General features: G+C 59.0%; 52 protein-coding genes and 1 pseudogene (2 of these 53 running past the window's edge). 31 read left to right on the top strand and 22 right to left on the bottom strand.

Annotation, left to right across the window (positions count from 1 at the left end):
• The 3 genes from dgcA to ACYZT5_RS26920 all read right to left on the bottom strand — a co-directional run.
• Positions 1–1,477 carry the 5' portion of a dimethylglycine demethylation protein DgcA gene (dgcA, locus tag ACYZT5_RS26930; protein ID WP_309675375.1) on the bottom strand. It extends 584 nt beyond the left edge of the window, so the window shows 1,477 of its 2,061 coding nt (coding positions 1–1,477); its start codon is at positions 1,475–1,477; its stop codon lies off the left edge, out of view.
• Positions 1,478–1,492: 15 nt separating this feature from the next.
• Positions 1,493–2,023 carry a DUF5943 domain-containing protein gene (locus tag ACYZT5_RS26925; protein WP_008033249.1) on the bottom strand — a complete coding sequence of 177 codons (531 nt, stop codon included), beginning with the start codon at positions 2,021–2,023 and terminating at the stop codon, positions 1,493–1,495.
• A gap of 213 nt (positions 2,024–2,236) precedes the next feature.
• Positions 2,237–3,214: a dipeptidase gene (locus ACYZT5_RS26920; RefSeq protein ID WP_008033250.1), complete on the bottom strand. Its 978-nt coding sequence runs from the start codon at positions 3,212–3,214 to the stop codon at positions 2,237–2,239.
• Positions 3,215–3,448: 234 nt separating this feature from the next.
• Between ACYZT5_RS26920 and ACYZT5_RS26915 the strand changes: the two genes are divergently transcribed.
• Entirely contained in the window at positions 3,449–3,850 is a 402-nt protein-coding gene (locus ACYZT5_RS26915; protein WP_462048139.1) for a lysozyme inhibitor LprI family protein, read from the top strand.
• A 4-nt stretch (positions 3,851–3,854) separates the two neighbouring features.
• Here the strand turns inward: ACYZT5_RS26915 and ACYZT5_RS26910 are convergent, their stop codons facing one another.
• Together ACYZT5_RS26910 and ACYZT5_RS26905 are read right to left on the bottom strand one after the other, a co-directional pair.
• Complete coding sequence (locus ACYZT5_RS26910; protein WP_462048138.1) at positions 3,855–5,093, bottom strand: type II toxin-antitoxin system HipA family toxin; 1,239 nt, start codon at positions 5,091–5,093, stop codon at positions 3,855–3,857.
• Positions 5,090–5,386 (bottom strand): helix-turn-helix domain-containing protein, encoded by a 297-nt coding sequence (locus ACYZT5_RS26905; protein ID WP_462048137.1) that lies wholly within the window; start codon positions 5,384–5,386, stop codon positions 5,090–5,092. The genes ACYZT5_RS26910 and ACYZT5_RS26905 overlap by 4 nt, the downstream gene beginning before the upstream one ends.
• A 294-nt stretch (positions 5,387–5,680) precedes the next feature.
• On the opposite strand from ACYZT5_RS26905, the gene ACYZT5_RS26900 reads away from it, so the two are divergent.
• The 3 genes from ACYZT5_RS26900 to ACYZT5_RS26890 are packed head-to-tail and all read left to right on the top strand — an operon-like array spanning position 5,681 to position 6,633.
• Positions 5,681–5,878 (top strand): type II toxin-antitoxin system RelE family toxin, encoded by a 198-nt coding sequence (locus ACYZT5_RS26900; RefSeq protein WP_462052317.1) that lies wholly within the window; start codon positions 5,681–5,683, stop codon positions 5,876–5,878.
• The gene (locus ACYZT5_RS26895) at positions 5,862–6,185 is read left to right on the top strand and encodes a helix-turn-helix domain-containing protein (protein WP_462048136.1); all 324 of its coding nucleotides are present in this window, start codon (positions 5,862–5,864) and stop codon (positions 6,183–6,185) included. Before ACYZT5_RS26900 ends, ACYZT5_RS26895 begins: the two co-directional genes overlap by 17 nt.
• Before the next feature lie 31 nt (positions 6,186–6,216).
• Positions 6,217–6,633 (top strand): DUF3010 family protein, encoded by a 417-nt coding sequence (locus tag ACYZT5_RS26890; RefSeq protein ID WP_462048135.1) that lies wholly within the window; start codon positions 6,217–6,219, stop codon positions 6,631–6,633.
• A gap of 132 nt (positions 6,634–6,765) precedes the next feature.
• Here ACYZT5_RS26890 and ACYZT5_RS26885 read toward each other — a convergent pair whose 3' ends face one another.
• A complete protein-coding gene (locus tag ACYZT5_RS26885) occupies positions 6,766–7,713 on the bottom strand; it encodes a GlxA family transcriptional regulator (protein WP_462048134.1) in 948 nt (315 codons plus the stop codon).
• 210 nt (positions 7,714–7,923) lie between these two features.
• Between ACYZT5_RS26885 and choX the strand changes: the two genes are divergently transcribed.
• From choX to ACYZT5_RS26855, 6 genes are all read left to right on the top strand, one after another.
• Positions 7,924–8,868 (top strand): choline ABC transporter substrate-binding protein, encoded by a 945-nt coding sequence (gene choX / locus ACYZT5_RS26880; protein WP_462048133.1) that lies wholly within the window; start codon positions 7,924–7,926, stop codon positions 8,866–8,868.
• 74 nt (positions 8,869–8,942) lie between these two features.
• The gene (locus ACYZT5_RS26875) at positions 8,943–9,830 is read left to right on the top strand and encodes a beta-keto acid cleavage family enzyme (protein WP_462048132.1); all 888 of its coding nucleotides are present in this window, start codon (positions 8,943–8,945) and stop codon (positions 9,828–9,830) included.
• A 140-nt stretch (positions 9,831–9,970) separates the two neighbouring features.
• On the top strand, positions 9,971–10,936 hold the full coding sequence (locus ACYZT5_RS26870) for an L-carnitine dehydrogenase (protein WP_019580670.1): 966 nt from the start codon (positions 9,971–9,973) through the stop codon (positions 10,934–10,936).
• Positions 10,937–11,095: 159 nt separating this feature from the next.
• Positions 11,096–11,572 carry a thioesterase family protein gene (locus tag ACYZT5_RS26865; protein WP_462048131.1) on the top strand — a complete coding sequence of 159 codons (477 nt, stop codon included), beginning with the start codon at positions 11,096–11,098 and terminating at the stop codon, positions 11,570–11,572.
• A gap of 13 nt (positions 11,573–11,585) precedes the next feature.
• Positions 11,586–12,749: a gamma-butyrobetaine dioxygenase gene (locus ACYZT5_RS26860; protein WP_462048130.1), complete on the top strand. Its 1,164-nt coding sequence runs from the start codon at positions 11,586–11,588 to the stop codon at positions 12,747–12,749.
• Positions 12,750–13,008: 259 nt separating this feature from the next.
• On the top strand, positions 13,009–13,272 hold the full coding sequence (locus tag ACYZT5_RS26855) for a hypothetical protein (protein ID WP_008151923.1): 264 nt from the start codon (positions 13,009–13,011) through the stop codon (positions 13,270–13,272).
• Between the two features lie 102 nt (positions 13,273–13,374).
• On the opposite strand, the gene gbdR is transcribed toward ACYZT5_RS26855, so the two are convergent.
• Both gbdR and ACYZT5_RS26845 read right to left on the bottom strand, forming a co-directional pair.
• On the bottom strand, positions 13,375–14,478 hold the full coding sequence (gbdR, locus tag ACYZT5_RS26850) for a choline metabolism transcriptional regulator GbdR (RefSeq protein WP_201198415.1): 1,104 nt from the start codon (positions 14,476–14,478) through the stop codon (positions 13,375–13,377).
• A 515-nt stretch (positions 14,479–14,993) separates the two neighbouring features.
• Positions 14,994–16,370 carry an L-serine ammonia-lyase gene (locus tag ACYZT5_RS26845; protein WP_462048129.1) on the bottom strand — a complete coding sequence of 459 codons (1,377 nt, stop codon included), beginning with the start codon at positions 16,368–16,370 and terminating at the stop codon, positions 14,994–14,996.
• 435 nt (positions 16,371–16,805) lie between these two features.
• On the opposite strand from ACYZT5_RS26845, the gene ACYZT5_RS26840 reads away from it, so the two are divergent.
• The 3 genes from ACYZT5_RS26840 to choV all read left to right on the top strand — a co-directional run bounded on the left by ACYZT5_RS26840 (position 16,806) and on the right by choV (position 19,840).
• Complete coding sequence (locus tag ACYZT5_RS26840) at positions 16,806–17,753, top strand: choline ABC transporter substrate-binding protein (RefSeq protein ID WP_462048128.1); 948 nt, start codon at positions 16,806–16,808, stop codon at positions 17,751–17,753.
• Positions 17,754–17,819: 66 nt separating this feature from the next.
• Positions 17,820–18,665 (top strand): choline ABC transporter permease subunit, encoded by an 846-nt coding sequence (gene choW, locus ACYZT5_RS26835; protein ID WP_462048127.1) that lies wholly within the window; start codon positions 17,820–17,822, stop codon positions 18,663–18,665.
• Positions 18,662–19,840, top strand: coding sequence for a choline ABC transporter ATP-binding protein (choV, locus tag ACYZT5_RS26830; protein WP_462048126.1), 1,179 nt, complete (start codon positions 18,662–18,664; stop codon positions 19,838–19,840). The genes choW and choV overlap by 4 nt, the downstream gene beginning before the upstream one ends.
• A gap of 199 nt (positions 19,841–20,039) precedes the next feature.
• On the opposite strand, the gene ACYZT5_RS26825 is transcribed toward choV, so the two are convergent.
• The gene (locus tag ACYZT5_RS26825) at positions 20,040–21,989 is read right to left on the bottom strand and encodes a BCCT family transporter (protein ID WP_462052316.1); all 1,950 of its coding nucleotides are present in this window, start codon (positions 21,987–21,989) and stop codon (positions 20,040–20,042) included.
• A gap of 379 nt (positions 21,990–22,368) precedes the next feature.
• On the opposite strand from ACYZT5_RS26825, the gene betI reads away from it, so the two are divergent.
• The 9 genes from betI (at position 22,369) to yccS (ending at position 36,066) form a co-directional block, all read left to right on the top strand.
• On the top strand, positions 22,369–22,962 hold the full coding sequence (gene betI, locus ACYZT5_RS26820) for a transcriptional regulator BetI (RefSeq protein WP_462043890.1): 594 nt from the start codon (positions 22,369–22,371) through the stop codon (positions 22,960–22,962).
• A gap of 107 nt (positions 22,963–23,069) precedes the next feature.
• A complete protein-coding gene (gene betB, locus ACYZT5_RS26815) occupies positions 23,070–24,542 on the top strand; it encodes a betaine-aldehyde dehydrogenase (RefSeq protein ID WP_046045290.1) in 1,473 nt (490 codons plus the stop codon).
• Between the two features lie 153 nt (positions 24,543–24,695).
• The gene (gene betA / locus ACYZT5_RS26810) at positions 24,696–26,399 is read left to right on the top strand and encodes a choline dehydrogenase (RefSeq protein WP_462048125.1); all 1,704 of its coding nucleotides are present in this window, start codon (positions 24,696–24,698) and stop codon (positions 26,397–26,399) included.
• Positions 26,400–26,644: 245 nt separating this feature from the next.
• Entirely contained in the window at positions 26,645–28,087 is a 1,443-nt protein-coding gene (locus ACYZT5_RS26805; protein WP_462048124.1) for a TldD/PmbA family protein, read from the top strand.
• Positions 28,087–29,424 (top strand): TldD/PmbA family protein, encoded by a 1,338-nt coding sequence (locus ACYZT5_RS26800; RefSeq protein ID WP_462048123.1) that lies wholly within the window; start codon positions 28,087–28,089, stop codon positions 29,422–29,424. Before ACYZT5_RS26805 ends, ACYZT5_RS26800 begins: the two co-directional genes overlap by 1 nt.
• 136 nt (positions 29,425–29,560) lie before the next feature.
• The gene (gene mdtD / locus ACYZT5_RS26795) at positions 29,561–30,988 is read left to right on the top strand and encodes a multidrug transporter subunit MdtD (RefSeq protein WP_462048122.1); all 1,428 of its coding nucleotides are present in this window, start codon (positions 29,561–29,563) and stop codon (positions 30,986–30,988) included.
• Positions 30,989–31,093: 105 nt separating this feature from the next.
• Positions 31,094–32,431, top strand: coding sequence for an ATP-dependent RNA helicase DbpA (gene dbpA / locus ACYZT5_RS26790; protein ID WP_462052315.1), 1,338 nt, complete (start codon positions 31,094–31,096; stop codon positions 32,429–32,431).
• 146 nt (positions 32,432–32,577) lie between these two features.
• Positions 32,578–33,756, top strand: coding sequence for a BaiN/RdsA family NAD(P)/FAD-dependent oxidoreductase (locus ACYZT5_RS26785; protein ID WP_462048121.1), 1,179 nt, complete (start codon positions 32,578–32,580; stop codon positions 33,754–33,756).
• 126 nt (positions 33,757–33,882) lie between these two features.
• Positions 33,883–36,066: a YccS family putative transporter gene (gene yccS / locus ACYZT5_RS26780; protein WP_462048120.1), complete on the top strand. Its 2,184-nt coding sequence runs from the start codon at positions 33,883–33,885 to the stop codon at positions 36,064–36,066.
• Positions 36,067–36,081: 15 nt separating this feature from the next.
• Here yccS and ACYZT5_RS26775 read toward each other — a convergent pair whose 3' ends face one another.
• Entirely contained in the window at positions 36,082–36,819 is a 738-nt protein-coding gene (locus ACYZT5_RS26775) for a substrate-binding periplasmic protein (protein WP_462048119.1), read from the bottom strand.
• A 258-nt stretch (positions 36,820–37,077) separates the two neighbouring features.
• Between ACYZT5_RS26775 and ACYZT5_RS26770 the strand changes: the two genes are divergently transcribed.
• Entirely contained in the window at positions 37,078–37,530 is a 453-nt protein-coding gene (locus ACYZT5_RS26770; protein WP_462048118.1) for a GNAT family N-acetyltransferase, read from the top strand.
• A 120-nt stretch (positions 37,531–37,650) separates the two neighbouring features.
• Here ACYZT5_RS26770 and ACYZT5_RS26765 read toward each other — a convergent pair whose 3' ends face one another.
• From ACYZT5_RS26765 to ACYZT5_RS26755, 3 genes are read right to left on the bottom strand one after another with little or no spacing between them, the layout of a single operon-like run.
• The gene (locus ACYZT5_RS26765) at positions 37,651–37,947 is read right to left on the bottom strand and encodes a winged helix-turn-helix domain-containing protein (RefSeq protein WP_462048117.1); all 297 of its coding nucleotides are present in this window, start codon (positions 37,945–37,947) and stop codon (positions 37,651–37,653) included.
• 53 nt (positions 37,948–38,000) lie between these two features.
• Positions 38,001–38,489, bottom strand: coding sequence for a M48 metallopeptidase family protein (locus tag ACYZT5_RS26760; RefSeq protein WP_462048116.1), 489 nt, complete (start codon positions 38,487–38,489; stop codon positions 38,001–38,003).
• Between the two features lie 45 nt (positions 38,490–38,534).
• Positions 38,535–40,658: a putative bifunctional diguanylate cyclase/phosphodiesterase gene (locus ACYZT5_RS26755; protein WP_462048115.1), complete on the bottom strand. Its 2,124-nt coding sequence runs from the start codon at positions 40,656–40,658 to the stop codon at positions 38,535–38,537.
• Between the two features lie 322 nt (positions 40,659–40,980).
• On the opposite strand from ACYZT5_RS26755, the gene ACYZT5_RS26750 reads away from it, so the two are divergent.
• Both ACYZT5_RS26750 and ACYZT5_RS26745 read left to right on the top strand, forming a co-directional pair.
• On the top strand, positions 40,981–41,649 hold the full coding sequence (locus ACYZT5_RS26750; protein WP_462048114.1) for a polysaccharide lyase family 7 protein: 669 nt from the start codon (positions 40,981–40,983) through the stop codon (positions 41,647–41,649).
• Positions 41,650–42,422: 773 nt separating this feature from the next.
• Positions 42,423–42,782: a DUF6124 family protein gene (locus ACYZT5_RS26745; protein ID WP_462048113.1), complete on the top strand. Its 360-nt coding sequence runs from the start codon at positions 42,423–42,425 to the stop codon at positions 42,780–42,782.
• 61 nt (positions 42,783–42,843) lie between these two features.
• Here ACYZT5_RS26745 and ACYZT5_RS26740 read toward each other — a convergent pair whose 3' ends face one another.
• The 3 genes and pseudogenes from ACYZT5_RS26740 to ACYZT5_RS26730 all read right to left on the bottom strand — a co-directional run.
• On the bottom strand, positions 42,844–43,239 hold the full coding sequence (locus ACYZT5_RS26740) for a hypothetical protein (RefSeq protein WP_462048112.1): 396 nt from the start codon (positions 43,237–43,239) through the stop codon (positions 42,844–42,846).
• Positions 43,240–43,606: 367 nt separating this feature from the next.
• A complete protein-coding gene (locus ACYZT5_RS26735; protein WP_462048111.1) occupies positions 43,607–43,798 on the bottom strand; it encodes a helix-turn-helix transcriptional regulator in 192 nt (63 codons plus the stop codon).
• 190 nt (positions 43,799–43,988) lie between these two features.
• Positions 43,989–44,147 (bottom strand): annotated as a pseudogene (locus ACYZT5_RS26730) (fructose-1,6-bisphosphate aldolase); the annotation flags it as partial.
• Between the two features lie 63 nt (positions 44,148–44,210).
• Between ACYZT5_RS26730 and ACYZT5_RS26725 the strand changes: the two are divergent.
• Together ACYZT5_RS26725 and ACYZT5_RS26720 are read left to right on the top strand one after the other, a co-directional pair.
• Complete coding sequence (locus tag ACYZT5_RS26725; RefSeq protein WP_462048110.1) at positions 44,211–44,462, top strand: helix-turn-helix domain-containing protein; 252 nt, start codon at positions 44,211–44,213, stop codon at positions 44,460–44,462.
• Complete coding sequence (locus ACYZT5_RS26720) at positions 44,459–45,658, top strand: type II toxin-antitoxin system HipA family toxin (RefSeq protein ID WP_462048109.1); 1,200 nt, start codon at positions 44,459–44,461, stop codon at positions 45,656–45,658. Before ACYZT5_RS26725 ends, ACYZT5_RS26720 begins: the two co-directional genes overlap by 4 nt.
• A gap of 82 nt (positions 45,659–45,740) precedes the next feature.
• On the opposite strand, the gene fba is transcribed toward ACYZT5_RS26720, so the two are convergent.
• The 6 genes from fba to tkt all read right to left on the bottom strand — a co-directional run bounded on the left by fba (position 45,741) and on the right by tkt (position 52,077).
• Positions 45,741–46,805 carry a class II fructose-bisphosphate aldolase gene (gene fba / locus ACYZT5_RS26715; RefSeq protein ID WP_462048108.1) on the bottom strand — a complete coding sequence of 355 codons (1,065 nt, stop codon included), beginning with the start codon at positions 46,803–46,805 and terminating at the stop codon, positions 45,741–45,743.
• Between the two features lie 243 nt (positions 46,806–47,048).
• The gene (locus ACYZT5_RS26710) at positions 47,049–47,381 is read right to left on the bottom strand and encodes an MliC family protein (RefSeq protein WP_462048107.1); all 333 of its coding nucleotides are present in this window, start codon (positions 47,379–47,381) and stop codon (positions 47,049–47,051) included.
• A gap of 56 nt (positions 47,382–47,437) precedes the next feature.
• Complete coding sequence (locus tag ACYZT5_RS26705; RefSeq protein WP_462048106.1) at positions 47,438–47,659, bottom strand: hypothetical protein; 222 nt, start codon at positions 47,657–47,659, stop codon at positions 47,438–47,440.
• A gap of 34 nt (positions 47,660–47,693) precedes the next feature.
• Positions 47,694–48,857, bottom strand: coding sequence for a phosphoglycerate kinase (locus ACYZT5_RS26700; RefSeq protein WP_462048105.1), 1,164 nt, complete (start codon positions 48,855–48,857; stop codon positions 47,694–47,696).
• A gap of 17 nt (positions 48,858–48,874) precedes the next feature.
• Positions 48,875–49,939, bottom strand: a complete 1,065-nt coding sequence (epd, locus tag ACYZT5_RS26695) for an erythrose-4-phosphate dehydrogenase (RefSeq protein WP_462048104.1) — start codon at positions 49,937–49,939, stop codon at positions 48,875–48,877.
• Between the two features lie 140 nt (positions 49,940–50,079).
• On the bottom strand, positions 50,080–52,077 hold the full coding sequence (tkt, locus tag ACYZT5_RS26690; RefSeq protein ID WP_462048103.1) for a transketolase: 1,998 nt from the start codon (positions 52,075–52,077) through the stop codon (positions 50,080–50,082).
• A 273-nt stretch (positions 52,078–52,350) separates the two neighbouring features.
• Here tkt and ACYZT5_RS26685 point away from each other — a divergent pair, with 273 nt between their 5' ends.
• The 4 genes from ACYZT5_RS26685 to ACYZT5_RS26670 all read left to right on the top strand — a co-directional run.
• A complete protein-coding gene (locus ACYZT5_RS26685; protein WP_462048102.1) occupies positions 52,351–53,346 on the top strand; it encodes an ArsR/SmtB family transcription factor in 996 nt (331 codons plus the stop codon).
• Positions 53,347–53,364: 18 nt separating this feature from the next.
• Complete coding sequence (gene metK / locus ACYZT5_RS26680; RefSeq protein ID WP_462048101.1) at positions 53,365–54,555, top strand: methionine adenosyltransferase; 1,191 nt, start codon at positions 53,365–53,367, stop codon at positions 54,553–54,555.
• 159 nt (positions 54,556–54,714) lie between these two features.
• A complete protein-coding gene (gene ligB / locus ACYZT5_RS26675) occupies positions 54,715–56,394 on the top strand; it encodes an NAD-dependent DNA ligase LigB (protein ID WP_462048100.1) in 1,680 nt (559 codons plus the stop codon).
• A gap of 98 nt (positions 56,395–56,492) precedes the next feature.
• Positions 56,493–56,863, top strand: partial view of a DUF1090 domain-containing protein gene (locus ACYZT5_RS26670; protein WP_462048099.1) — the 5' portion only. The gene runs 25 nt beyond the window's last position; 371 of the gene's 396 nt are visible here — the first part of the coding sequence; it begins with the start codon at positions 56,493–56,495; the stop codon falls past the right edge of the window.

The raw sequence follows: 56,863 nt of genomic DNA, 5'->3' as shown, positions 1-56,863 counted from the left end.
GTTCGTTCTGCTCCAGGAATGGATGACCGCCGACGGCGAGCACCACCACGTCCGGACGCAGGTCCAGGATAGTTGCCGCATCGGCCGCCACGCCCAGGCGCAGGTCGACTTTCAAACGCGCCAGCTCAAGCTGGAACCAGCGAGTGATACCGGCAATCTGGTCACGCTGTGGCGCTTTCGACGCGGTGGTGATCTGCCCACCGATGAACTCTTTCTTCTCGAACAGGGTTACGTCATGGCCACGTTCGGCCGACACGCGAGCGGCTTCCATTCCGGCAGGACCGGCACCGACCACCACAACTTTGCGCTTCACACCGGTCGACTTCTCGATGATGTGCGGCACGCCCATGTATTCACGGGAGGTCGCGGCGTTCTGGATGCACAAGACATCCAGGCCCTGGTACTGACGGTCGATGCAGTAGTTGGCGCCGACGCATTGTTTGATCTGGTCGACCTGACCCATTTTGATCTTGGCGATCAGGTGCGGGTCGGCGATGTGGGCGCGGGTCATGCCGACCATGTCCACGTAGCCGCCTTCCAGAATACGGGTCGCCTGGTTCGGGTCCTTGATGTTCTGCGCGTGCAAAACAGGGGCCTTGACCACTTCTTTGATACCGGCAGCCAGGTGCAGGAACGGCTCCGGTGGATAACTCATGTTCGGAATAACGTTGGCCAGGGTGTTGTGGGTGTCGCAACCCGAACCCACCACGCCGATGAAGTCGATCATGCCGGTGTCGTCGTAGTACTTGGCGATCTGCTTCATGTCCTCGTGGGACAAGCCGTCCGGGTGGAACTCGTCACCGCACAGACGAATGCCGACGCAGAAATCCGGGCCGACTTCGGCCCGCACAGCCTTGATCACTTCCAGGCCGAAACGCATGCGGTTCTCGAAGCTGCCGCCCCATTCGTCGGTACGCTTGTTGACCCGCGGGCTCCAGAACTGGTCGATCATGTGCTGGTGCACTGCCGACAGTTCGACGCCGTCCAGGCCACCGGCCTTGGCGCGGCCAGCCGCAGTGGCGTAGTTGCCGATCACCCGCCAGATTTCTTCCGGCTCGATAGTTTTGCAGGTCGCGCGGTGCACCGGTTCACGGATGCCTGAAGGCGACAGCAGGGTTGGCCAATGCTCGCCGTCCCAACGGGAACGACGCCCCATGTGGGTAATCTGGATCATGATCTTGGCGCCATGCTTGTGCATGGCATCGGCCAGGTTCTGGAAGTGCGGAATGATCCGGTCGTCGGCCAGATTGACCGACTTCCACCAGCCTTGCGGGCTGTCGATGGCCACACTGGAGGAACCGCCGCAAATCGCCAGGCCGATCCCGCCCTTGGCTTTCTCTTCGTAATACTTGACGTACCGGTCGGTGGTCATGCCGCCGTCGGTGGCATAGACCTCGGCGTGCGCGGTGCTGAGCACGCGGTTACGGATGGTCAGTTTGCCGATCTGGATCGGCTGGAACATTGCTTCGAAAGCCATGGCGGGGTCCTCGACTTACAACGGCTTGACGGTGAACAAACCGTCGTCGTGGCCTTCTTCGGAGCCACCGTAGACTTGTTCGGCAACCGTGCGGATCTTGCTGCCGCGGGCTTGCAGAATCTGGTCCATAGCACCAGCAAACCAGCCCGTGAACATGTAGTCGACCTTGCGCCCGACCTTGCCGTACACGTAGACGAACGCCGAGTGTTCGAGCTTGACGCTGGCAGTGCCTTTGTCGAGGTCGATGTCCTGGATCTTGAACAGGCCCCAGCCGCGCTGCGACAGGCGCTTCATGTAGTGCTCGAACACTGCGACGCCTTCCAGGCCGTGGCATTCAGCTTCTTTTTCACACCAGTGCCAGGCGGATTTGTAGCCGGCCTTGTAGAGGATTTCGGCGTAGGCGTCGGCGCCCAGCACTTCCTCGATGCCCATGTGGTTGTTGACGAAGAAGTGACGCGGTACGTACAGCATCGGCAGGGCGTCGGAGGTCCAGACACCGGTTTCGCTGTCGACTTCGATTGGCAATTGCGGGGCGATCTTGGCCATGGAAACTTAACTCCAGAAAATTCGTGGTCAGTACGTAGCAAAGCTTTTGCTTTGCTCTTATAGAAAAGCCGTGTGAATGACTTTGGAGCCGTAGCGAGCACGTCGAGAGCAAGGAAGGACCGGAGCGACAAGCGAGACAGTACGGGACGTACGGCGAGTTTGGCGCGAGGACCTGACGCAGCTATCGGCGAGCGGAGTAGGCTCCAGAGTTATTCACTCGCCCCAGACGTCCTTGAGGACGTTCACCCAGTTCTCGCCCATGATCTTGCGGACCACGCGCTCGGAATGGCCGCGCTTGAGCAGGGTTTCGGTCAGGTTCGGGAACTCGCCGACGGTGCGGATGCCCAGCGGATTGATGATCTTGCCGAAACTGGTCAGACGGCGGGCGTAGCCTTTGTCATGGGTCAGGTATTCGAAGAAGTCCTGGCCATGGCCCTGGGTAAAGTCAGTGCCGATGCCGATGGCGTCTTCGCCGACGATGTTCATGGTGTATTCGATGGCTTCGGCGTAATCGTCGATGGTCGAATCGATGCCTTTGGCCAGGAATGGCGCAAACATGGTCACACCGACAAAGCCGCCGTGATCGGCGATGAACTTCAGTTCTTCATCGGATTTGTTGCGCGGGTGAATTTTCAGACCCGACGGCAGGCAGTGGGAGTAGCAGACCGGCTTCTTGGATTCGAGGATGACTTCTTCGGAAGTTTTCGAACCGACGTGGGACAGGTCGCACATGACGCCGACGCGGTTCATCTCGGCGACGATTTCACGACCGAAGCCCGACAGGCCGCCATCACGCTCGTAGCAGCCGGTACCGACCAGGTTTTGGGTGTTGTAGCACATCTGCACGATACCGACGCCCAGCTGCTTGAAGACCTCGACGTAGCCGATCTGGTCTTCAAAGGCGTGAGCATTCTGAAAGCCGAACAGGATGCCGGTCTTGCCCTGCTCCTTGGCCTTGCGAATATCGGCGGTGGTGCGCACTGGAATCACCAGGTCGCTGTTTTCGCGGATCAGCTTCTGGCTGGCGGCGATATTGTTGACGGTGGCCTGGAAGCCCTCCCACACCGACACGGTGCAGTTGGCCGCGGTCAGACCGCCCTTGCGCATGTCTTCGAACAGCTCACGGTTCCACTTGGCAATAATCAGACCGTCGATAACGATGCTGTCGGCGTGCAATTCGGCTGGGCTCATCAGGCTGTCCCCTATTAGCGATTCATGCGCCGAATCGTGTGTCGGCGCTTTGGGGCCAGCATATGCCTGAGGGACGGGGTAGCCGGGTGCAAAAACGACAGGGGGTTTGCCGAAAGCGTCAATCCGCGACAAAGGGTCATCGTGGGACGTCATGGGCCACCTGTTCAAGGGCCTTCGCATGGGCCAGAATTCGCGGCATTACTGGATGCTTTACTGATAAGGGGCGGCGACGCAATGAAATCGATCTTCCTGGCGTTAGCACTGATAGCGACCGGCGTACACGCGGCGGAAGAGTCCGACGACAACCCGTGCGATGCCGTCGAAAACGACGTCCAGACCCTGGAATGCTCGGCCTACAGCAGAACCACCGCCGAACAGTTGCTCAAAGACAACTACCAGAGCCTGACCGAGCACATGCAGACACTCTACGGCAAGAACCCGGCGCAACTGGCCGACATCACCGCCAAGCTCAAGGCCGCTCAGCAGCAATGGCTGAAGACCCGGGACGCGGATTGCGCGGTTGAGGTGTTTCCAGCGACGAGTGGTAGCAAGGCGTTTACGATTGCGCAGAATGATTGCGTGGCGCGAATGAGTGATGAGCGGTCGGAGTTTTTGGAGTCGATTGGGCAGGAGTGAGGCGTCAGAGCGCCTGCCACACTGACTCAAGAGCGGTCAGCAATTTTTTGCTCGCCGTTTTATCAATCTCCAGATCGGCGCAATAAATAAACCACCCGGAAAAAGCATCCAGCGTCTGCTCGATGTAGCGTTCGGGCTCAAGGAAACTGAACGGTTTGCACACTTCAATGAGTGCCTTGCGTGAGGGTTTGCCTTTTCCCGCGAAGGCTGTGGTGTGCTCGTTGCCGCGCCCTGCGGTGCTGGAAAAGGTCAGATCGTAAGCCGGAGCCATTTTCCAGCCGTCCTTACCGCCAAAAAACGAGAAGTTCTTCGCGTGATCGTCGTGGTTATGAGCGAGAGCGTTGAAGACCATCAATCGGGCCATTTTCTCGACCTCGGTCGCATCCTTGGTCATTGCCCAGGTCGCTCGTAGTAAATCACTGTAATCGAGGCTTGGCGCACGGAAGTCGGCATATAGAATCGCCGCAGCGGTAAGCATGTGACGCTTGGAACCTGCGTCTCGATCGAAGCGTTTCGTGGCGAAGAATTGCTCGACACCCTTGGTGGTTTCTACCTGAAACAGTTTCGACTCGGAAATTTCTACCCCTGCCCGATGGGCCATCAGAGCATAAGCCTGCTCAATGGCGCCGCTATCACGATGCTCCTCTTCGCAGCGAAATTTGATCAACCAGTGCTCATAACCCTTGGGCATTTCACCAAATGACGAAACGGCGCGGCGCTTGTCCGGCGACAGACCAATCACTGCTTTGGGCCGAGCACCACCGGGGGAACCACCCGCCAGGCGCAGAGATGTAATGACCTCGTCAGCGCTGCCTGAAAGTATCGTTTGTGATGCCTCATAGAGCGCGGCTAAATCGAGGTCTTCGTCTGCTTCAACGGTTTCGAACATCGGCACGTATTCAAGCGCGCCCATGCTTCGATTGCCCATATAGGCCAGACGATCCAGCGGTCCGATTGCGTGGCGCTCGATTCTCAACTGAGCTTGGAAGAATCGATCCATGAGCAGCAATCCCCAGCCATCGGGCAACGAATCGCTGAAGGCACCGTGCAGGCCGTCGAACAACATCGGGTCAGCCGCCCTCTGGGGTTTGACCGAGAAATCCATATGAAACGGCGCAAGGGTGAATCCTTTCGCCAACCAGCCCGAATCATAAGAAAAGAACACACCCTGACGAGGAATCGCGACCAGTTCGCCGACTCGGGATCCTTGAAGCATGACGCTGAGTGCTTTGACGGATTTCATTGTCGGCCACGAGCCCTTTCGTAGTTTTTCAGTTCTTGGAGTGTCAGCAATTGAGCCGAGGCGAACAAATTCGTCAGCGGCTCCTCTGCCCCCAGGCAAATCGCGATCAACAACAAGCCATCCAGAGAGATCTTGCCGGTGGTTTCAAAGCGCTTGATATTCGACTCGGGGACGCCCGACTTTTGCGCGAGCGTGCGCCGCGAAAGGTTTTTGCTAAGCCTCAGACGCTTGGCATTCCCGGCGATCTGCAAAGCGATCTCTCCGGGGGAGTAGAGGATATGGGTAAGGGCCATGAGTCGACCTCATTTGAGTGTGAGCAAGTGTAGCAGTGCAAGCAACCACTTACTTTTAAAGGTCTATATGTTGTCCTTTATAGAGTAATTAGATATTTAAAGGTCAATATTTTACCTCTAAAAACATGCATCTCGGCACACGACTACCTTGACCTCAATCCTGATCGAATATCTTTTCCCACATCCCCCTCAGATCAAACCTACAACGCCCCATCCACTCCGGCTTCGAACGTTTTTCTTGAGCAACATACTGATAAATTTCGTTTATTGGCGGCCTGGAAAATATAAGTAAATATTCGCAAATCTTATAAAAGACTTATATTCTTCTATGACTATGGCATGCCTGATGTGGGCAATGTCAAAGCACTGGTTGGTCATAGCTACGCCTATCGACTTCGAGTGGGTAGCTATCGGGTTATGTTCGACTGGGATGACGCAATCAAAGTGGTCAGTATTCAAGAGGTAAAAAAACGCGATGAACGCACCTACTGACGTTCAAATCATCAATGATGCAGACGGAAACCCCGCATTCGTGGTCATTCCCTACGCACAATATGTGGCACAGAAGATCGAGCCCGATCTGATCCCTCACGAGGTGGTCAGTCGCATTGTCGATGGCGCGACACCTATTCGGGCCTGGCGCGAACATCTGAACCTTACTCAGGATGAAGTTGCCAAACGCATGGGTATCTCCCAACCGGCCTTCGCCCAGCAGGAGACTGTCGCCAAGCCACGCAAGGCGACCCGTGAAAAAATTGCCGCGGCTTTTGGCATCAACGCCGATCAACTTGAGCTGTAAGCTGCACGCCACTATCGGGAAAGGGATTCACATGAAAATCTGCGGCATCGAAATCAAAGGCAGCGAAGCGATCATCGCCGTGGCCTCCCTCGACGGTCAGGCACTGAGCCATGTCGCCTTGGCCACCAAGAAAATCGCCCTCGACGATGACGACGAAGCCGCGAACGTCAAAGTCTTTGCCGCTCAGGTGGCGTCGTTTGTGCGTGAGAATTCCATCGACCGGATCGCGATCAAGAAGCGCAGCAAGAAAGGTGAGTTCGCCGGTGGGCCGACGACGTTCAAGATCGAAGGTGTTTTCCAGTTGCTGGAAAATTGCGAGGTGACGCTGCTGTCGCCACAGACCATCAATGCGCAGAACAAGAAGTTCAACTTTGAACTGCCGGGGACGCTGAATAAGTATCAGCATGAGGCGTTTAAAGCGGCCTGCTCCGCCCTGATGAAGAAATAACGTCATACCACTTGTAGGAGCGAGGCTTGCCCGCGAAGGCGGCGTGTCAGGCGACAGTGAACTTGAATGTACCGGCCTCTTCGCGGGCAAGCCTCGCTCCTACAGGGATTGGGCTTCGCACCCTGTTGAGGTTCAGGCTTTTTGGCTTTGTCGGCGATCCTCCCGCGGACACCGCTCAAACCGCGCACGATAACTACGGGTGAAATACGACGGTGATTCAAATCCGCACGCAATACTCACTTCCAACACACTCATTTCCGTCTGCCGCAGCAACTTCCGCGCCTTCTCCAGCCTTAACCGCAGGTAGAAATTGCTCGGCGTGTCGTTCAGGTGCAGGCGAAACAGGCGTTCGAGCTGCCGTCGCGTCACCTTGATCGATTCGGCTAACGCCAATGTGCTCAGCGGCGGTTCGCTGTGCTGCTCCATCTCCCCGATCACATGCACCAGTTTCTTGTTGCTGATGCCATACCGCGTGGCGACTTCCATACGCTGGTGGTCTTTGCGCGGGCGGATGCGGCCGAGTACGAATTGTTCGCTGACCTGGATCGCCAGTTCCGGGCCGTGGGCCTGGCTGATGAGGTCGAGCATCAGGTCGATGGACGCGGTGCCGCCGGCGGAGGTAATGCGCCGGCGGTCGATCTCGAACAGCTCCTGAGTAACGCTGAGCTGTGGATAAGATTCTTTGAAGGCGTCGATGGCTTCCCAGTGCAGGGTCAGGCGATGGCCGTCGAGCAGGCCGGCCTCGGCGAGGACGAAGCTGCCGGTGTCGATGGCGCCGAGGGTGACGCCTTCGTTGTCCAGGCGGCGCAGCCAGTGCTCCAGCGCCGGGGTGGCGAATTTCAGCGGTTCGAAGCCCGCGACTACCAATAAGGTTGCACCTTTTTTCAGCGGTTCCAGCGCCGCATCGGCGTTGACCGACATGCCATTGCTGGCCAGCACCGCGCCGCCGTCGGCGCTCAGCACATGCCAGCGATACAGCTCGCCGCGAAAGCGATTGGCGACCCGCAGCGGCTCGATCGCCGAGATAAAACCGATGGCCGAGAAACCCGGCATCAACATGAAGTAGAAATCCTGGGACATGGAGCGCACTCGACTGGCAGGTAACGAGAGGGCGGGAAGCGTGTGGACGTTGATACGCCACTTGCGAGAGGCATTCAAGAGCACAGGTCGCTGCAGTGCAAGAGCTGGTCGCCGCAGTGCGCTTTAGCAGGCCTTAAGCTGCGTAACTTGGGCATCACCGGCGCACGAAGATGCCGGAACCCACAATAACGACCTGCCGAGGAACCCGACATGAAACGACTGATCAGCAGCTGTGTTCTTGCACTCAGCGGTACCGCTTTCTTGAGCGCCAGCGTCATGGCGGCCGAACCTGCTTCATGCCAGAACGTGCGCATGGGCGTAGTGAACTGGACGGACGTGATCGCCACCAGCGCCATGACCCAAGTCCTGCTCGATGGCCTCGGCTACAACACCAAACAAACCAGCGCTTCCCAGCAAATCATCTTCGCCGGTATCCGTGACCAGCGCCTGGACCTGTTCCTGGGCTACTGGAACCCGCTGATGACCCAGACCATCACCCCGTTCGTCGATGGCAAGCAGGTCAAAGTGCTTGAAGCACCGAGCCTCAAAGACGCCCGCGCCACCCTGGCCGTACCGACGTATCTCGCCGACAAGGGCCTGAAAACCTTCGCCGACATCGCCACGTTTGAAAAGGAACTGGGCGGCAAGATCTACGGCATCGAGCCAGGTTCAGGCGCCAACACCCAGATCAAAGCGATGATCGCCAAGAATCAGTTTGGCCTCGGCAAGTTCCAGTTGGTCGAGTCCAGTGAGGCCGGCATGCTCGCGGCGGTGGATCGCGCCGTACGGCGCAAAGAGGCCGTGGTGTTCTTCGGCTGGGCGCCGCACCCGATGAACGTCAACGTGAAAATGACTTATCTCACCGGTAGCGAAGACGCCCTCGGCCCGAACGAAGGCATGGCCACGGTCTGGACTGTCATTTCGCCGAACTACGCGCAGCAATGCCCGAACATTGGTCGTTTGCTGAGCAACCTGACATACACCGCCGAAGACGAGAGCCGGATGATGCAGCCGCTGCTGGATCACAAGGACGCCTTCGAATCGGCCAAGCAATGGCTGAAAGATCACCCGCAAGACAAGCAACGCTGGCTCGAAGGCGTGACCACCTTCGATGGCAAACCAGCCGCTGAGAACCTGCAACTAACGACCCAATAAACCCGATTGAACCACCGACTCGCAGCCCGACCGGGCTGCGAACGGAATCATCACGCCTGCAAGGAACCCGCCTCATGAACCACGACGTCATCATCACCTGCGCACTCACCGGTGCTGGCGACACGACCGCCAAGAGCCCACACGTGCCGGTCACCCCGAAACAAATTGCCGCTGCCGCCGTGGAAGCCGCCAAGGCTGGCGCCACCGTGGTCCACTGCCACGTTCGTAATCCCGAAACCGGCAAATTCAGCCGTGATGTAGCGCTGTACCGCGAAGTGATGGAGCGCATCCGCGAAGCCGACGTCGACATCATCGTCAACCTCACCGCCGGCATGGGCGGCGACCTGGAAATCGGCGCTGGCGAGAACCCGATGGAGTTCGGCCCGAACACCGACCTGGTCGGCCCGCTGACCCGGCTGGCCCACGTTGAAGAACTGCTGCCGGAAATCTGCACCCTCGATTGCGGCACCCTGAACTTCGGCGACGGCGACACCATTTACGTGTCCACCCCGGCCCAGCTACGCGCTGGCGCCAAGCGCATTCAAGAGCTGGGCGTGAAGGCCGAGCTGGAAATCTTCGACACCGGTCACCTGTGGTTCGCCAAGCAGATGATCAAGGAAGGGTTGCTCGACGACCCGCTGTTCCAACTCTGCCTGGGCATCCCGTGGGGCGCGCCGGCCGACACCACCACCATGAAAGCCATGGTCGACAACCTGCCTGCCAATGCGGTCTGGGCCGGTTTCGGCATCGGTCGCATGCAAATGCCGATGGCCGCACAAGCAGTGCTGCTCGGCGGCAACGTGCGGGTCGGTCTGGAAGACAACATCTGGTTGGACAAGGGCGTACTGGCGACCAACGGCCAACTGGTCGAACGCGCCTCGGAGATCCTCAGCCGTCTCGGCGCCCGTGTCCTGACCCCGGCTGAAGGGCGGGCAAAAATGGGCCTGATCAAGCGCGGTTAACACGAACACCCATCAACTGTAGGAGCGAAGCTTGCTCGCGAAGACGGCTTTCCTGTCGCAAGAAATCTGCCGGATGTACCGGCCTCTTCGCGAGCAAGCTTCGCTCCTACAGGGTCACCGAATTTTTTTAGGAAGTCGCCATGAGTTTTATCACCGAAATCAAAACCTTCGCAGCCCTGGGCAGCGGTGTCATCGGCAGTGGTTGGGTGTCCCGCGCCCTCGCCCACGGCCTCGATGTGGTGGCCTGGGACCCGGCACCCGGCGCCGAAGCAGCCCTGCGAAAACGCGTCGCCAATGCCTGGGGTGCGCTGGAGAAACAAGGCCTGGCGCCGGGTGCATCGCAAGACCGGTTGCGCTTTGTCGCCACCATCGAAGAGTGTGTGCGCGACGCAGATTTCATTCAGGAAAGCGCTCCGGAACGCCTGGATCTGAAACTGGAACTGCACAGCAAAATCAGCGCGGCGGCCAAGCCGAATGCACTGATCGGCTCCAGTACTTCCGGCCTGTTGCCGAGCGAGTTCTACGAGAGTTCGACGCACCCGGAACGCTGCGTTGTCGGCCACCCGTTCAACCCGGTTTATCTGCTGCCGCTGGTGGAAGTGGTTGGCGGCAAAAACACGGCGCCCGAAGCCGTTCAAGCGGCAATGAAAGTGTATGAATCCTTAGGGATGCGTCCGCTGCATGTGCGCAAGGAAGTCCCCGGTTTTATCGCCGACCGCTTGCTCGAAGCGCTCTGGCGTGAGGCGCTGCACCTGGTTAACGACGGTGTGGCGACCACCGGTGAGATCGACGATGCCATTCGTTTTGGTGCGGGCCTGCGCTGGTCGTTCATGGGCACGTTTTTGACGTACACCCTGGCGGGTGGCGATGCAGGAATGCGGCACTTCATGGCGCAATTCGGGCCGGCGCTGCAGCTGCCCTGGACTTATTTACCGGCGCCGGAGCTGACCGACAAGCTGATCGATGATGTGGTGGATGGCACCAGTGATCAGTTGGGCACGCACAGCATTTCGGCGCTGGAGCGCTATCGTGATGATTGTTTGCTGGCGGTGCTGGAGGCGGTGAAGACCACCAAAGAGAAGCATGGGATGGCGTTCAGCGAATAACCCTCCCCACTGATCGTTCCCACGTCGAGGCGTCGAACCGTCTGCGTGGGAATGCCTCAATGGACGCTCTGCGTCCGCTCTTGGGACGCGGAGCGTCCCGGGCTGCATTCCCACGCGGAGCGTGGGAACGATCATCCCCGATCATGCCTGGAGAGAATCATGCCCACCCTCACCACCTACCAAACCAAAATCATCCCCGACTGGGTCGACTACAACGGCCACCTGCGCGATGCCTTCTACCTGCTGATTTTCAGCTGCGCCACCGACGCGCTGATGGATCGCCTGGGAATGGACAGCAACAACCGCGAAGCCAGCGGCAACTCGCTGTTCACCCTCGAACTGCACCTCAATTACCTGCACGAAGTGAAGCTCGACACCGACGTCGAAGTGCACACCCAAATCATCGGCCACGACAGCAAACGTCTGCACCTCTATCACAGCCTGCATCGGGTGGGCGACGACAAGGAGCTGGCGGGCAACGAGCAAATGCTGCTGCACGTCGACCTCGCCGGCCCTAGATCCGCACCCTTCAGCGAAGAGACCTTGAGCAAGCTGCAAACCATCGTCGCCGAGCAAGCCGACCTGCCCGCCCCCGCCTACATTGGCCGAGTGATCGCATTACCGCCGAAAAAATGACAAGGAGATCGCCATGAATACCGCCGCCGCTTTTGCCGACTTCCGTACCTACCCGTTGATCAGCGCGTTGACCGCCGTACAAACCCTGGCGGACCGAGTTCAAGTGAATTGGGCCGACGACCGTGTCAGCCCGTTTCATCATCAGTGGTTGCGGGACAACTGTCCGTGCCCGCTGTGCGTCTACACCGTGACCCGCGAGCAAGTGCTGGAAATCGTCGACGTCGCCGAAAACCTGAAGCCCTCGCACGTCAGCATTGATGCCGAAGGCTGCCTGCGTGTCGATTGGCAGGACGGCCATCTCAGCCGCTTCGATCCTGGCTGGTTACGGGCCCACGCCTACGATGATGAGTCCCGCGCCGAACGCCGGGACGCCAAGCCCAAAAGCCAGCTCTGGAACAGCAACCTGAAGTTTCCGGTGTTCGAATACCAGGCGTTGATGAACGACAACGACGCCTTGCTGCAATGGCTGCTGACGGTGCGCGATATCGGCCTGACCCAGGTCCGCGGCGTGCCCACCGAGCCAGGCTCGTTGAAGCTGATCGCCCAGCGGATTTCCTTCATCCGCGAGAGCAATTTTGGCGTGCTGTTCAACGTGCAATCCAAGGCCGATGCCGACAGCAATGCCTACACCGCTTTCAACCTGCCGCTGCATAGCGATTTGCCGACTCGGGAGTTGCAACCGGGGCTGCAATTTCTGCATTGCCTGGTTAATGACGCCGACGGTGGCGAAAGTATTTTCGTCGACGGTTTTGCCATTGCCGAAGCCTTGCGTCAGGAAGATCCCGAGGCGTTTAAAAGCCTTTGCGAAATCCCTGTGGAGTTCCGTAATAAAGACCGCCACAGCGACTACCGTCGTCTCGCGCCGATCATCGCTCTGGATGCCTTCGGGCAGGTTTCGGAAATCCGCATGGCGAACTTTCTGCGCGGCCCGTTCGATGCGTCGGTCGAGCAGATGCCCACTCTCTATCACGCTTACCGCCGCTTCATTGCGATGACCCGCGAAGCGCGATTCCGGGTGATGATGCGGCTAAATCCCGGTGAAATGTGGTGCTTCGACAACCGCCGCACCCTCCACGCCCGCAACGCCTTCGACCCCGCCACCGGCGCCCGGCATTTCCAGGGTTGCTATGTCGACCGGGATGAATTGTTGTCGCGCATCCTCGTCCTGCAGCGTTAAACCCCAGCCAAAAAAAGCCCCGATCAAGCCGTGACAGGATCGGGGCAGAGGTAGGTACTGTTGAGGAGCCGTTGCGCGAGGGTGACCAAACCTTCGTGAAGCCAGCTGACTCCAGTGTGCCCACTCCCATCCGCAGCAAGTTAGCCGAAAACGACCTGTTCATAGGTATTGCGGCCATTGCGACAAATCGTCCTTGCCGCCACTGTGCACCCCTACGAGAATCGAGCCACGACACCGTTCCCTGAAGAAGGATTGCGTCATGATGTACGCCGATTTGATAGACCAGGAAGACCTGTTGGGCCAGCTCAAGGCGTTAGGATTTGCAGTGCCCCCTGGTGCAACCGCCGAGCAGGCCTGCGAATGCGCGGTACGGGGTTTGAACAACGAACGGGCAACGGAACTGCGCACGATGGTCAAGCAGATGTACACCAGCAGCGCGACCATCCTGCCGGCCGTGCGCCAAGCTATCGATAAGCAATTGCTGCCTGCTCTGGCGGAGTATCAGCAGAGCCGTAGCGCCTGATACTTCTTCACATGCAGCCCGGGACGCTCCGCGTCCCTGTCGAAGCGGACGCAGAGCGTCCATTGAGGCATTCCCACGCAGAGCGTGGGAACGATCAGAGCATTAGAGCCTTACGCTGGCGAACGTCGACTCGTTGCGTGCCTGACTCAACGCCGACAACGGCCCGGACAATGGCGACAGCACCAACGCTTGTGGCAGCGGCATCATCGCCACTTGTTGCGTGGTGTTGGAACCTACGCGCTCGTCACGCGGCGGAATGCCGAAATATTCGCGGTAGCACTTGGAGAAGTGCGGTGTAGAAACGAACCCGCATACCGACGCCACTTCGATGATCGACATCGGCGTTTGCTTGAGCAGTTGCCGAGCACGGATCAAGCGCAGTTTTAGGTAATAACGCGACGGCGAGCAGTGCAGGTATTTCTGGAACAGCCGCTCCAGCTGACGACGCGACACGGCGACGTACACCGCCAGCTCGTCGAGGTCGATCGGCTCTTCCAGGTTGGCCTCCATCAGCGCGACGATTTCCTGCAACTTCGGCTGGTTGGTGCCGAGCATGTGCTTGAGCGGCACACGCTGGTGATCCTGCTCGTTGCGGATGCGCTCGTAGACGAACATTTCCGAGATCGCGGCCGACAGTTCACGACCGTGATCGCGGCTGATCAGGTGCAGCATCATGTCCAGCGGCGCGGTGCCGCCGGAACTGGTGAAACGGTTACGGTCGAGGGTGAACAGGCGCGTACTCATGGCCACACGCGGGAAAGCTTCCTGCATCGAGGCCAGGCATTCCCAGTGCACGCTGCAATCGAAACCATCCAGCAGGCCGGCGCACGCCAGGGCCCAACTGCCGGTGCAGACCGCACCGAGACGGCGGGACTGACGCGCCTGGCTTTGCAGCCACGAAACGTGTTCACGGGTAACAGTGCGCTGGATGCCAATACCGCCGCAGACAATGATGGTGTCCAGGGCGGGAGCCTTGTGCATGGAGCAGTCGGGAGTGATCTGCAGACCGTCACTGGCCCAGACCTGGCCGCCGTCGACGGTGAGTGTGGTCCAGCGATACAGCTCGCGGCCGGACAATTGGTTGGCCATACGCAGGGGTTCTACTGCGGAGGCCAGAGAAATAAGCGTGAAATTGTCCAGCAGCAAAAAGCCGATGGATTGAGGCGCACGGTTCTGGGGTTGAGCCCCGGAGTTGAACGTCGTCATCGCGGTATCTCCTCACACAAAGCGGGTGATGGCCTCAGGCGGAGGCTCTTGTTATTGCCATCGTTCTCGCGTGGGAGACGGGCTTTGTAATGACAGAGCAATTGCCATGCCTAAAGTTGAATGGTCATTCAATAACTCCTGAAAACGACGTCGCAGCGCGTCTATATAAGCCGCGCCGCGAGTGGGGGTTATAAGTGCCATTATCGGCGAGAGGCGCTCTGCCCCGTTGGGCGTGAGCAAATCGGTAGCACTTGTGGGAACAGGGCTACAGCGACCTGATGGAGAGTGTCACCGCAAGCACAGGTGACAGGCGGTATTGGCCAACTTGGATCCCTGATCTGGGTGAAGTCGCTTATCTGTAAGCGACGCGCCAAAACGTGGCGCGTTTTAGATCGGGTGTTCACTTAGTGCGCAGTTTTGACTGGTCTGACGCCTTCGCGGGCAAGCCTCGCTCCTACAGGGATCGCGTGATTCTGTAGGAGCGAGGCTTGCCCGCGAACGGGGTCAACTCGGTATCAGCACTCCACCGCGCTAACCGCCAACCCACCACGCGATGTCTCTTTATATTTGTCATGCATATCGGCTCCGGTATCACGCATCGTGCGGATCACCCGATCCAGCGAGATAAAGTGCTGGCCATCGCCACGCAGCGCCATCTGCGCCGCGTTGATGGCTTTCACCGCGGCAATCGCGTTGCGCTCGATGCACGGCACTTGCACCAGCCCGCCCACTGGGTCGCAGGTCAGACCGAGGTTGTGTTCCAGACCGATTTCCGCCGCGTTACACAGCTGCTCCGGTGTGGCGCCGAGGATCTCCGCCAACCCGGCCGCCGCCATGGCGCAGGCCGAACCGACTTCGCCCTGGCAACCGACTTCGGCACCTGAAATCGAAGCGTTCTTCTTGCACAGAATCCCTACCGCTGCCGCACTGAGGAAATAGTCGACCACGTTGGCGTCGGTCACCACCTCACTGAACTTCATAAAGTAGTGCAACACCGCCGGAATGATCCCCGCCGCGCCATTGGTCGGCGCCGTGACCATGCGCCCGCCAGCGGCGTTTTCTTCATTGACCGCCAGGGCGAACAGGTTGACCCACTCCATGGCGCTCAAGGTTGAGCCGATCACATTGGGTTTGTTCAGCTCTTGCAGGCTGCGATGCAACTTGGCCGCGCGACGGCGCACATTCAGGCCGCCGGGCAGGATGCCTTCGTGCTTGAGACCTTGTTCGACGCAATCCTGCATGGCGCGCCAGAGTTTCATCAGGCCGGCGCGGATTTCCTCTTCGCTGCGCCAGACCTTCTCGTTGGCCATCATCAATTCGGCAACGCGCAGGTTGTGCTGCTTACAGAGGCTGAGCAGCTCGACGGCGCTGGAGAAATCGTACGGCAACACCGTGCGATCCAGGTCCACCACGCCGCTGGAGGCTTGTGCTTCATCGACGACAAAACCGCCGCCGATGGAATAGTAGGTGTCGCGATGCAGCTCACCGTCATCGTCTTCGGCGATCAGGGTCATGGCGTTGGGGTGGAACGGCAGGTTTTCGTCGATCAGGCGCATGTCCCGAGCCCAGATGAACGGGACCGACAAGCGACCGTCGAGCAACAGCGTATGAGTTTCGCGCAGGGTTGCGATGCGGATGCCGATTTGCGACGGATCGATCGCGTCCGGCCACTCGCCCATCAGGCCCATGATCACCGCGTTGTCGCTGCCGTGACCGATGCCGGTGGCCGACAACGAACCGTAAAGCTGAACTTCGACGCGCCTTACTTGTTCCAAAAGACCCTGCTCACGCAAACCTTGCACGAACAACGCCGCGGCCCGCATCGGTCCCACGGTGTGCGAACTGGAAGGGCCAATGCCGATTTTGAACAGGTCGAAAACACTGATAGCCATTACTGCCGAACTCCTGGATGTCCCAACTCCAGACGCAAAAGCGCCCAGTGACGGAGCTGCTACGCTGAAGCTGCAATCCGCCGAGATGGCCGCATCATCAGGCTTTTGCCATGTCGTTCGACGTCTCACACCGACGCACTCATGCCCACTAACGCCGCGGGCCTTTGACGCTGCGTTTTCGCCGTTTTTTTGCGGATCAGAGGGGCAAAGGGGGCTGAAAAAAGCTGTAAACGACGTCACCGACACTGGATGCGACCATCCCTGTACTGGTTACGACGCCCCCTGTAGGCGTCAGATTTTCACTGGTACATGATCGTATCGACTCGATTGCAAGGCGCCGTGGTAGAGCTGTCTCCAAAACGCCATCCAACCGCAACCTATAAGTGCGGTGGTCCAGTCGGAACACTGCCAAAAAAAACACCAAGGAGTCCATCCATGAAAGGTTCCCCGTCGTTGTTGTTGGCCGCCATGCTGAGTCTGCCGTTTCTGGCTCAAGCCGCCGAACCGGCTCAATGCAGCACCGTAAACTTCTCCGATGTCGGCTGGACCGACATCACTGCAACTACCGCCACCACCAGCGTCGTCCTCCAAGCACTGGGCTACAAGACCAAAACCACGATGATTTCCGTGCCGGTGACCTACAAGTCCCTGGCCGATGGCAAGAACATGGACGTGTTCCTCGGTAACTGGATGCCGACCATGGAAAACGACATCAAGGCTTATCGCGATGCCGGCACCGTCGACGTCGTGCGCACCAACCTTACAGGCGCCAAGTACACCCTCGCCGTACCTCAAGCGCTGTATGACAAAGGCCTTCACGACTTCTCTGATATCCCGAAATTCAAGAAAGAACTCGACGGCAAGATCTACGGCATCGAACCGGGTAACGATGGCAACCGTCTGATTCAGAGTATGATCGACAAGAACGCCTTCGGCTTGAAAGACGCCGGATTCAAGATCGTCGAGTCCAGCGAAGCGGGCATGCTGTCGCAAGTCGACCGCGCCCAGAAACGCGACACCGCCGTGGTGTTCCTCGGCTGGGCGCCGCACCCGATGAACAAACGCTTCAAGATTCAATACCTCACCGGTGGTGACGACTTCTTCGGCCCGGACTTCGGTGCCGCCACCGTGGCGACCAACACCCGCAAGGGTTATGCCCAGGAATGCAGCAACGTCGGCACCTTGCTGAAAAACCTGGAGTTCACCGTCGACATGGAAAGCTCGCTGATGGGCAACATCCTGGACGACAAAATGAAGCCTGACGCGGCCGCCAAGGCCTGGCTGAAAAAGAATCCACAGGTCCTCGATACCTGGCTCGCTGGCGTGACCACCATTGACGGTAAACCAGGCCTGGAGGCCGTGAAAGCCAAGCTCGCGCAGTAATCGCTTACGCCGGGGAAGCTAGCTTCCCCGGGCTGTTTATTTCCTTGCATGCGGACGTTCACTACCATGCTGATTGATCAGAAAATACCTTTAGGCCAGTACATCGCAGGCTTCGTTGAATGGTTGACGCAACACGGCGCCAGCACCTTCGACGCAATCGCCGTGTCACTGGAAACGATGATCCACGGCGTGACTTTTGCGCTGACCTGGTTCAACCCGCTGGCATTGATCGGCCTCATCGCGCTACTGGCACACTTTATTCAACGAAAATTGGGGCTGACCGTTTTCGTCATCCTCTCCTTCCTGCTGATCCTCAATCTGGGGTACTGGCAGGAAACCATGGAAACACTCGCCCAGGTGCTGTTTGCCACTTTCGTCTGCGTGATCATCGGCGTGCCGTTGGGCATCGTCGCCGCGCATAAACCGATGTTTTACACACTGATGCGTCCGGTGCTCGATCTGATGCAGACCGTGCCGACCTTCGTGTACCTCATTCCTACCCTGACCCTCTTCGGTCTGGGTGTGGTCCCGGGCCTGATTTCTACGGTGGTGTTCGCGATTGCCGCACCTATCCGCCTGACCTACCTGGGTATCCGTGATGTTCCCGCAGAATTGATGGACGCCGGCAAAGCCTTCGGCTGCTCGCGCCGTCAACTGCTCGCACGCATCGAACTGCCCTACGCCATGCCAAGCATCGCGGCCGGTATCACCCAGTGCATCATGCTGTCGTTGTCGATGGTGGTGATCGCGGCACTGGTGGGCGCCGACGGCCTGGGCAAACCCGTGGTCAACGCACTGAACACTGCTGATATCGCCCTGGGCTTCGAAGCGGGCCTGGCGATCGTACTGCTGGCGATCATGCTCGACCGTATCTGCAAACAACCCGACGCTAAAGTAGGGGGTGACGCATGAGCATTATTCGCTTCGAAGACGTCGACGTAATATTCTCCAAAGACCCGCGCGAGGCCTTGAAACTCCTCGATCAGGGCATGACCCGTGACCAGATCCTGAAAAAGACCGGGCAGATTGTCGGCGTCGAAAAGGCCAGCCTGGATGTCGAAAAGGGTGAAATCTGCGTACTGATGGGCCTGTCCGGCTCCGGCAAGTCCAGCTTGCTGCGCTGTATCAACGGCCTCAACACCGTCAGCCGCGGCAAGTTGTTCGTCGAGCACGAAGGCAAGCAGATCGACATCGCTTCCTGCACCCCGGCGGAATTGAAAATGATGCGCACCAAGCGCATTGCGATGGTGTTCCAGAAGTTCGCCCTGATGCCTTGGCTGACCGTTCGCGAGAACATCAGCTTCGGTCTGGAAATGCAGGGACGTCCGGAGAAGGAACGGAAAAAACTGGTCGATGAAAAACTTGAGCTGGTGGGCCTGACCCAGTGGCGCAACAAGAAACCCGACGAGCTCTCCGGTGGTATGCAGCAACGTGTGGGCCTGGCCCGCGCGTTGGCGATGGACGCCGACATTCTGCTGATGGACGAACCGTTCTCGGCACTCGATCCGCTGATCCGCCAAGGCCTGCAAGACGAACTGCTGGAGCTGCAAAGCAAGCTGAACAAAACCATCGTGTTCGTGAGCCACGACCTCGATGAAGCACTGAAGCTGGGCAGCCGTATCGCGATCATGAAAGACGGTCGGATCGTCCAGTACAGCAAGCCGGAAGAGATCGTCCTCAACCCTGCGGACGACTACGTGCGGACCTTCGTGGCCCATACCAACCCGCTGAACGTGCTGTGCGGTCGCAGCCTGATGCGCACCCTGGACAACTGCAAACGCGTCAACGGTTCGGTATGCCTAGATCCGGGTGGCGATTCCTGGCTGGACCTGGCCGAAGGCAACACCATCAAAGGCGCACGCCAGAACGGCGCGAGCCTGGACCTGCAAAACTGGATTCCAGGGCAAGCGGTTGAAGGCCTGGGTCGTCGACCAACCCTGGTGGATTCGAACATCGGCATGCGCGACGCGCTGCAGATTCGGTATCACACGGGTAACAAGCTGGTTCTGCACCACAACAACGAGGTTGTCGGGATTCTGGGTGACAACGAGCTGTATCACGCGTTGCTCGGCAAGAACCTGGGGTAAGGCAACAGACACAAAACGCCGCGAGAGGATCGCGGCGTGATCGTTCCCACGCTCCGCGTGGGAATGCCGCCCGGGACGCTCCGCGTCCCTTTGCAGACGTGACGCGGAGCGTCACAGGATGCATTCCCACGCAGAGCGTGGGAACGATCATTGAGGCACAAAAAAGGGGCTCTAATGAGCCCCTTTCTGTTTTAGCTGCTTAGCTATAGACCCGGCCAAGGAGCTGCCGATGGCTTTCAAACTGATCGAGCACGTCACGGGTGATCTGATCTTGAGTAAAGCCCATCAAGTCGTAATCCTGGCTGCCGTTGTGCAAGTACACCTCGGCGCGGTAATAACGTGCGCGCGGTTCATCAGCACTTTCCCCCGACACCGTGTCGCTCGCCGCTGCCAGATAGCCATCCAGGCTCACTTCGTAGACAAAAGGGTTGCCCTCTTCCATCTCGATCCGCAGGCCCATGCAACGCTTGGCCTTGCCCAGCAACGTTTGCACGTCCAGACCCTTACCACGCAATTGAATCACGGCCTCTTCCAGCGCCGGGCTGACTTGCTTGTCCATGAAACGCTGAACAATCGACTGATTCGGCTGCAAGTCCAGCTGAGTCAAACGCTCGCTGAAACCACGACGACCGCGCGCTGCGAGCTCCGCTTGCTCCTGTTCGATCTGCACGTCCTGGCGCATCGCCTTGTGCAGGCCAAACATGAAGAACACCAGCACCACCGAGAACGGCAGACCGGCCAGCACCACCATGGTTTGCATGGCTTCGAAGTTACCGGCGAACAGCAGGCCGATGGTCACCAGCGTGATCACCGCCGACCAGAAGATCCGCAGCCAGTGCGGGGCGTCTTCGTCGACGTTACCGCCCTTGCACGAAAGGTTGGCCATCATCACCGCGCCGGAATCCGCCGGGGTCAGGAACAGCACGAAACCGACAAAGATCGACACGCCGATCACGATTTTCGACGCCGGGTAGTGCTCAAGCAGTTGGTAGATCGCCATCGACGGCTGTTCCAGCGCCGTCTTGCCGAGTTCCACCGCCCCATGGTTCATCACCAGGTCCAGGGCCGAGTTACCGAAGATCGACAACCATGCCAGGGTGAAACCCAGCGGGATCAGCAGCACGCCGGCTACCAGTTCACGCACCGTGCGACCACGGGAAATACGCGCGATGAACATACCCACGAATGGGGCCCAGGAAATCCACCAGGCCCAGTAGAACAGGGTCCACAGGCCCAACCAGCGGTCGGACTTCTCACTGTCGCCTTCGTACACATAGAGGTCGAAGGTCTTCAGCACCACGCCGTTCAGGTAGTCGCCGACGTTTTGCACGAAGCCGTTGAGCAGGTGCAGGGTCGGGCCGAACAACAGCACGAAAATCAGCAGGCCGCTGAACAGCACGATGTTCAGGTTGGACAGACGGCGAATACCGTTTTCCACACCCGACACAGCCGCGATAGTCGCCACGGTGCTCATCACGATGATCACGATCAGCAGGTTGGTGTTGCTGTGCTCCATGCCGAACAGGTTTTCAAGGCCCGACGACACTTGCAGCGAACCAATCCCCAGGTTCGTCACCAGCCCCAGCAGGGTCACGAACATGCCGAAGCCGTCCACCGCGTGACCGGCGGCGCCTTTGACCCATCGCTCGCCGACCAGCGGATACAGCGCAGAACGCAACGCCAGCGGCTGGTTATGACGGTAAGCAAAATAGGCCACGGCCAGACCGACCAATGCGTAGATCGCCCAGCCATGCAGGCCCCAGTGCAGGAACGTCAGCTGAACGGCCTGACGGGCGGCCATGTTGCTGGCAGCCACGCCTTCCGGCGGATTGAAGTAGTGGTCCAGCGGCTCGGAGGCACCGAAATACAGCAGCGAGATGCCGATACCCGACGAGAACAGCATCCCCGCCCAAGCGCCGTAGCTGAAGTCCGGGGTGTCGTCCTTGCTGCCCAGCTTGAGCTTGCCGTAGGACGAAAACGCCAGGCCGACCACGAAGACCAGGTAAGCGGCGATCACCACCATGTAGTACCAGCCGAAGCTGCGGGACAACCAGGCCTGGGCAATACCAAGCAATCTGCCGGCCTCTTGCGGGGCGATGATCAGAATGGCGGTCAACAGCAGGATCAACGCGGTAGAGGTGTAGAACACCCAACCGTTGACCGTCACCTTCTCGGGTGGGGTCTTTATAAGAGAGGCAGAACTCATGGCACAGATGCTCCAGGCAGTGCGAGAGAAGAACACAAGGCAACGCGCTACCCGACCAATCGCTTAGTTGGCAGCCGACCAGCGGGTGATATAAAGACACCCCGAAAAAAGCCCGAAGCCCGGGAGCGCCAGTGCGCGTGGGTTTCGAGCGTTTTGGGATGTCGTTTTTCCGCCAACTACATGTAGGAAAAACCTGTAGGCAGCGACGAATTGTCGCAGATCTTATTCTTTGTTGATTGAACGTTCAATCAAAACAAAATAGACTGGCCTTCAATCCGATAGACGTTTCACGTCCACCGGAAGGCCTAAGGAGATGTGCAAGATGCCCAAGGTCGGTATGCAACCCATCCGCCGCCAGCAGTTGATCGAAGCCACGTTGCAGGCGGTAGATCAGGTCGGAATGGGGGACGCCAGCATTGCGCTGATCGCCCGTTTGGCGGGTGTCTCGAATGGCATCATCAGTCACTATTTTCAGGACAAGAACGGCCTGATCGCGGCCACCGCGCAGTACCTGATGAGTGTCCTCAGCGAGAACGTCACCGCGCGCCGTCAGGCGCTGGCAGATGACAGCCCACGGGCGCATCTGCAGGTGATCATCGAAGGCAACTTCGACGCCAGCCAGGTCAATGGCCCGGCAATGAAAACCTGGCTGGCCTTCTGGGCCACCAGCATGCACCACCCGTCTTTGCACAGGTTGCAGCGGATCAACGATCACCGTCTGTATTCCAACCTGTGCTGCCAGTTCCGCCGTGTGTTGCCGCTTGATCAAGCGCGCAGCGCCGCCCGCGGCCTGGCAGCCCTCATTGACGGCTTGTGGTTGCGCGGCGCGCTGTCGGGAGATGCTTTCGACACCGAGCAGGCGCACCAGATCGCTTACGAATACATGGATTTCCAACTGGCCAAGCAGGTGAGTTAGAGCACACATAACCGCTCAACCCCTGAACTGCCACTGACCAGCGTTGCCCAAGCTAAAAGGCACGCCCAGTGGTCAACGCCAACCACTTATGCACTTGCGAGGACACTATGGCCCGTTTCGAACTGCAAAAACTCTACATCGATGGCGGCTACTCCGACGCCAGCAGCGACGCCACCTTCGAAGCCATCAACCCGGCTAACGGTGAAGTCCTCGCAACCGTACAACGTGCGACCAAGGAAGACGTTGAGCGCGCCGTTGTCAGCGCCGAAAAGGGCCAGAAAATCTGGGCTGCAATGACCGCCATGGAGCGTTCGCGCATCCTGCGTCGTGCCGTCGACATCCTGCGCGAGCGCAACGATGAACTGGCCGCCCTGGAAACACTGGACACCGGTAAGTCGTTCTCCGAAACCAAGTACGTCGACATCGTCACCGGCGCTGACGTGCTGGAGTACTACGCAGGTCTGGTTCCGGCCATCGAAGGCGAGCAAATCCCGCTGCGCACCACTTCTTTCGTCTACACCCGTCGCGAGCCGCTGGGCGTCGTGGCCGGTATCGGCGCGTGGAACTACCCGATCCAGATCGCCCTGTGGAAATCCGCACCGGCCCTGGCGGCCGGTAACGCGATGATCTTCAAGCCAAGCGAAGTCACGTCCCTGACCACGCTGAAACTGGCCGAGATCTACACCGAAGCCGGCGTTCCGGCTGGCGTGTTTAACGTGCTGACCGGTAGCGGCCGTGAAGTCGGTACCTGGTTGACCGAACACCCACGCATCGAAAAAATCTCCTTCACCGGCGGCACCGACACCGGCAAGAAGGTCATGGCCAGCGCCTCTGCTTCGTCGCTGAAAGACGTGACCATGGAATTGGGCGGCAAATCCCCGCTGATCATTTTCGACGACGCCGACCTCGATCGCGCCGCCGACACCGCCATGATGGCCAACTTCTACAGTTCCGGTCAGGTCTGCACCAACGGCACTCGAGTGTTCGTGCCGAGCCACCTGAAAGCCGCTTTCGAAGCCAAGATCGTTGAACGCGTTGCGCGCATTCGCGTCGGCAACCCGGAAGACGAGAACACCAACTTCGGCCCGCTGGTCAGCTTCGCCCACATGGAAAGCGTGCTGGGTTACATCGCCAAAGGTAAGGAAGAAGGCGCTCGCGTTCTGTGCGGCGGCAGCCGTCTGACCGAAGGCGAATTCGCCAAAGGCGCGTTCGTGGCACCGACCGTGTTCACCGACTGCACCGACGAGATGACCATCGTTCGCGAAGAAATCTTCGGTCCGGTAATGAGCATCCTGACTTACGAAACCGAAGAAGAAGTGATCCGTCGTGCCAACGACACCGAGTTCGGCCTGGCCGCCGGTGTCGTCACCAAGGACCTGAACCGCGCTCACCGCGTGATTCATCAACTGGAAGCCGGTATCTGCTGGATCAACGCCTGGGGCGAATCCGACGCCAAGATGCCGGTCGGCGGCTACAAGCAGTCGGGCGTGGGCCGTGAGAACGGCATCAGCTCGCTGAACAACTTCACACGCATCAAATCGGTACAGGTCGAACTGGGCGATTACGCCTCGGTTTTCTAAGGCGGTATTTGTTTCGCCTGCGAGGCCGCCTTCGCGGGCAAGCCTCGCTCCTACAGGTCCTGCGTGGTCCTTGTAGGAGCGAGGCTTGCCCGCGATCGAGTGCGCAGCACTCGCCATGGCCTGACCTGACCAACTTCAAAGAGGGTGCATTTAATGTCCCAAGAATTCGATTACATCATCATCGGTGCCGGCTCGGCCGGTAACACCCTGGCGACCCGTCTGACTGAAGACGAAGGCGTCACCGTTCTGCTGCTCGAAGCAGGCGGCCCGGACTACCGCTTGGACTTCCGCACGCAAATGCCGGCCGCCCTGGCGTTCCCGCTTCAAGGCCGTCGCTACAACTGGGGGTACGAAACCGATCCAGAGCCACACATGGACGGTCGTCGGATGGAATGCGGTCGCGGCAAGGGCCTGGGTGGTTCTTCGCTGATCAACGGCATGTGCTACATCCGCGGCAACGCGATGGACTACGACAACTGGTCGAAACTGCCAGGTCTGGAAGACTGGGACTACCTGAACTGCCTGCCGTATTTCCGCAAAGCTGAAACCCGCGACATCGGCGCGAACGACTACCACGGTGGCGACGGTCCCGTCAGCGTGACCACGCCGAAAGCCGGCAACAACCCGCTGTTCCAGGCGATGGTTGATGCCGGCGTGCAAGCCGGTTACCCGCGCACCGAAGACCTCAACGGTTACCAGCAAGAAGGCTTCGGCCCGATGGACCGCACCGTGACGCCGAACGGCCGTCGCGCCAGCACCGCTCGCGGTTACCTGGACATCGCCAAGAAGCGCTCGACCCTGACCATCGTCACCCACGCCCTGACCGACAAGATTCTGTTCGAAGGCAAGCGTGCAGTCGGCGTGCGTTACTTGATCGGCGCCGCAGAAGAGCGCGTTGAAGCCCGCGCCCGCAAAGAAGTGCTGCTGTGCTCCGGCGCCATCGCATCGCCGCAGATTCTGCAACGCTCCGGCGTCGGCCCCGCCGAACTGCTGAACAAGCTCGACATCCCGGTGGTCCACGACCTGCCAGGCGTCGGCGAAAACCTGCAGGATCACCTCGAGTTGTACCTGCAATACGCGTGCACCCAACCAGTCTCGCTGTACCCGTCACTGCTTTGGTACAACCAGCCGGCCATCGGTGCCGAGTGGCTGTTCAACGGCACCGGCATCGGCGCCAGCAACCAATTCGAAGCCGGCGGTTTCATCCGGACTCGCGAAGAATTCGATTGGCCGAACATCCAGTACCACTTCCTGCCGGTCGCGATTAACTACAACGGCAGCAACGGCGTGAAAGAGCACGGTTTCCAGGCGCACATGGGTTCCATGCGTTCGCCGAGCCGTGGTCGCATTCAGGCCAAGTCCAAGGATCCGCGCGAGTACCCGAGCATCCTGTTCAACTACATGGCCACCGAGCAGGACTGGCAGGAATTTCGTGACGGCATCCGCCTGACCCGTGAAATCATGCAACAGCCTGCACTGGACGCTTTCCGTGGCCGCGAAATCAGCCCCGGCATCGACGTACAAACCGATGAGCAGCTGGACAAGTTCATCCGCGAACACGCCGAAACCGCGTTCCACCCGTCCTGCTCGTGCAAGATGGGCACCGACGAAATGGCCGTGGTTGATGCCGAAGGCCGTGTGCATGGCATGCAAGCCCTGCGCGTGGTCGACGCTTCGATCATGCCGATCATCACCACTGGCAACCTGAACGCGCCAACGATCATGATCGCCGAGAAAATCGCCGACAAGATCCGTGGTCGCAAGCCGTTGCCGCGCAGCAAGGCCGCCTACTTCGTGGCCGGTGGTGCACCGGTGCGTGGCAAGCCGTTGCGGGATGTGAGTCCTACTGCTCAGTAAGACGTAACACCGAGGCGCGTCCTTCGCGGGCAAGCCTCGCTCCTACAGGAGAACGCGATTCCTTGTAGGAGCGAGGCTTGCCCGCGAAGACGCCCGACCAAGCACCACACTTCCCGAAGTAATCCTTTCCCACACCTCCCCGCGCTTGATCCTACCCCCCACGCAGGCCTAATCTAGCGCCACGCAAACGTTTCACCCCCTCGCAACATCGATACACCGCCGCTCCATACCAAGGAGGTTCCCGAATGTTCGATTTCCACCCCCAGCTCAAGCAGCGCTTCGCTGCCTTGCGCACGGGCGCTGAATTCTTTTCGCTGCGTTATGTGCGCGAGTCCGGTCAATACCTGTCGGTGCGCAAGAATGTCGCCGAACCTCCGAGCCTGAGCCGTGACGAAGGCGCAATGCTGACCGTTCGAGTCAACGGCGTCGAAGCCTACGCCGCGACCAACGACCTGTCCCAGTCCGGCCTGCAAGCCGCGCTGGAGCGAGCCGAACAACAAGCCCGTCGACTCAAGCCCCACGCCCTGCTCGACCTGCGCGAGCAAGCCGTCTCCAGTGACCGCGCCGACTACTTTTCGCCGAACCTGGACCAGCCCTTCCCGTCCCTGAGCGATTGTTACCAACTGCTCGGCGCCGAATCCGCCGCCGTGCCCCAGGACGAGCGACTGGTGAACTGGCAGGTGAGCATCGGCATCACCCACGTCGAACAGATCTACCTCAGCAGCGCCGGCGCCGAACTGCGTCAGGCGCAGCGTTTTGTCTATCCGAGCCTGGAAGTCACCGCCTATGACGGCAGCGACAGCCAGACCCGCACCCTGGGCCGCGAGAACTTCGGCCAACAGGGCGGTTTTGATGTGATCAGCCGCTGCGGCCTGGTCGGCGCCGGACCGAAAATCGCCGACCAGGCGCTGCAATTGCTACTGGCGCCGAACACCCCGCAAGGCCCGCGCGACCTGCTGTTGATGCCGGACCAAATGATGCTGCAGATCCACGAATCCATCGGCCACCCGTTGGAGCTGGACCGCATCCTCGGCGACGAACGCAATTACGCCGGCACCAGTTTCGTCAAGGCAGAAGACTTCGGCCGCCTGCAATATGGCTCCAAACTGCTCAACGTGACCTTCGATCCGGACATCCCCGAGCAACTCGCCAGTTACGGCCATGACGACGATGGCACGGCTGCCAGCAAGCAATTCCTGATCAAAGAAGGTTTGCTGCTGCGTCCACTGGGTGGTGCGTTGTCGCAATTCCGTGCTGGTATGGATGGCGTCGCCAACAGCCGCGCCTGCGGCTGGAACCGCCCGCCAATCGACCGCATGGCCAACCTGAACATCGAGGCCGGCGATCAACCGTTGGAGCAACTGATCGGCAACATCGAACACGGCATCGTGATGTCGACCAATCGCTCGTGGTCCATCGACGATGCGCGCAACAAGTTCCAGTTCGGTTGCGAATGGGCTCAGCTGATCGAAAACGGCGAACTCAAAGGCGTGGTGAAAAACCCCAACTACCGGGCAATTTCCGCGCAGTTCTGGAAAAGCCTCAGCGCCGTCGGCGATGCGAACACCGTCAAGGTCCTGGGTACGCCGAACTGCGGCAAGGGTGAACCGAACCAGGTGATCCGCGTCGGCCATGCGTCGCCGGCCTGCGTGTTCAGCAATGTGGATGTGTTTGGGGGAGATGCCTGATGAGTACTTCAAAAAATCAGGCCGAGTCGTTCAAGGCTTTGGTCAACTGGCTGCGCGATGCGATTCGCGAGCCGGAACAGTTCACCCTCAGCTACGCCGCCGAGTCGTCGGCCTTCGTGCGTTTCAACCACGCCAAGGTCCGTCAGGCCGGGCAGGTGCAGCAGGCGAGCGTCGGTTTCAAACTGATCAACGAGGGTCGCCACGCCGACCTGAACATCACCCTTTCCGGTGATGCCGAAGTCGATGTTCAGCGCCTCGCCGAAGGTCTGCAACAGTTGCGCGAAACCTTGCCGTTGCTGCCGCAGGATCCGTACTTGCTGCTCAACTTAACCGGCTGGCAGAGCAAGAACGTGCAGGATCATCCACTGCCGGACACCGAGCAGGTTGTGGCCGAAATCACCCAGGCTGCCGAAGGGTTGGACCTGGTGGGTTTCTATGCGGCCGGCCCGATCAGTCGTGGTTTCGCCAGCTCTTCGGGCGCGTTCGGCTGGCACCAGGCCAACAGCTTCAACTTCGACTTCAGCCTGTTTCATGACAACGGCCAGGCGGTGAAAGCCAGCTACGCCGGGCACGACTGGAACAGCGAAGGGTTTGCCAGGCGCTTTGTGCTGGCGCGCGAGCAGTTGGCGTTTCTCGGCAAATCGCAACACACCCTGGCGCCGGGTCAGTACCGCGCCTATCTAGCGCCGGCCGCCCTGGGGGAAATCATGGACATGCTGGGCTGGGGTGGTTTCTCGGCGCAGTCGATTGCCAGCAAAAACAGTCCGCTGCAGAAGCTTTACGCGGGCGACAGTTCGTTCAGCCCGTTGGTGTCCGTCGATGAAAAAGTCAGCGGTTCGTTGAGCCCGGCATTCTCCGGCGAAGGTTATCCGCGCAGCGATCTTGGGTTGATCGTCAACGGCAAGGCCGGCGCGCAGATGGTCAGTTCACGCAGTGCGGCCGAGTACGGTCTGACCGCCAATGGCGCCAGCGGTGGTGAAATGCCGAGCGCAGTGAACATGGCGGCCGGCACGTTGCCTGACGCAGAGATTCTCAAGCAATTGGGCACTGGCTTGTACATCAGCAACCTGTGGTACCTGAACTACTCGGATCAGCCGGCGGCACGCCTGACCGGCATGACGCGGTTTGCGACCTTCTGGGTCGAGAACGGCGAGATTCAGGCGCCGGTGAGTACCATGCGGTTTGATGACAGTGCCTACAGTTTGCTGGGTTCGCAGCTGGAGGCATTGACCGAAGAGCGCGAGCTGATGTTGTCGGCCAGCACCTACAGCCAGCGGGCCACGGCCTCGGCGCTATTGCCGGGTGCGTTGATCAGCAAACTGACCTTGACCCTCTGACACCGATCGTTCCCACGCTCCGCGTGGGAATGCCTCAATGGACGCGCAGCAATCGCTTCGGCAGGGACGCGGAGCGTCCCGAGCTGCATTCCCACGCGGAGCGTGGGAACGATCATCTCCAACAACAAGAGGTCCCATGCCCAACCGCCCGCCTCTCGACGCTGTCACCGCCCGCTGGGTGCCGTGGGTCGTCGCCATCGCTTTCTTCATGCAATCCCTCGACGGGACCATTCTCAACACCGCCCTGCCCGCCATGGCCCGAGACTTGGCTGAAGACCCCTTGCGCATGCAGGGCGTGATCATCGCCTACATGCTCACCGTCGCCTTGCTGATCCCCGCCTCGGGCTGGATAGCCGACCGTTTTGGCACCAAGAAAATCTTCTTCGGCGCGATTCTGCTGTTCAGCCTCGGCTCGTTGCTCTGCGCGTTGTCGAGCACCCTGAGCCTGCTGATTGGCGCGCGGGTGATCCAGGGCCTGGGTGGTGCGCTGATGTTGCCGGTCGGGCGATTGGTGGTGCTGCGTGCCTACCCGCGCTCGGATTTGGTGCGGATCATGGGCTTCATCACCATTCCCGGATTGCTCGGCCCGTTGATCGGCCCGACCATGGGCGGCTGGATGGTGGAATACCTGACCTGGCACTGGATCTTCCTGATCAACCTGCCGGTGGGCGCCATTGGGTGTTACGCGGTGTGGAAATTCATCCCCGATCTGCGTGGCAGTGAGCGCACGCGTTTCGACAGCCTGGGCTTTTTGTTGTTTGGTGCCGCGATGGTGCTGATCACCATCGCCATGGAAGGGCTCGGCGAACTGCACCTGCCGCACTTGCGCGTGATGTTGCTGCTGTTCGGCGGCATGGCATGTCTGGCGGCGTACTGGTTGCGGGCCGGGCACATCGACAATCCGCTGTTCGCGCCGTCGCTGTTCAAGACCCGGACGTTTGCCGTGGGCATCCTCGGCAACCTGTTCGCCCGACTGGGCAGCGGCGCCCTACCGTTCCTCGTGCCGTTGCTGCTGCAAGTGGCGCTGGGTTATTCGCCGTCCCAGGCCGGGATGAGCATGCTGCCGCTGGCGGCGGCGGCGATGGTTGCCAAGTCGGTGGCGCGACCGCTGATCGAACGTTTGGGCTATCGCACCGTGCTGACCGGCAACACGTTGGCGCTGGGGCTGATGCTGGCGAGCATGGGGCTGGTCAGCGAGCAAACACCGTACTGGTTGCTGTTGGTGATGCTGTCGATCCTCGGCGCGATCAACTCGTTGCAGTTCACTGCGATGAACACCGTGACCCTGATCGACCTCGACGACGCCAGCGCCAGCAGCGGCAACAGCCTGCTGTCGGTGGTCGCGCAATTGTCCCTGAGCCTCGGCGTTGCCTGTGCCGGTGCGCTGCTCGGCGGGTTCACTGCAGAAGTCGGTAACGATGGTGTGGACACGGTTCTGGGCGCGTTCCAACTGACCTTTGTGACGGTCGGAATCATGGCGATGCTGGCCGCGACGATCTTTTCGCAGCTATCAAAGGAAGACGGACGGCGCGTCAAGCGTCCGGAAGAACACATCGAGCCTTAGGGCGAATGGCCACCGGGCTGGTACACTGCGCGACATTTTGTTTTGCAGGCCAGTCCCGTGACCACCATCGCCACCGCTTTTAATACTTTGCCGCTGTCCGCCGCCATGCTGGCTAACCTCGACTCCCTCGGTTATGCCCAGATGACGCCGATCCAGGCGCAAAGCTTGCCGGTGATCCTCAAGGGGATGGACCTGATCGCCCAGGCCAAGACCGGCAGCGGCAAGACCGCCGCCTTCGGTATCGGCCTGCTGAACCCTATCAATCCGCGCTTCTTCGGTTGCCAGGCGCTGGTCATTTGCCCGACGCGTGAGCTGGCCGACCAGGTCGCCAAGGAAATCCGTCGCCTGGCCCGTTCCGAAGACAACATCAAGGTCCTGACCCTGTGCGGCGGCGTGTCCTTCGGCCCGCAGATCGGCTCTCTTGAGCATGGCGCGCACATCATCGTCGGCACCCCGGGACGTATTCAGCAGCACCTGCGCAAGGGTTCACTGGTCCTTCATGGCCTGAATACGCTGATCCTCGACGAAGCCGACCGCATGCTCGACATGGGTTTCTACGATTCCATCGAAGAAATCATCGCCCAGTGCCCGGAGCGTCGCCAGACCCTGCTGTTCTCTGCCACGTATCCGGTGGGCATCAAGCAGTTGGCGTCGAAGTTCATGCGCAATCCGCAGCAAGTGAAGGCCGAGGCGTTTCACGACGACACGCAGATCGAGCAGCGTTTCTACGAAATTTCCCCGGAAGAGCGCATGGACGCCGTGGTTAAAGTCCTCGCGCATCACCGTCCGGCGTCCTGCGTCGCCTTCTGCTTCACCAAGCAGCAGGTTCAGGAAACCGTTGATCACCTGACCGCCAAAGGCATCTCCGCCGTCGGCCTGCACGGCGATCTGGAGCAGCGTGACCGCGACCAGGTACTGGCCATGTTCGCCAACCGCAGTACTTCGGTACTGGTCGCCACCGACGTCGCCGCGCGCGGTCTGGACATCGATGCGCTGGACATGGTGATCAACGTCGAACTGGCGCGTGATTCGGAAATCCACATCCACCGTGTTGGCCGTACGGGCCGCGCCGGTGAGAAAGGCATTGCGATCAGCCTGGTCGCCCCGTCCGAAGCGCACCGCGCCCAAGCCATCGAGCAACTGCAGAAGTCGCCTTTGAGCTGGGATCAGCTGGACAACCTCAAGTCTCAGGGCGGCGGTCCGCTGCTGCCGGTGATGAGCACGCTGGTCATCGGCGCTGGCCGTAAAGACAAGGTTCGTCCGGGCGACATTCTGGGTGCACTGACTGGCGATGCCGGCATTCCGGGTGCCCAGGTGGGCAAGATCGCGATTTTCGACTTCCAGGCGTATGTGGCTGTTGAACGCGGGATCGCCAAGCAAGCCTTGCAGCGCCTGAACGACGGCAAAATCAAAGGCCGTTCGCTGCGCGTTCGCATCCTCTGACCCTGATCGTTCCCACGTCGAGGCGTCGAACCGTCTGCGTGGGAATGCATCCGTGACGCTCCGCGTCACATAACGGCGGACGCAGAGCGTCCATGGCGGCATTCCCACGCAGAGCGTGGGAACGATCATTGTGTGAGGACACCGTTTTGCGCTCTACCGAAGTCGTGATCATTGGCGCTGGCGCCGCAGGTTTGATGTGTGCGCTGACCGCCGCCGGGCGCGGGCGCAAGGTGATGTTGCTCGACCATGCGAACAAGGCCGGCAAGAAAATCCTGATGTCGGGCGGAGGCCGCTGCAATTTCACCAACATGTACACCGAACCGAACAATTTTCTCTCGCAGAACGAACACTTCTGCAAATCTGCCCTGGCCCGCTACACCCAGTGGGATTTCATCGGGATGGTCGCCAAACACGGCGTGCCGTACCACGAGAAAAAACTCGGCCAGTTGTTCTGCGATAACAAATCCAGCGACATCCTCGAGATGCTGCTCAACGAGTGCGATCAGGTTGGCGTCAGCTTGCACCTGGACACCTCGATCCAAACCATCGAGAAGCTGGAAAGCGGTTATTTGCTGGACACCACGCTGGGCCAAATCACCTGTGAGTCCTTGGTGATCGCTACCGGCGGCCTGTCGATTCCAACCTTGGGCGCCACCGGTTTTGGTTATCAGGTCGCCAGACAATTCGGCCATGAGTTGCTGCCAACGCGCGCCGGTCTGGTGCCATTCACCATCACCGATCAGCTCAAAGAGCTTTGCACCGAGCTGTCCGGTACATCGGTGGATTGCCTGGTGAGCTGCAATGACCAGAGTTTCCGCGAGAACATCCTGTTCACTCACCGCGGCCTCAGTGGTCCGGCGATTTTGCAGATCTCGTCGTTCTGGGAGTCCGGCGATACGGTTGAGATCAACCTGCTGCCGGATCACGACGTACCGACGTGGTTGCAACAGCAGCAGGCCGAGCGTCCGAACAGCGAGCTGAAAACCCTGCTGGGGGAAATCTTCACCAAGAAGATGGCCAACCTGCTGGCGGACAACTGGTTCGTGTCCAAACCGATGAAGCAGTACACCCACGCGGAAATTGCCGACATCGCCGAAAAACTGGCGAGCTGGAAAGTCGTACCGGCCGGCACCGAAGGCTACCGCACCGCCGAAGTGACCCTGGGCGGTGTCGATACGCGGGAAGTCTCGTCCAAGACCATGGAATCGCTGAAAAGCCCCGGCCTGTATTTCATTGGTGAAGTGCTCGACGTCACCGGGCATTTGGGCGGCTTCAACTTCCAGTGGGCCTGGGCCTCGGGTTACGCGGCTGCGCAATTCGTCTGACCCACACAAAACAACTGTGGTTGATATCAAGGAACAGATTTTGCTGTCAGATGTGATCGGCGCCATTGCGTCGGCGTCATTACTGGCTCAATTTAGCGTCATTGCCTCGGAAGGCCCTCGCACTTCATGCCATCGACCCCATTTAAACAGTCTCTGCGTCGCCTCTGGGCGCTGGATAAATTCAGCTACAGCGTGCGGGTGTTCATCGCCCTGACCGGCAGCATGGCGCTGTGTTGGTATAAGGATGAAATGGGGCTGCTGATCCCGCTCTTCCTCGGGATCATCGCCAGCGCCCTGGCCGAGACCGACGACAGCTGGCAAGGCCGCCTCAATGCGCTGGCCGTGACGCTGGTGTGTTTCCTGGTCGCCGCGCTATCGGTCGAACTGCTGTTCCCTTATCCCATCTTTTTCATCATCGCCTTCGCCCTCGCCGCCTTCTGCCTGACCATGCTCGGCGCCTTGGGCGAACGCTATGGCGCGATTGCTTCGGCGACGTTGATTCTGTCGGTCTACACCATGATCGGCGTGGACCAACGCGGCGGTGCAGTCACCGATTTCTGGCACGAGCCAGTGCTACTGGTGGCCGGCGCGGCCTGGTACGGTTTGCTTTCGGTGCTGTGGCAGGCGCTGTTTTCCAATCAACCGGTACAGCAAAGCCTGGCGCGGTTGTTCCGTGAACTGGGTTTTTACCTGAAGCTGAAATCGTCGCTGTTCGAACCGATCCGCCAGATGGACGTGGAAGCGCGTCGACTGGAACTGGCGCAGCAAAACGGTCGTGTCGTGGCAGCACTGAACGCCGCGAAGGAGATCATCCTGCACCGGGTCGGCGACGGTCGACCGGGCTCGAAACTCAGCCGATACCTGAAGCTGTACTTCCTCGCTCAGGACATCCACGAACGCGCCAGTTCCTCACACTACCCTTACAACGCCCTGGCCGATGCGTTCTTTCACAGCGACGTGATGTTCCGTTGTCAGCGCCTGCTGCGCCAGCAAGGCAAGGCCTGCCGTGCGCTGGCCGAATCCATCCAGATGCGCCAGCCGTTCATCTATGACGCCAGCTTCGCCGAAGCCCTGAGCGATCTGCACGCCTCCCTCGAACACCTGCGCATTCAGAGCAACCCGGCCTGGCGCGGGTTGTTGCGCTCGTTGCGGGCACTGGCGGCCAACCTCGGCACGCTCGACCGCTTGCTCAGCGACGCCAGCAACCCCGATGCCCTGGCCGACGCCACCGACAGCAGTCTGCTCGACCGTTCACCACGCAGCCTCAAGGATGTCTGGACACGCTTGCGCACCCAGCTGACACCGACCTCGTTACTGTTCCGTCACGCCCTGCGTTTGCCCCTGGCTTTGAGCATTGGCTACGCAATGGTGCATTTGATCCACCCGTCCCAGGGTTACTGGATCATCCTCACCACGCTGTTTGTCTGCCAGCCAAACTACGGCGCCACCCGCCGCAAACTCGGCCAGCGGATCATCGGCACCGCCATTGGCCTGACGGTGGCCTGGGCGCTGTTCGATCTGTTTCCGAATCCGTTGGTTCAGTCGTGCTTCGCGATCGCCGCCGGGGTGGTGTTCTTTATCAACCGCACCACCCGCTACACCCTGGCCACAGCCGCGATCACCTTGATGGTGCTGTTCTGCTTCAACCAGGTCGGGGATGGTTACGGGCTGTTCCTGCCGCGGTTGTTCGACACCTTGCTCGGCAGCCTGATCGCCGGGCTGGCGGTATTCCTGTTCTTGCCGGACTGGCAGGGCCGACGCCTGAATAAAGTGCTGGCCAACACGCTGACCTGCAACAGCATTTACCTGCGTCAGATCATGCAGCAATACGCCGCCGGCAAAAGCGACGACCTGGCTTATCGCCTGGCCCGACGCAACGCGCACAACGCTGATGCGGCGCTGTCGACGACGCTCGCCAACATGCTGATGGAGCCGGGGCATTTCCGTAAGGAAGCGGATGTCGGTTTTCGCTTCCTGGTGCTGTCGCACACCTTGCTTAGTTATTTATCCGGACTGGGCGCACACCGGGAAACCCAGCTACCGCCCGACGTGCGCGAGCATTTGATCGACGGCGCCGGCGTGAAACTGGCCGCCAGCATCGATGAAATTGCCCAAGGCCTGGCGAGCAAACTGCCGATTGCGATTCAAAGCGATGAGGAAGAGGCACTGGCCAATACGCTTGAGCAGATGCCGGACGAAATCGATGAAGGCCAGCGGTTGGTACAGACGCAGTTGGGGTTGATTTGCCGACAGCTCGGGCCATTGCGGACGTTGGCAACGCACCTCATCAAGGAAACGAGCGAGGATTGAGCGTGGGCCCGGCACTTACATCCCATGCTGCTTCATCAACCGCTGATAACTCCCATCCACTTTCATCGCCGCGATCTCGCGGTCGAAACCGGCGACGATCTGTTCATGCCTGGGGTTCTTCAGGCTGACCAGGATGTGCAGGCTGTTCTCGCTCAGCGGCTTGGGCAAAAACTCCACGGCATTGCGTACTTTGGATGATTCCCGGGCCAGGTAATAACGCGCGACGTATTCGTCCTCCAGCGTCAATTTGACCCGGTCCGCGGCGACCATGCGCACAGCCATGGAGAAGTTATGCACCGGGACTTTCTGCAGCGACACGTCGCCATCAAACTCAGGCGAATAGGCATAACCGCGCACCATCGCTATCGGGTAGGTATGCAGTTGTTGCAGGTTGTTGTATTCCACCGGTGTGTCTTTGCGCTTGAGAAAGCGCACACGGTTGAGCAGGTATTCGCCGGAAAACTGGCCAAGTTTCGTGCGATCGTCGGTGTACCAGGCGTTGACCAACACGTCGTATCGACCCTCACCCACCCCCAGTAACGCCCGCGCCCAAGGCACTTGTTCGAAATCACTGGCATAACCGGCCCTGGCCAGCGCGGTGCTGACGATGTCCGTGGCCAACCCACCGTTGACCAGCGTGGCGTCAGTAAAAGGTGGCCAGGCATCGGCCACCAATCGCAGCCTTTCCGCTGTCGCGCCTTGAGTCAGCAACAGCAACCCAATCAAAGCAAAGGCTCGATGCAATCGCGGCATGCTAGAAAATCCTTAACGGGCGGGACGCCCGACATGTTTTCAGCCAAAACTCCCAGGCTCCCTGTACTGCCAAACCCAGGAACTAACATTAGCTCATCGAAGCCGCTGCACAGCGCTTCATCTCAGATTACACAAAGAAGACAACGCCGCGCGAAATGAATGATGGCATTTTGGCCTTTGTCACAGATTCCTCTGCCATAAAGACATCTTTCGTCTGGGCGCTTAGTATCGGAACGACGTTGTTCAAGGAATGTGAAGATGACAATCGATTGGGTCTGCAAACACCACAGCGATCTAGGCAAAGAGCAGCTATACGCCATTCTGCAATTGCGTGCAGAAGTGTTTGTCGTTGAGCAGAAATGCGTTTATCAAGACGTCGATGGCCAGGATCTGGAAGGTGACACCTACCATATAATGGCCTGGGACGGGGATCGGCTGGTGGCGTATCTGCGGTTGCTCGACCCGGAGTTACAGGGCGGTGACGTGGTGATCGGGCGGGTGATCATTGCCCCTCAAGCGCGCGGCACTGGGCTTGGGCATGAGCTGATGGCGCAGGCGTTGAAGCAGGCTGAGAAGCACTGGCCTGAAATGCCGATTTATCTCTCGGCCCAGGCGCATTTGCAGGGGTATTACGGGCGGTACGGGTTTGTGGTGGCGGGTGAGGAGTTTCTCGAAGATGACATTCCGCATATCGGAATGCGCCGCCAGTAATGATCGTTCCCACGCTCTGCGTGGGAATGCCTCAATGGACGCTCTGCGTCCGCTCTTGGGACGCGGAGCGTCCCGGGCTGCATTCCCACGCAGAGCGTGGGAACGATCGGGGTCGGTCATTCAGGGATACTCAAGCACCGCTTTAATCTGCCGCAAATTACGCTCGATCCACCCCCGATCAATCGCCCCCCACTCGCGAATCCGATAGCGCCCGGCATGATTGCGTGCGCCTTCTTCCTGTTCGAACTCGCAAACAATATCCAGATCCGCCAACGCCGCGAGGGTGTCCTGGGCCGTGCGCCGGGGCATGCCGGTCACTTCGGTCAGCGCGGGGACGCTGCTGGCCAGCCCGCTATCGATCAGGTACGCCACGTACAACCGGCGATAGAAACTGCTCTTGGTCTTGCTCACGTCCATCCATGCGCTCCGCATTATTTAGAAGATCAAAAGATCGCAGCCTTCGGCAGCTCCTACAAATCCCGCCACGTCAGGTACACCCGCACATCGAACTCCACCTGGTGATACCCCGGCAACATGTGTTCGCACAACTTGTAAAACGCCTTGTTGTGATCCGATTCCTTGAAGTGCGCCAGTTCATGCACCACGATCATTTTCAGAAACTCGGCAGGCGCATCCTTGAACAACGAAGCGACACGAATTTCTTTCTTGGCCTTGAGCTTGCCGCCCTGCACCCGGGATATCGCGGTGTGCAGGCCGAGGGCGCGGTGGGTCAGGTCCAGGCGGTTATCGAACAACACCTTGTCGATGGCCGGGGCGTTGCGCAGGTATTCCTGCTTGAGGTCCAGCGTATAGGTGTACAACGCCTTGTCGCTCTGTACTCGGTGTTTTTCCGGGTAACGCTGGCTCAGGTAGTCGCCCAGCCGACCTTCGGCGATCAGCTGGCGCACCTGGTCCTGCAGTGCTGCGGGATAGGCCTGGAGGTATTTCAACGCGGTCATTGGGGCGGCAACACAAGTCACGAAAAGGTCGTCAGTGTAGCGAATTCAGCCGGTCAGCGTGTTCCAGTCGAACGGCTGCACAAAGTCGCCGACGTCCTCGGCCATCATCGGCCGCGCGACCAAAAACCCTTGCACGTACTCGCAACCATTGGCTTGCAGCCACTGATATTGCGCAACGGTTTCCACCCCTTCGGCAATCACCAGTATCCCGTACTGCTTGCACAGGTCGATCACATTGCGCACCAGCGCCGCATCGCGTGAGGACTCCGGTAGCCGGGCAATCAAATGCCGGTCGAGCTTGAGCGTATCCAACTCCAGATCACGCAGATGAGCCAGCGAACACGGCCCGGAACCGAAGTCATCCAAGGCCACTCGCACGCCCAGGTTACGCAGCAAGCGCAGTTGTTTGCGAGTTTCCTCAGGGTTTTGCATCAAACCCTCTTCAGTGACCTCGACTTCCAGATGGCGCGCCTGCAAACCATGGCGCTCCAGTACCTGGCGCAACTCGGTGACCAGATTGGGCATGCCGAACTGCGTACTGCTTAAACTGACGCCCAGCACCAGGTCCTCGGCAAACAACGTTTCCCAGGCTTTTCGCTGGCCCGCCCCGCGCTGATAAATCCAGCTGCCCAGGCGACTGATCAACCGCGCCTCCTCCAGCAAGGGTAAAAATAGCCCCGGCGGTACATCGCCGACGCTCGGGTGTTGCCAGCGAAGCAGCGCTTCGAACCCGCGAATCTGCCCACTGACAATGGCCACCTGAGGCTGATACACCAAACTGAAATCACGGTTCTCGATCGCCGCGTACACACTTTCTTCGAGCATCAGCCGCGAGCGTGCGCGGCCGTTCATGTCGTGATCGTAGAAACGATATTGCTGACGGCCGGCGCGCTTGGCTTCGTACATGGCGATGTCGGATGCGCGCAGCAAGCCGTCGAGATTGGCACCGCAATCCGGGTACGTCGCAATGCCGATGCTGGCGCCCAACGCGATATCCAGACCATCAATCTGCTGACAGATCGACACCCGCTCAATGAGCTTCTCGGCAATCTTTGCCGCTTGCTCGGGGAATTCCAGGTCCAGCAATGCAGTGAACTCATCACCGCCCATGCGCGCCAGAATGTCGAAGGGCCGCAGACAGGCCTTCAACTGCTCGGACACCCAACGCAGCACCCGGTCGCCGGCATCGTGACCGAGGGAATCATTGACCCGCTTGAAGCCGTCGAGGTCCAGATACAGCAGCACCCAAGCGCTGTCGGAGCGATCGCCACGCAGCAGCAGGTTTTCCGCCGTCTGATAAAAACCGCGGCGATTGAGCAGCCCGGTCAATGGGTCAGTGACCGCCTGGAACTCCAGTTGCTGATGCAGATGACGCACCACCGACATGTCCAGCACCGTCACCACCATCGCATGCTGTTCGCTGGGCAACGGCGCGCAAGAAAGCGCCACGGGCACCTGTTGGCCGGGCGCGGTACGCAGCAGTGCGTCATGCAGGCGCAGGGTTTCGCCGCGTTTGTAACCGGTAAACAGCTCTGAATCGGCCCAGACCGGGATGTGCGGCTTTTGCAGGAAATCCAGAAACTCTCTGCCTTGCAGGTCTTGCACCGTGGCATTGAGCAGCCGCGACATCGCCGGATTGGCAAAGCGGATCAGACCGTCCTCACCGACCACCAGGATGCCTTCGGCGGCGTTGTCCAGCACCGAGGCATTAAACGCGCGCGCGACCTCCAGATCGTGGCTCAGGCGCTGCAAGGCACGGCGATTGCGCTGATGCTCGAGCAGCGCCTGGACTTTGGGCTTGAGAATTTGTGGGTCGAACGGTTTGAACAGGTAATCCACCGCGCCGCTGGCATAGCCCTTGATCACGGCGTCCTGGGACTGTTCGTTGGCGGTAAGAAAAATAATGGGTGTAAGACAGGTTCGCTGACTGCCGCGCATCAGGCGCGCCACTTCAAAACCGTCCATGCCCGGCATCTGCACATCCAACAGCACCAGGTCGACATCGTGTTCGAGTAATAGACTGAGTGCCTCTAAGCCCGAGGCGGCGGTCATGACCTGCCAGTCCTGGCGCTGCAACAACGCGCGCATGCTGATCAGGTTTTCAGGGTAATCATCAACGATTAAAAGGATCGAGTTGCCTTCAGCTGGCGTGGGTTGCGCGCATTCCATGCTGCTTCTCTTATGCGGGACGTCAGGCCGGTTTCTCGTGAAAACCGGACAAATACTAAGCCTTCACTCTAGACCGGGTTCCGCAAAAGCAGAAGCTATCAGTACGCCATCATTTAACCAAAGCGTCCATTTGCCGACTAACGGTCGGCGCTACAGGCCCCTGAAACCGGGAAAGATGGCCTTTTAACAGGATTTTGACGTCACCCGTTTGTCATTCACGCATTAACAAATTGAACTTCTGCGATTATAAAGACCGCCCCCAAGGCGCGCGCCAGAGCTTCTGGTACGTGCGTGCAGTAAAAAACCGTGGAAGCTTTTGTCTATGATCGATCTCGCAACCTGGAACCTCAGCGTTCCCGTCGGCAATCCGCCGTACACCGTTGACACGTCAAAACTGGTGGATGGCTTCAAGGACCAATACTTCCACTCCGACACCGGCACCTTGTTTTTCTGGTCCCCGGTCACCGGTTCCAAAACTGAAAACGCAAAGTATCCCCGCACTGAACTTCGCGAAACCTACAGCAATGGCACACTGAAAAACTGGCTCTACCCGGACGCCGACAATACCCTGCGCGCCACCTTGGCGGTGAACCAGGTACCGAGCTCGGGCAAGATCGTCATCGGCCAGATCCACGCCTATGAAAGCCAGAAACCTTTGGTGAAGCTCGAGTATCAATACAAGACCAGCACCTCTACCGGCAACATTGTCGCCAAGGTGCGCATGCACCCGGATGACGGTGACGGACGGGTGATCACCATTGCTACCGGGGTGAAGATGGATCAGGAGTTTTCCTACCTCATCCACCTGAGCCCGGGCGGAGCGTTGGGCATTAGTGCGGCGGGCTACCAGTGGGACACCGACATCAGCAAGACCTGGAGCGTCAAGCCGCTGTACTTCAAGGCAGGGGTGTATGTGCAGGACCACACCGGGTACACCAGCGAAGGCGGGAAAGTGACGTTCAGCAAGCTGGATATTGATCACGATAAGTAGCCCTCTCACGCTGATCGTTCCCACGCTCCGCGTGGGAATGCCTCAAGGGACGCTCCGCGTCCCAACCCTCCAAAGAACACCACACCCCCTGCAGCTGCCGAGCTCCGCGAGGCTGCGTCCGAGGACGAAGTCCTCGCAAGCCCGATGAACCCGGACTACCTGAATAAATGCGTTGTCTGAATTACGACTGCTCCGTCCGAACGCGGCCCGAACCGAACGCAGCCTCGCAAGCTCGACAGCTGCTACAAAATCCTGGCGTCCGCAAAACGCGTAGGACCACTCCGACTGTGGCGAGGGGACTTGTCCCCGTTGGGTCGCGCAGCGGCCCCGCTCTTTCTCAGGAAAGCTGGGGCCTGCTGCGCAGTCCAACGGGGACAAGTCCCCTCGCCACAGGTCTTTATTACCAACCCAGTTCCGTCGCTGTTTAGCCAGCCGTTTAAAGACACTCAGCGTTACGTCATCCAGCCTACAACCGCTTGCGCCATTACCTACCACTACGCCAAAATCCGCCGGCTTGTGCGCGTGGAGGGCCATCGGTAACTTGATTCGGGTCACTGATTCGCAGTGATCGGGTTTAGTAGCCCGTGGTTTCAAGCGTGGTGCACAAGCATCTGTCAGTCAGGAATCTCGATTCCTGCGCTTGATGGTAGCTGTGCGTAGGGCACCCTCGGGTGCGCCGGCTTGCTAGAAACCCCGGTCTACTAACCTGCGTACAGTTGCCTCCACTTTGATTAGTAGCCAAAGAGCGGGCACTCCAATCAGGTTTCTAGCAAATGACTATATCGACACCTCATCCACCGGCCACAGACCCGGCCTCCCCCTACGAATCCTTCGATTCAAAAAAACTCAACGAAGCCGCCGACCGCGCCCTCGATCACTACCTCTGCCCCGGCGCCCGCATCATGGCCACGGTCAACGAATCCGAAACCATCTACCTCGCCAACCCCGCCTACAACACCGAATCCCTGCTGGCCAACGCCAGCGAAACCCTCGGCTCCGCCAGCGAAATGCTCAACAACTTCACCGCCGTGCTCGATCCCGCTCACCGCAGAACCGCATTGGGGATTGCTCAGTTGGTGATGCTTGGGGAATTGGCGGTGAATCAGGCGCTGGATCATGTAGAGCTAAAGTAATAAGTGCGAAGGGGGGGGATTTATTGAATCGCCCCCTGATTACGCTCAGCCATTTCTCCGGTTATCTGAGGCCCATCTTTTGAGGGGAAGAGAAAACTACACTTTCAACATCCGTCGGAACATGCAGTGAAGTTCTCGTACCAGACAAACAAATAAAATCTCGTCGTCCATTTACGAATGGTGCCGTTAGCTCAAAGCTATCGGTACTTGTCGAGAACCAGAACATTGTTTTTGTTGGGGGGTAGAAAGTAAACCCCCCGTCGACAAATTCTGATGGTTGTCCGTTATTATAGCTCACATGAATTTTAGTGCTTCCGGATTTCTCAACGGCATAATGAAAGGAAAGTGTGTATCCCTGTTGTGATTTGTACTTATAATTAACCGGCGAATATAACGTGGTTATACCGAAACCATCTCCAAAGTTGAGTTCTGCGATTGCATCTATTATGCCACCCATGATCTTGTCCTTTTCTACGATTGAAGTAAGTAGGAAGTACGCCCTCCTCTTTCAGGGACCTTCTTCATACATTTCAAGGATGGTTATTTTATTCTGAGGTGTAACCTGTAAGAAATGACAGTTTTTAATAACTTTTTGCGATAGCAACCAAATAAAATCGGACTAAATCAAAGAGGCGGATTTATTTAGCCGCCCCCTTTCAACGCGAACAACCGACCCGTCCTAATTAAATTATGTGCTTCCCGATGTCTTGATTTCATAGGAGGTTCTCAAATTAATCGACGCATCAAAAACCCCCAGTCTCACTTAATCGTTGTGTTCAACCAGTTCGGCCAAGGATCTAAAATCTATCCGATTGTCCACGATATCAAGCGCCATCCCCAGCGCTGTTAACACCCTGAACACGGTGTAAATCGCTACAATTCTCGCCCGCCTCAAGATCAATGATAGTTTTACGATTGCATGCAGCTCTTTGCGCCAACACAGCTTGGGTATAACCCTTCGCACGCCTGTACTGACGGATTCGCTCACCAAATAACGGCGGCTTGTGTAAGGTCATGAAATGTCACCTATATCGGACTTCAGCTAAACCAATCACTACTTTGTCCGTTATAGGTGACATTTCATCCAAGGTAAATCTGAGCACGAAATAAAATCGATGAACAAAAAAACCCGCCTCTCGGCGTCTTCAAATCAGCTCAACACCCAGTCTCAATTGACCCTGGCGTTCAACTCACTCTTCACAGGTGGCGCATGGCGCCGGTCGATACCAGGCGCAGGTCGGTGTCGATGTTGCCCCTGCGTACGCCGTGCTTGATGCTTTCGACGATTTCTTCAATCGGTACATCGTAGGTTTCTTTGATGTCGCCCCCATACTGGTTGATGATCGCCACCCACTCTTGCGGAACCTAAGCGGTAGATAAAATGTTACGCATACGCTACATTTTCTGAAAATGTTACGGTAATCGAACATGGATTATATTTTTTTGATTAGCCGGCTTGGCAACCAGTTACGCGAAAAACGTGTAAATCGCGGCCTGACGCAAGCCCAGCTAGCTCACCTCGCGGGAATGACGCGGCAAAAAGTCATCGACGTCGAGAAAGGCACCCTTTCTGTCGGGATGATCGCCTACGCGCGCGTCCTGGCGGCTCTAGATTGCGAACTCACTGTCGTTCCAGCCGTCATGCCGACCCTTGAAGAACTTGGGGACCTATTCGAATGAAAATGACCTCCCTCAAAGTCAGTACGCCTGAAGGGCGCAGCGGCAGGATTTTCAGCGATGGCGAATACTTCACGTTCCGTTATCACGAAGATGCAACGCCAGAAATGGCTATCAGCTTGTCGATGCCGGTGCGACATGAGGAATCTCGTCGGCGCGAACTCCATCCCGTTTTCCAGATGAACCTGCCGGAAGGCTACGTGCTGGAGCAACTGCGCAATCGCTTGGCCAAGACTGTAAATGTCGACCCAATGCTGTTATTGGCGCTATCCGGCAGCACTTCGCCCATTGGCAGGGTTCAAGTGCGCTCTGAAACGGTTGATGCCTTGCTGGAAGAGCAACAATTTCCGGGAGAAAAACTTGAAGATATTCTGACTTGGGACGGCACGGAAGATATCTTCGCCGGCCTAATGGATCGCTACATCCTGCGGGCGGGCATCTCAGGTGTGCAGCCCAAATTGTTGGTTCCGGAACAGCAAGAAATCGCGTTGCCACGCGTGACCTCGAAAACCTCGGACCTGATTATCAAAAGTGGCCGAGACGAATTTCCCGGTCTGGCGATCAACGAGTTCCTTTGCATGTCCATTGCGAAGGAGGCAGGCATTCCCGTTCCGCCGTTTTACCTTTCCGATAATGCCAAGCTGTTTGTCATGCGTCGCTTTGACCGCGATGACCAGCTGAACCCGATTGGTTTTGAAGACATGGCAGTGCTGATGGGTCTGTCGGCTCACCAGAAGTACAGCAAAAGTTATGCGGCAATCGCCAAGGCAATTCGTCTGTTCTGCTCTGCAAAGCACTTACGCTCCTCCCTTGATCAACTTTTCGATATCGTTGCCCTGAGTTGTATTGTCGGGAATGGCGATGCTCATTTGAAAAACTTCGGACTGCTCTATTCCGAACCAACGCAACGCGATGCGCGTCTGGCGCCGGCGTACGACATCGTCAACACCACGGCCTATATTCCGGAAGATGTTCTGGCGTTGGATCTGGCGGGCAACAAGTCGATGTTCGCCTCGCGACAGGGACTACTAGAGTTTGCGAATACCTGTGAAGTCGAGCGACCCAAGGAGCGCATTCAGCAACTGCTTGTCTCGGTTGAAGCAGTGCTCGGTCGCTATCCCCAGTATCGCGAACAGGCGCCTCATGTGGTGGCTGCCATTGAGCATGCGGCAGCGCCGTTTTCTCTGACTTTTGGATAGCATCGTTACGCGTCAGTCTCTCCGCCCATAAAAAAACCCGCCTCATCGGCGGGTTTCTCTCAAATCAGCTCAACACCCAGTCTCAATTGACCTTAGCGTTCAACTCACCCTTCAAATAACGCTGGAACATCGCTTCCAACGAGATCGGTTTGATCTTCGAAGCATTACCCGCAGTACCAAACGCTTCATAACGTGCAATACACACATCACGCATCGCAGTCACAGTAGCGCCAAAGAACTTACGCGGATCAAACTCGCTCGGATTGGTCGCCATCAAACGACGCATCGCACCGGTGGAGGCCAGGCGCAGGTCGGTGTCGATGTTGACCTTGCGCACGCCGTGCTTGATGCCTTCGACGATTTCTTCAACCGGTACGCCGTAGGTTTCTTTGATGTCGCCGCCGTACTGGTTGATGATCGCCAGCCAGTCTTGCGGAACCGAAGACGAACCGTGCATTACCAGGTGGGTGTTCGGGATGCGTTTGTGGATCTCTTTGATGCGGTCGATGGCCAGCACGTCGCCGGTAGGCGGCTTGGTGAACTTGTACGCGCCGTGGCTGGTGCCGATGGCGATGGCCAGGGCGTCGACCTGGGTGCGTTTGACGAAGTCAGCGGCTTCTTCCGGGTCGGTCAGCATTTGGCTGTGATCCAGAACGCCTTCGGCGCCGATGCCGTCTTCTTCACCGGCCATGCCGGTTTCCAGCGAACCCAGGCAGCCCAACTCGCCTTCTACCGATACACCGCAGGCGTGAGCCATGGCCACGGTTTGTTGGGTCACACGGATGTTGTAGTCGTAGTCGGTCGGGGTCTTGCCGTCTTCGCCCAGGGAACCGTCCATCATCACCGAGCTGAAGCCCAGTTGAATGGAGCGCTGGCAGACGTCAGGGCTGGTGCCGTGGTCCTGGTGCATGCACACCGGGATGTGCGGGAATTCTTCGATTGCCGCCAGGATCAGGTGACGCAGGAACGGTGCGCCGGCGTATTTGCGAGCACCGGCCGAAGCCTGGACGATCACCGGGGAGTCAGTCTTGTCAGCGGCTTCCATGATGGCGCGCATCTGCTCAAGGTTGTTGACGTTGAAGGCTGGAACGCCGTAGCCGAACTCGGCTGCGTGGTCCAACATCTGGCGCATGCTGATAAGTGCCATTGTGTGTGTATCTCCCGGTTGAGGGTCGTTAATCGTGCCAGCCTGCCGTAGCGGCGGCGGCTATTCAAGTTATTGCAGATCGGGGGTTAATCCAGTCCGCTCATTCGGTATTACGCAAAAACCCTGTGGGAGCGAGCCTGCTCGCGATAGCGGTGCAACGGTCACATCATTGTTGGATGTGATGGCCTCATCGCGAGCAGGCTCGCTCCCACATTTGGATCTCTGTGAATCAAATCAATCGTCTTACTCGGCTTTACAACCGCGGCCGATCAAATCATTGGTGGCGACCCAGTACACCAGGCCTTCCTCACCTTTTATGTGAAACGCCAGCATGTCGTTGCTGTACAGCGAACCTTCGGCGCCCGGCTCATGCTTCAAGCGGTAGACCTGATCGGCACCGCCCAGGCGAACGTCGACTTCCTTGCGGCTTTCGTCGGTGTAGCGCCAGAGCACTTTAGCCTGACTGTCGCAGGTCCAGGTCGTCCAGCTGTCCGTCGATTCGGCCGGCTTGAACAGGTTCAAATTAGCGCAACCTGCCAGCAGCGCCAGCGCCGTAACGGCGATAAAACCTTTCATCCATGTTCCTCGACTGACGACGCACGCCGTCAGCCCTGAGTAAAGTGTCAGACCCGTCAAGGGCAACCATGTTCCTTGGCCGGGGTCTGCGTCTCGTATTTGTCCAGGCCATCAGGCCCGGAACGCTTGTTGATCACCGGGTTGGTTTCGGCTTGCCAGTCGGCCTGGTAGCAGCCTTTGTCCTGCTCAGGCGTCTCCGGAACCTTCGGGGCTTTCGGGTTACTCCCGCAAGCCACCAGCGAACCCGCGACCATCAACAGCGCTAACGTTTTGACCATCTGAACACTCCTTTGCCTGGTCAAATGGGCGGCCTCAGGCCTTGGCCCGGCTTTCCAGGACTTCAACGGCCGGCAGCACCTTGCCTTCGACGAATTCGAGGAACGCGCCGCCGCCGGTAGAAATGTAGGAGATCTGATCGGCAACGCCATATTTATCGATCGCTGCCAGGGTGTCGCCGCCGCCAGCGATGGAGAACGCCGAGCTTTCTGCGATGGCCTGGGCCAGGACTTTGGTGCCGTTACCGAACTGGTCGAATTCGAACACGCCTACCGGGCCGTTCCACAGGATGGTCTTGGACGACTTCAGCAGCTCGGCGAAATTCGCCGCGGTCTGTGGGCCGATGTCCAGAATCATGTCGTCTGCGGCCACATCAGCGATCAGCTTGACGGTAGCGGTGGCGCTTTCAGCGAATTCCTTGGCAACGACGACGTCGACCGGCAGCGGCACGCTGACCTTGGCGGCGATGGCGCGCGCGGTGTCCAGCAGATCCGGCTCGTACAGGGACTTGCCGACCGGGTGACCGGCAGCGGCCAGGAAGGTGTTGGCAATGCCGCCGCCGACGATCAGCTGGTTGCAGATCTGGCTCAGGCTGTTGAGTACGTCGAGTTTGGTCGAGACCTTGGAGCCGGCAACGATGGCCGCCATGGGTTGAGCCGGGGCGCCGAGGGCTTTGCCCAGTGCGTCCAGTTCGGCGGCCAGCAACGGACCAGCCGCCGCGACTTTGGCGAACTTGGCCACGCCATGGGTCGAACCCTCAGCGCGGTGAGCGGTGCCGAAGGCGTCCATCACGAACACGTCGCACAGGGCGGCGTATTGCTGGGCCAGTTCGTCAGCGTTCTTTTTCTCGCCCTTGTTGAAGCGCACGTTTTCGAACAGCACGATGTCGCCGGCCTTCACGTCAACGCCGTCCAGGTAATCGGCCACCAGCGGCACTTCACGCCCCAGAGCCTCGCTCAGGTAGTCAGCGACTGGCTTGAGGCTGTTCTCGGCCGAGAACTCGCCTTCGGTCGGACGGCCAAGGTGCGAGCAGACCATCACGGCCGCGCCTTTTTCCAGGGCCAGCTTGATGGTCGGCAGCGAGGCCAGGATTCGCGCATCGCTGGTGACAACACCGTCCTTGACTGGGACGTTGAGGTCTTCGCGGATCAGTACGCGCTTACCTTGCAGATCGAGGTCGGTCATCTTCAACACGGTCATGGGTCGCATTTCCTGGTTTACGGCTTTTGATAAGCAGAGAGTGGAGAAGCTGTTTGCAGATAGTGCTCTGCAACGTCCAGCATTCGGTTGGCAAAACCCCATTCGTTGTCGAACCAGGCCAGGATGTTCACCAGCCGTGGGCCGGAAACTCGGGTCTGACTGGCATCGACGATGGCCGAATGTGGGTCATGATTGAAATCACAACTGGCGTGAGGCAACTCGGTGTAGGCCAGAAGGCCTTTGAGCGGGCCAGTGGTGGCGGCCTCGCGCAAAATCCGGTTGACCTCGGTGGCGTCGGTGTCGCTCACAGTCTGCATCGTAATGTCGAGGCAAGACACGTTAACCGTCGGCACCCGCACGGCTTTGGCCTGAATTCTTCCGGCAAGTTCCGGTAACAGCCGTTCGATGCCACGCGCCAGACCAGTGGACACCGGAATCACCGACTGAAACGCCGAACGGGTGCGGCGCAAATCTTCGTGATGATAGGCGTCGATCACCGGCTGATCGTTCATCGCAGAGTGAATGGTGGTGATCGACACGTATTCCAGACCAATGGCCTGATCCAGCAGGCGCAACAGCGGCACGCCGCAGTTGGTGGTGCAGGACGCGTTGGACACCAGCAACTCATCACCCGTCAGGCAATCCTGGTTCACGCCGTAGACGATGGTGGCGTCGACATCCGCCTCGCTGGCCATCGGCTGGGAAAACAGCACGCGCGGTGCGCCGGCGTCGAGGAAGCGCTGGCCGTCTTCGCGAGTGTGGTAAGCGCCGGAGCACTCCAGCACCAAATCGACGCCCAACGACGCCCAATCGATGCCTTCGGGGGTGGCACTGCGCAGGACCTTCACGCAGTCGCCATTAATATGCAGACAATCGCCGTCGACCTTCACTTCACCGGGAAAGCGCCCGTGAGTGGAGTCGAAGCGTGTCAGGTATTCGATGCTGGCCATGTCAGCCAGATCGTTGATCGCAACAATTTCAAACCCGGCCGCCGCCCCTCGCTCGAACAACGCACGCAAGACGCAACGACCAATCCGGCCGTAGCCGTTGAGTGCAACTTTGTAAGGACGCGGTTGAGGCATGGGGTTCTCGACGAAGCTTGGGAATGTAGTCGCCAGGTCTGCCGCCTTCGCGGGCAAGCCTCGCTCCTACGGATCACATTGACCTGTAGGAGCGAGGCTTGCCCGCGAAGACGTCAGCGCTGACAACGCAACTGTCGGATTTAGTCTTCCAGCAGCTCTTCAGCCTGACCCAGGATGTTTTCCAGGGTGAAGCCGAACTCTTCGAACAAGGCTGGCGCAGGCGCCGACTCGCCGTAGGTGGTCATGCCGATGACGCGGCCTTCCAGGCCCACGTACTTGTACCAATAGTCCGCATGCGCGGCTTCGATGGCGATACGGGCGCTGACCTGCAACGGAAGAACCGCTTGCTTGTAGCCGGCGTCCTGAGCATCGAACACGCTGGTGCAAGGCATCGAAACAACACGCACCTTGCGACCTTGCTCGGTCAGCTTGTCGTAGGCCTGAACCGCCAGACCCACTTCAGAACCGGTGGAGATCAGGATCAACTCAGGCTCGCCTTCGCAATCCTTCAACACGTAACCGCCGCGGGCGATGTCGGCGATCTGAAACGCATTGCGGGTTTGGTGCTGCAGGTTCTGACGCGAGAAGATCAGCGCCGAAGGGCCGTCCTTGCGTTCCAGCGCCAGTTTCCAGCACACAGCCGATTCAACGGCATCGGCTGGGCGCCAGGTGTCGAGGTTCGGCGTGCTGCGCAAGCTGGTCAGTTGCTCGATCGGCTGGTGAGTCGGACCGTCCTCGCCCAAACCGATGGAGTCGTGGGTGTAGACAAACACGACACGCTTCTTCATCAGCGAGGCCATGCGCACTGCGTTGCGGGCGTATTCCATGAACATCAGGAAGGTCGCGCCGTAAGGCACCAGACCGCCGTGCAGCGTCACGCCGTTCATGATCGCGCTCATGCCGAACTCACGAACACCGTAGTACATGTAGTTGCCGCTGGCGTCTTCAGCCGAAACACCTTTGCAACCTTTCCACAGGGTCAGGTTGGAACCGGCCAGGTCAGCGGAGCCGCCCAGCAGTTCAGGCAACAGCGGGCCGTAGGCATTCAGTGCATTCTGGCTGGCTTTACGGCTGGCGATGGTTTCGCCCTTGGCGGCGACTTCAGCAATATAAGCAGAGGCTTTTTCAGCGAAGTCTTCCGGCAGGTCGCCGCTCAGACGACGAATCAGCTCGTTGGCCAACTCAGGGAAAGCGGCAGAGTAGGCAGCGAAACGCTGATCCCACTCGGCTTCGGCCGCGCGGCCGGCTTCCTTGGCGTCCCACTCGGCGTAGATGTTGGCCGGGATTTCGAACGGACCGTGATTCCATTTCAGCGCAGCGCGGGTCAGGGCGATTTCCGCGTCACCCAGTGGGGCGCCGTGACAGTCTTCTTTGCCTTGCTTGTTCGGCGAACCGAAACCGATGGTGGTCTTGCAGCAGATCAGGGTTGGCTGATCGCTTTTGCGAGCGGTATCGATCGCGATCTTGATCTCTTCAGGGTCGTGACCGTCGACGTTGCGGATGACCTGCCAGTTGTAGGCTTCGAAACGCTTAGGCGTGTCGTCGGTGAACCAGCCTTCGACTTCGCCGTCGATGGAGATGCCGTTGTCATCGTAGAAGGCGATCAGTTTGCCCAGGCCCAAAGTACCGGCCAGGGAGCTGACTTCGTGGGAAATGCCTTCCATCATGCAGCCATCACCCAGGAACACGTAGGTGTGGTGGTCGACGACGTTGTGGCCCGGACGGTTGAACTGTGCCGCCAGGACTTTTTCAGCAATGGCGAAACCAACGGCGTTGGCCAGGCCTTGACCCAGTGGACCGGTGGTGGTTTCAACGCCTGGGGTGTAGCCGAATTCCGGGTGACCCGGGGTGCGGCTGTGCAGCTGGCGGAAGTTCTTCAGGTCATCGATCGACAGATCGTAGCCGGTCAGGTGCAGCAGCGAGTAGATCAACATCGAGCCGTGACCGTTGGACAGCACGAAGCGGTCACGGTCAGCGAACGATGGATTGCTCGGGTTGTGCTTCAGGTAGTCACGCCAAAGTACTTCGGCGATATCCGCCATACCCATAGGGGCACCGGGATGGCCGCTGTTGGCTTTTTGCACGGCATCCATGCTGAGGGCACGAATGGCGTTGGCACGCTCACGACGGCTGGGCATCGCTGTTCTCCTGCGGATATTGAATCGAGAGTGAATAAAACGAAACGGAAAAAAGGCGAGCATTTTCCCTCACAGGCATGCCTCGCGGCAATGACAGATAGTCATCTGAAGGCGTTTTTCCGGTGGATAAAGTCGCATTCGCCTGGTGAAACCTTTCCGCTGACGATGTGTAGAGTGACCCTTTCCCCGAGAAGTGCCATCTATCGAGCAATATCAAAACTTTTTGATATTGCTCTTGCAGTGATTTCTGACCGTCACTAGACTGCTGGCCTTATGAATTTACGTGCGCCTTCCATTCGACATGACGATTGCGATGAGCTGGCGGCCCTGTGCAAGGCCGGCGGCGATCCTCTGCGCCTGAATGTATTGCGCGCGCTGGCCAACGATTCGTTTGGCGTGCTGGAGCTGGCGCAGATCTTCGGCATCGGTCAGTCCGGCATGAGTCACCACCTCAAGGTATTGGCCCAGGCCGACCTGGTGGCGACTCGCCGTGAAGGCAACGCGATTTTCTACCGTCGCGCCCTGCCCCACACCGACCTGCTGGGTGGCAAGCTGCACGCGGCCCTGCTCGACGAAGTGGACAACCTGACCCTGCCTGCCGAGGTGCAGTCGCGGATCGGTCAGGTCCATGGGCAACGAGCGGCGGCCAGCCAGGACTTTTTCTCACGGGTCGCGGAGAAGTTTCGCGCCCAGCAAGACTTGATCGCCGGTCTGCCGCAATACCGTGAAAGCGTGGTGGCATTGCTCGACAAGTTGAGTTTCAGCGAAGACGCCACGGCCATCGAAGTCGGCCCCGGAGACGGTGAGTTTCTGCCGGAACTGGCGCGCCGCTTCACCCAGGTCACGGCGCTGGACAATAGCCCGGCGATGCTCGAACTGGCGCGCCAGGTTTGCGAACGTGAACGGCTGGCTAACGTCAGCCTGCAATTGGCCGATGCATTGAACGGTGTAAACCTCAAGGCTGACTGCGTTGTACTGAACATGGTGCTGCACCATTTCGCCGCGCCGGCCGAAGCGCTCAAGCACATGGCCGATTTGCTGCAACCAGGCGGTAGCCTGCTCGTGACAGAGTTATGTAGCCACAACCAGAGTTGGGCCAGGGAGGCCTGCGGTGATCTCTGGCTGGGGTTTGAACAGGACGATTTGGCCCGTTGGGCCACCGCTGCGGGACTCGCTCCCGGGGAAAGCCTTTATGTAGGCTTACGCAATGGTTTCCAGATTCAGGTTCGCCACTTTCAGCGACCGACTGGCGACACTCACCATCGGTAAATTCAGGAAAAAATCGAGATGAGCGAATACTCCCTCTTCACCTCCGAGTCCGTGTCTGAAGGGCATCCGGACAAAATCGCCGACCAGATTTCCGATGCAGTGCTGGACGCCATCATTGCTGAAGACAAATTCGCCCGTGTAGCGGTCGAGACGCTGGTTAAAACCGGCGTGGCAATCATCGCAGGTGAAGTCACCACGTCGGCCTGGGTCGATCTGGAAGAGATCGTGCGTAACGTCATTCTGGACATCGGCTACAACAGCTCCGATGTCGGCTTTGACGGCGCCACTTGCGGCGTGATGAACATCATCGGCAAGCAATCTCCAGACATCAACCAAGGTGTCGACCGTGCCAAGCCTGAAGATCAAGGCGCCGGCGACCAGGGCCTGATGTTCGGCTATGCCAGCAACGAAACCGACGTGCTGATGCCAGCACCGATCACCTTCTCGCACCAGTTGGTTCAGCGTCAGGCCCAAGCCCGTAAATCCGGCCTGCTGCCTTGGCTGCGCCCGGACGCCAAGTCGCAAGTGACTTGCCGTTACGAAGGCGGCAAGGTTGTCGGTATCGATGCCGTTGTACTGTCGACTCAGCACAACCCTGACGTGTCCTACAAAGACCTGCGCGAAGGCGTGATGGAGCTGATCGTCAAGCACGTGCTGCCTGCCGAACTGCTGAGCAAAGACACCCAGTTCCACATCAACCCGACCGGCCAGTTCATCATCGGCGGCCCGGTGGGCGACTGCGGCCTGACCGGTCGCAAGATCATCGTTGACAGCTACGGCGGCATGGCCCGTCACGGCGGCGGCGCGTTCTCCGGTAAAGATCCATCGAAGGTTGACCGTTCGGCTGCCTACGCCGGTCGTTACGTGGCCAAAAATATCGTGGCAGCCGGCCTGGCCGAGCGTTGCGAGATCCAGGTTTCCTACGCGATCGGTGTTGCTCAGCCGACTTCGATCTCGTTGAACACCTTCGGCACCGGTAAAATCAGCGACGACAAAATCGTCAAACTGGTCCGCGAAGTGTTCGACCTGCGTCCATACGCAATCACCACCATGCTCGACCTGCTGCACCCGATGTACCAGGAAACCGCTGCGTACGGCCACTTCGGTCGCACCCCGGCCACCAAGACTGTGGGCGAAGACACGTTCACCACTTTCACCTGGGAAAAGACCGACCGCGCCGATTCCTTGCGCGCTGCTGCCGGCCTGTAAGACTTCCCCGGCGGTACCAAAAGCCCCGCACGGTTTGCCGTGCGGGGCTTTTTATTGCCCGTTGTCCGAGTGCCGACACACGCTGATAAACAGCCGGCCTTCTCATCCGGAAAATTCGTCCTAGTCTTCAAGCATTCCACTTGAGCAAGGACGCTCACGATGCTGCTCAACCTGCGCGTGTTTTTCGGTTTTCTACTGATAGCTTTCTGCCTGACCACCCACGCGGCCGAGTGCCCCGACTGGCCACCCTCACGCGCCCAGGACGAAGTCACGTCACTGCAAACACAAATCGACCTCTGGGACGACAGCTATCACCGGGACGGCCGCTCATTGGTCGCCGACGAACTCTACGATCAGTCCCGTGTGCGACTGACCGAATGGCGCACCTGTTTTGGCCTGGGCCAATCTGCGGAACCGTTACGCACCGCGGGCGGCACGACTCCTCACCCCATCGCCCACACCGGCCTGGAAAAACTCCACGATGGTCGCGCCGTCGAAGCCTGGCTAAACGGTCGGAGCGATGTCTGGATTCAGCCAAAAATCGACGGCGTGGCGGTGACGCTGATCTACCGCAAAGGCCTGCTGATTCAGGCAATCAGTCGCGGTGACGGGAAAAATGGCCAGGACTGGACGGCTTCGGCGCGCCAGATCGCCGCCATCCCCCAACAATTGCCACAACCGCAGGACCTGCTGCTGCAAGGTGAACTCTATTGGCGCCTGACCGACCACGTACAGGCTCAGGCCGGCAGCCTCAATGCACGCGCTACAGTGGCCGGTTTGATGGCCCGTAAGAAATTGAGCACTGAGCAAGCCGCCGGGATCGGCCTGTTTGTCTGGGACTGGCCCCAAGGCCCGGCCAGTTTGCCCGCCCGCGTCGCAGCCCTGGATGAGTTGGGTTTCCCGAGCTCCGCACCTTACAGTCATTCGATCAAGGTATTCGCCGACGCTGAACGCTGGCGAGATCACTGGTATCGCTCGCCCCTGCCCTTCACCAGTGATGGCATTGTCCTGCGCCAGGGTCAGCGTCCACCCGCCGAGCGCTGGCAGGCCAAACCGCCCTATTGGAGCGTCGCCTGGAAATACCCTTTTGCTCAGGCGTTGGCCGAGGTGCGCAAGGTCCACTTCAAAATTGGACGGACCGGACGGATCACGCCAGTCCTGGAACTGACACCGATAATGCTTGATGACCGGCAGATCAGGCGGGTCAGTGTGAGCTCACTGCAACGCTGGGAAACACTGGATATCCGGCCTGGGGACCAGGTCGCCATCAGCCTGGCAGGCCTGACCATTCCAAGGTTCGACGGTGTCATGCTGCGCAGTACCGAACGCGCTGAATTGAGCGTACCGCTGGCAGAGGACTTTCATCATTTGAGTTGCTGGCAGCCGACACCGGGGTGCGAAAGCCAATTCCTCGCCCGACTGACCTGGCTCAGCGGCAAGCAGGGACTGGCTTTGCCCCATATTGGCCCTGGCACTTGGGAGAAACTTTTCGAAACAGGCCGCCTGAGCGGCCTGCTGGATTGGTTAACCCTCGATGCTCAAGAGCTTGCTAACATTGACGGCTTCGGCGAACGCAGCAGTGCTCGTCTTTTGAACAGCCTCAACAGTGCCCGGCAACGTCCATTCGCTCGCTGGCTCAAGGCCTTGGGTTTGCCACCGACCGGCCAGGCACGCCTCGCCAACTCATGGCAGGAACTGGCACAACGAAGCACCGAACAATGGCAGGCAGAACCTGGCATCGGCCCGGGACGCGCAGCGCAATTGAGCGCATTTTTCCGCGACCCGCAGGTCCTGGCCTTGAGTGAAACATTACGTGTTGCCGGGATTGACGGTTTTTAACGACGGGTGATGTCCACCAACCCGGAACCCAATGGTGCCGCTGGGCTCAAACACCCCATCGCCACATCGACCCGATTGCCTTTTCACATGGAGCTTTTATGAAACTTCTTTCACCGCTCGCCCTGTTGACCCTTTGCAGCGTGATGGCCACTCCACTGATGGCCGCCGAAGAAGCTCCGGGGCTGACCGGCTGCGCCGCGAAGAAGCAGGGCATCATCAACCAGATTGAACTGGCCAAATCCCACGGTAATGCTGATCAGCAGGCTGGCCTTGAAACTGCCCTGAGCGAAGTTACCGCTCATTGCACCGACGCTTCGCTGAAGAAAGAACGGGAGAACAAAGTGCTCGACGCCAAACACGAAGTCAGCACGCGCCAGGCTGATCTCGACAAGGCAATGAAGAAAGGCGACGCCGAGAAGATCAACAAGCGCAAAGACAAACTCGCCGAGTCCCGCAAGGAATTGCAGGA

This window comes from Pseudomonas sp. LB3P14, from assembly GCF_054898045.1.
Note: the sequence above shows the minus strand (reverse complement) of the source record. Positions and strands in the feature narration are given on the sequence as shown.

What these genes read in the sequence shown, in the direction of transcription:
- ACYZT5_RS26925 (WP_008033249.1), bottom strand. Translation starts at nt 2,023, where the DNA reads ATGGCCAAGATCGCCCCGCAATTGCCAATCGAAGTCGACAGCGAAACC.
- ACYZT5_RS26920 (WP_008033250.1), bottom strand. Translation starts at nt 3,214, where the DNA reads ATGAGCCCAGCCGAATTGCACGCCGACAGCATCGTTATCGACGGTCTG.
- ACYZT5_RS26915 (WP_462048139.1), top strand. Translation starts at nt 3,449, where the DNA reads ATGAAATCGATCTTCCTGGCGTTAGCACTGATAGCGACCGGCGTACAC.
- ACYZT5_RS26910 (WP_462048138.1), bottom strand. Translation starts at nt 5,093, where the DNA reads ATGAAATCCGTCAAAGCACTCAGCGTCATGCTTCAAGGATCCCGAGTC.
- ACYZT5_RS26905 (WP_462048137.1), bottom strand. Translation starts at nt 5,386, where the DNA reads ATGGCCCTTACCCATATCCTCTACTCCCCCGGAGAGATCGCTTTGCAG.
- ACYZT5_RS26895 (WP_462048136.1), top strand. Translation starts at nt 5,862, where the DNA reads ATGAACGCACCTACTGACGTTCAAATCATCAATGATGCAGACGGAAAC.
- ACYZT5_RS26890 (WP_462048135.1), top strand. Translation starts at nt 6,217, where the DNA reads ATGAAAATCTGCGGCATCGAAATCAAAGGCAGCGAAGCGATCATCGCC.
- ACYZT5_RS26885 (WP_462048134.1), bottom strand. Translation starts at nt 7,713, where the DNA reads ATGTCCCAGGATTTCTACTTCATGTTGATGCCGGGTTTCTCGGCCATC.
- choX (WP_462048133.1), top strand. Translation starts at nt 7,924, where the DNA reads ATGAAACGACTGATCAGCAGCTGTGTTCTTGCACTCAGCGGTACCGCT.
- ACYZT5_RS26875 (WP_462048132.1), top strand. Translation starts at nt 8,943, where the DNA reads ATGAACCACGACGTCATCATCACCTGCGCACTCACCGGTGCTGGCGAC.
- ACYZT5_RS26870 (WP_019580670.1), top strand. Translation starts at nt 9,971, where the DNA reads ATGAGTTTTATCACCGAAATCAAAACCTTCGCAGCCCTGGGCAGCGGT.
- ACYZT5_RS26865 (WP_462048131.1), top strand. Translation starts at nt 11,096, where the DNA reads ATGCCCACCCTCACCACCTACCAAACCAAAATCATCCCCGACTGGGTC.
- ACYZT5_RS26860 (WP_462048130.1), top strand. Translation starts at nt 11,586, where the DNA reads ATGAATACCGCCGCCGCTTTTGCCGACTTCCGTACCTACCCGTTGATC.
- ACYZT5_RS26855 (WP_008151923.1), top strand. Translation starts at nt 13,009, where the DNA reads ATGATGTACGCCGATTTGATAGACCAGGAAGACCTGTTGGGCCAGCTC.
- gbdR (WP_201198415.1), bottom strand. Translation starts at nt 14,478, where the DNA reads ATGACGACGTTCAACTCCGGGGCTCAACCCCAGAACCGTGCGCCTCAA.
- ACYZT5_RS26845 (WP_462048129.1), bottom strand. Translation starts at nt 16,370, where the DNA reads ATGGCTATCAGTGTTTTCGACCTGTTCAAAATCGGCATTGGCCCTTCC.
- ACYZT5_RS26840 (WP_462048128.1), top strand. Translation starts at nt 16,806, where the DNA reads ATGAAAGGTTCCCCGTCGTTGTTGTTGGCCGCCATGCTGAGTCTGCCG.
- choW (WP_462048127.1), top strand. Translation starts at nt 17,820, where the DNA reads ATGCTGATTGATCAGAAAATACCTTTAGGCCAGTACATCGCAGGCTTC.
- choV (WP_462048126.1), top strand. Translation starts at nt 18,662, where the DNA reads ATGAGCATTATTCGCTTCGAAGACGTCGACGTAATATTCTCCAAAGAC.
- betI (WP_462043890.1), top strand. Translation starts at nt 22,369, where the DNA reads ATGCCCAAGGTCGGTATGCAACCCATCCGCCGCCAGCAGTTGATCGAA.
- betB (WP_046045290.1), top strand. Translation starts at nt 23,070, where the DNA reads ATGGCCCGTTTCGAACTGCAAAAACTCTACATCGATGGCGGCTACTCC.
- betA (WP_462048125.1), top strand. Translation starts at nt 24,696, where the DNA reads ATGTCCCAAGAATTCGATTACATCATCATCGGTGCCGGCTCGGCCGGT.
- ACYZT5_RS26805 (WP_462048124.1), top strand. Translation starts at nt 26,645, where the DNA reads ATGTTCGATTTCCACCCCCAGCTCAAGCAGCGCTTCGCTGCCTTGCGC.
- ACYZT5_RS26800 (WP_462048123.1), top strand. Translation starts at nt 28,087, where the DNA reads ATGAGTACTTCAAAAAATCAGGCCGAGTCGTTCAAGGCTTTGGTCAAC.
- mdtD (WP_462048122.1), top strand. Translation starts at nt 29,561, where the DNA reads ATGCCCAACCGCCCGCCTCTCGACGCTGTCACCGCCCGCTGGGTGCCG.
- dbpA (WP_462052315.1), top strand. Translation starts at nt 31,094, where the DNA reads ATGCTGGCTAACCTCGACTCCCTCGGTTATGCCCAGATGACGCCGATC.
- yccS (WP_462048120.1), top strand. Translation starts at nt 33,883, where the DNA reads ATGCCATCGACCCCATTTAAACAGTCTCTGCGTCGCCTCTGGGCGCTG.
- ACYZT5_RS26775 (WP_462048119.1), bottom strand. Translation starts at nt 36,819, where the DNA reads ATGCCGCGATTGCATCGAGCCTTTGCTTTGATTGGGTTGCTGTTGCTG.
- ACYZT5_RS26770 (WP_462048118.1), top strand. Translation starts at nt 37,078, where the DNA reads ATGACAATCGATTGGGTCTGCAAACACCACAGCGATCTAGGCAAAGAG.
- ACYZT5_RS26765 (WP_462048117.1), bottom strand. Translation starts at nt 37,947, where the DNA reads ATGGACGTGAGCAAGACCAAGAGCAGTTTCTATCGCCGGTTGTACGTG.
- ACYZT5_RS26760 (WP_462048116.1), bottom strand. Translation starts at nt 38,489, where the DNA reads ATGACCGCGTTGAAATACCTCCAGGCCTATCCCGCAGCACTGCAGGAC.
- ACYZT5_RS26755 (WP_462048115.1), bottom strand. Translation starts at nt 40,658, where the DNA reads ATGGAATGCGCGCAACCCACGCCAGCTGAAGGCAACTCGATCCTTTTA.
- ACYZT5_RS26750 (WP_462048114.1), top strand. Translation starts at nt 40,981, where the DNA reads ATGATCGATCTCGCAACCTGGAACCTCAGCGTTCCCGTCGGCAATCCG.
- ACYZT5_RS26745 (WP_462048113.1), top strand. Translation starts at nt 42,423, where the DNA reads ATGACTATATCGACACCTCATCCACCGGCCACAGACCCGGCCTCCCCC.
- ACYZT5_RS26740 (WP_462048112.1), bottom strand. Translation starts at nt 43,239, where the DNA reads ATGGGTGGCATAATAGATGCAATCGCAGAACTCAACTTTGGAGATGGT.
- ACYZT5_RS26735 (WP_462048111.1), bottom strand. Translation starts at nt 43,798, where the DNA reads ATGACCTTACACAAGCCGCCGTTATTTGGTGAGCGAATCCGTCAGTAC.
- ACYZT5_RS26725 (WP_462048110.1), top strand. Translation starts at nt 44,211, where the DNA reads ATGGATTATATTTTTTTGATTAGCCGGCTTGGCAACCAGTTACGCGAA.
- ACYZT5_RS26720 (WP_462048109.1), top strand. Translation starts at nt 44,459, where the DNA reads ATGAAAATGACCTCCCTCAAAGTCAGTACGCCTGAAGGGCGCAGCGGC.
- fba (WP_462048108.1), bottom strand. Translation starts at nt 46,805, where the DNA reads ATGGCACTTATCAGCATGCGCCAGATGTTGGACCACGCAGCCGAGTTC.
- ACYZT5_RS26710 (WP_462048107.1), bottom strand. Translation starts at nt 47,381, where the DNA reads ATGAAAGGTTTTATCGCCGTTACGGCGCTGGCGCTGCTGGCAGGTTGC.
- ACYZT5_RS26705 (WP_462048106.1), bottom strand. Translation starts at nt 47,659, where the DNA reads ATGGTCAAAACGTTAGCGCTGTTGATGGTCGCGGGTTCGCTGGTGGCT.
- ACYZT5_RS26700 (WP_462048105.1), bottom strand. Translation starts at nt 48,857, where the DNA reads ATGACCGTGTTGAAGATGACCGACCTCGATCTGCAAGGTAAGCGCGTA.
- epd (WP_462048104.1), bottom strand. Translation starts at nt 49,939, where the DNA reads ATGCCTCAACCGCGTCCTTACAAAGTTGCACTCAACGGCTACGGCCGG.
- tkt (WP_462048103.1), bottom strand. Translation starts at nt 52,077, where the DNA reads ATGCCCAGCCGTCGTGAGCGTGCCAACGCCATTCGTGCCCTCAGCATG.
- ACYZT5_RS26685 (WP_462048102.1), top strand. Translation starts at nt 52,351, where the DNA reads ATGAATTTACGTGCGCCTTCCATTCGACATGACGATTGCGATGAGCTG.
- metK (WP_462048101.1), top strand. Translation starts at nt 53,365, where the DNA reads ATGAGCGAATACTCCCTCTTCACCTCCGAGTCCGTGTCTGAAGGGCAT.
- ligB (WP_462048100.1), top strand. Translation starts at nt 54,715, where the DNA reads ATGCTGCTCAACCTGCGCGTGTTTTTCGGTTTTCTACTGATAGCTTTC.